Origin of the sequence: Gloeocapsopsis crepidinum LEGE 06123 (assembly GCF_015207655.1) — a bacterium.
Classification (GTDB): domain Bacteria; phylum Cyanobacteriota; class Cyanobacteriia; order Cyanobacteriales; family Chroococcidiopsidaceae; genus Gloeocapsopsis; species Gloeocapsopsis crepidinum.
In genome coordinates this window covers 1-57,671 of the sequence record NZ_JADEWN010000015.1, presented here as the reverse complement: position 1 = coordinate 57,671, position 57,671 = coordinate 1, and the positions used below count along the sequence as shown (strand labels likewise).

The 57,671-nt window shown below is 40.9% G+C and carries 44 protein-coding genes, 1 tRNA gene and 1 pseudogene (1 of these 46 running past the window's edge); 22 read left to right on the top strand and 24 right to left on the bottom strand.

Annotated features, from left to right (window positions below; genetic code table 11):
• From IQ230_RS08220 to IQ230_RS08200, 5 genes are all read left to right on the top strand, one after another.
• Nucleotides 1–808: the 3' portion of a Gfo/Idh/MocA family protein gene (locus IQ230_RS08220; RefSeq protein ID WP_193931557.1), read on the top strand. The gene continues 257 nt to the left of window position 1, outside the view; only the last 808 of its 1,065 coding nucleotides appear in the window; its start codon lies off the left edge, out of view; it ends in the stop codon at nucleotides 806–808.
• Between the two features lie 294 nt (nucleotides 809–1,102).
• Nucleotides 1,103–1,240: a hypothetical protein gene (locus IQ230_RS08215; RefSeq protein ID WP_193931538.1), complete on the top strand. Its 138-nt coding sequence runs from the start codon at nucleotides 1,103–1,105 to the stop codon at nucleotides 1,238–1,240.
• 207 nt (nucleotides 1,241–1,447) lie between these two features.
• Complete coding sequence (locus tag IQ230_RS08210; protein WP_193931537.1) at nucleotides 1,448–4,378, top strand: glycerol-3-phosphate acyltransferase; 2,931 nt, start codon at nucleotides 1,448–1,450, stop codon at nucleotides 4,376–4,378.
• A 104-nt stretch (nucleotides 4,379–4,482) separates the two neighbouring features.
• Nucleotides 4,483–5,346 (top strand): lipid kinase, encoded by an 864-nt coding sequence (locus IQ230_RS08205; protein ID WP_193931536.1) that lies wholly within the window; start codon nucleotides 4,483–4,485, stop codon nucleotides 5,344–5,346.
• A gap of 30 nt (nucleotides 5,347–5,376) precedes the next feature.
• Entirely contained in the window at nucleotides 5,377–5,976 is a 600-nt protein-coding gene (locus tag IQ230_RS08200) for an exopolysaccharide biosynthesis protein (RefSeq protein WP_193931535.1), read from the top strand.
• Nucleotides 5,977–6,117: 141 nt separating this feature from the next.
• On the opposite strand, the gene IQ230_RS08195 is transcribed toward IQ230_RS08200, so the two are convergent.
• The gene (locus IQ230_RS08195; protein ID WP_193931534.1) at nucleotides 6,118–6,843 is read right to left on the bottom strand and encodes a general stress protein; all 726 of its coding nucleotides are present in this window, start codon (nucleotides 6,841–6,843) and stop codon (nucleotides 6,118–6,120) included.
• Nucleotides 6,844–7,175: 332 nt separating this feature from the next.
• Nucleotides 7,176–7,249 (bottom strand) — tRNA-Val (locus tag IQ230_RS08190).
• 242 nt (nucleotides 7,250–7,491) lie between these two features.
• Between IQ230_RS08190 and IQ230_RS08185 the strand changes: the two genes are divergently transcribed.
• A complete protein-coding gene (locus tag IQ230_RS08185; protein WP_193931533.1) occupies nucleotides 7,492–8,361 on the top strand; it encodes a sulfotransferase family 2 domain-containing protein in 870 nt (289 codons plus the stop codon).
• Between the two features lie 138 nt (nucleotides 8,362–8,499).
• Here the strand turns inward: IQ230_RS08185 and IQ230_RS08180 are convergent, their stop codons facing one another.
• Nucleotides 8,500–8,928, bottom strand: a complete 429-nt coding sequence (locus tag IQ230_RS08180) for a universal stress protein (RefSeq protein WP_193931532.1) — start codon at nucleotides 8,926–8,928, stop codon at nucleotides 8,500–8,502.
• Nucleotides 8,929–9,101: 173 nt separating this feature from the next.
• Entirely contained in the window at nucleotides 9,102–10,625 is a 1,524-nt protein-coding gene (locus IQ230_RS08175; RefSeq protein ID WP_193931531.1) for an alanine/glycine:cation symporter family protein, read from the bottom strand.
• A 211-nt stretch (nucleotides 10,626–10,836) separates the two neighbouring features.
• On the opposite strand from IQ230_RS08175, the gene IQ230_RS08170 reads away from it, so the two are divergent.
• A complete protein-coding gene (locus IQ230_RS08170; protein WP_193931530.1) occupies nucleotides 10,837–11,622 on the top strand; it encodes an SDR family NAD(P)-dependent oxidoreductase in 786 nt (261 codons plus the stop codon).
• A 274-nt stretch (nucleotides 11,623–11,896) separates the two neighbouring features.
• On the opposite strand, the gene IQ230_RS08165 is transcribed toward IQ230_RS08170, so the two are convergent.
• Nucleotides 11,897–12,676, bottom strand: a complete 780-nt coding sequence (locus tag IQ230_RS08165; RefSeq protein WP_193931529.1) for a photosystem II S4 domain protein — start codon at nucleotides 12,674–12,676, stop codon at nucleotides 11,897–11,899.
• A gap of 180 nt (nucleotides 12,677–12,856) precedes the next feature.
• Nucleotides 12,857–13,372 carry a hypothetical protein gene (locus IQ230_RS08160; RefSeq protein WP_193931528.1) on the bottom strand — a complete coding sequence of 172 codons (516 nt, stop codon included), beginning with the start codon at nucleotides 13,370–13,372 and terminating at the stop codon, nucleotides 12,857–12,859.
• A gap of 378 nt (nucleotides 13,373–13,750) precedes the next feature.
• On the opposite strand from IQ230_RS08160, the gene serA reads away from it, so the two are divergent.
• Both serA and prmA read left to right on the top strand, forming a co-directional pair.
• Nucleotides 13,751–15,331 carry a phosphoglycerate dehydrogenase gene (serA, locus tag IQ230_RS08155; protein ID WP_193931527.1) on the top strand — a complete coding sequence of 527 codons (1,581 nt, stop codon included), beginning with the start codon at nucleotides 13,751–13,753 and terminating at the stop codon, nucleotides 15,329–15,331.
• Nucleotides 15,332–15,455: 124 nt separating this feature from the next.
• Entirely contained in the window at nucleotides 15,456–16,334 is an 879-nt protein-coding gene (gene prmA, locus IQ230_RS08150; RefSeq protein WP_193931526.1) for a 50S ribosomal protein L11 methyltransferase, read from the top strand.
• Between the two features lie 12 nt (nucleotides 16,335–16,346).
• Here the strand turns inward: prmA and trxA are convergent, their stop codons facing one another.
• Nucleotides 16,347–16,664 carry a thioredoxin gene (gene trxA, locus IQ230_RS08145; protein ID WP_099699474.1) on the bottom strand — a complete coding sequence of 106 codons (318 nt, stop codon included), beginning with the start codon at nucleotides 16,662–16,664 and terminating at the stop codon, nucleotides 16,347–16,349.
• A gap of 253 nt (nucleotides 16,665–16,917) precedes the next feature.
• On the opposite strand from trxA, the gene fabG reads away from it, so the two are divergent.
• A complete protein-coding gene (gene fabG, locus IQ230_RS08140; RefSeq protein ID WP_193931525.1) occupies nucleotides 16,918–17,682 on the top strand; it encodes a 3-oxoacyl-[acyl-carrier-protein] reductase in 765 nt (254 codons plus the stop codon).
• Nucleotides 17,683–17,893: 211 nt separating this feature from the next.
• Here the strand turns inward: fabG and IQ230_RS08135 are convergent, their stop codons facing one another.
• From IQ230_RS08135 to IQ230_RS08125, 3 genes are read right to left on the bottom strand one after another with little or no spacing between them, the layout of a single operon-like run.
• Nucleotides 17,894–18,313: an acyl-CoA thioesterase gene (locus IQ230_RS08135; protein ID WP_193931524.1), complete on the bottom strand. Its 420-nt coding sequence runs from the start codon at nucleotides 18,311–18,313 to the stop codon at nucleotides 17,894–17,896.
• A 58-nt stretch (nucleotides 18,314–18,371) separates the two neighbouring features.
• Nucleotides 18,372–20,624, bottom strand: a complete 2,253-nt coding sequence (locus IQ230_RS08130) for an acylase (RefSeq protein WP_322742332.1) — start codon at nucleotides 20,622–20,624, stop codon at nucleotides 18,372–18,374.
• On the bottom strand, nucleotides 20,582–21,403 hold the full coding sequence (locus IQ230_RS08125) for an ABC transporter ATP-binding protein (protein WP_193931523.1): 822 nt from the start codon (nucleotides 21,401–21,403) through the stop codon (nucleotides 20,582–20,584). Before IQ230_RS08125 ends, IQ230_RS08130 begins: the two co-directional genes overlap by 43 nt.
• Before the next feature lie 337 nt (nucleotides 21,404–21,740).
• Here IQ230_RS08125 and IQ230_RS08120 point away from each other — a divergent pair, with 337 nt between their 5' ends.
• Nucleotides 21,741–23,204: a dolichyl-phosphate-mannose--protein mannosyltransferase gene (locus IQ230_RS08120; protein WP_193931522.1), complete on the top strand. Its 1,464-nt coding sequence runs from the start codon at nucleotides 21,741–21,743 to the stop codon at nucleotides 23,202–23,204.
• Here the strand turns inward: IQ230_RS08120 and trmB are convergent.
• Nucleotides 23,201–23,830, bottom strand: coding sequence for a tRNA (guanosine(46)-N7)-methyltransferase TrmB (gene trmB / locus IQ230_RS08115; protein WP_193931521.1), 630 nt, complete (start codon nucleotides 23,828–23,830; stop codon nucleotides 23,201–23,203). The genes IQ230_RS08120 and trmB overlap by 4 nt on opposite strands.
• A 174-nt stretch (nucleotides 23,831–24,004) precedes the next feature.
• Here trmB and IQ230_RS08110 point away from each other — a divergent pair, with 174 nt between their 5' ends.
• Nucleotides 24,005–25,105: a metallophosphoesterase family protein gene (locus tag IQ230_RS08110; protein WP_193931520.1), complete on the top strand. Its 1,101-nt coding sequence runs from the start codon at nucleotides 24,005–24,007 to the stop codon at nucleotides 25,103–25,105.
• Nucleotides 25,106–25,180: 75 nt separating this feature from the next.
• Here IQ230_RS08110 and IQ230_RS08105 read toward each other — a convergent pair whose 3' ends face one another.
• From IQ230_RS08105 to IQ230_RS08095, 3 genes are all read right to left on the bottom strand, one after another.
• Nucleotides 25,181–26,389, bottom strand: coding sequence for an FIST signal transduction protein (locus IQ230_RS08105; RefSeq protein ID WP_193931519.1), 1,209 nt, complete (start codon nucleotides 26,387–26,389; stop codon nucleotides 25,181–25,183).
• A gap of 129 nt (nucleotides 26,390–26,518) precedes the next feature.
• Nucleotides 26,519–27,622 (bottom strand): non-hydrolyzing UDP-N-acetylglucosamine 2-epimerase, encoded by a 1,104-nt coding sequence (gene wecB, locus IQ230_RS08100; RefSeq protein WP_193931518.1) that lies wholly within the window; start codon nucleotides 27,620–27,622, stop codon nucleotides 26,519–26,521.
• 296 nt (nucleotides 27,623–27,918) lie between these two features.
• A complete protein-coding gene (locus tag IQ230_RS08095; RefSeq protein ID WP_193931517.1) occupies nucleotides 27,919–28,293 on the bottom strand; it encodes a hypothetical protein in 375 nt (124 codons plus the stop codon).
• 831 nt (nucleotides 28,294–29,124) lie between these two features.
• Between IQ230_RS08095 and IQ230_RS08090 the strand changes: the two genes are divergently transcribed.
• Nucleotides 29,125–30,372, top strand: a complete 1,248-nt coding sequence (locus tag IQ230_RS08090; protein WP_193931516.1) for a type IV pilus twitching motility protein PilT — start codon at nucleotides 29,125–29,127, stop codon at nucleotides 30,370–30,372.
• 172 nt (nucleotides 30,373–30,544) lie between these two features.
• A complete protein-coding gene (locus IQ230_RS08085; protein WP_193931515.1) occupies nucleotides 30,545–31,303 on the top strand; it encodes a circadian clock KaiB family protein in 759 nt (252 codons plus the stop codon).
• A 119-nt stretch (nucleotides 31,304–31,422) separates the two neighbouring features.
• Here the strand turns inward: IQ230_RS08085 and gndA are convergent, their stop codons facing one another.
• The gene (gene gndA / locus IQ230_RS08080; protein ID WP_193931514.1) at nucleotides 31,423–32,904 is read right to left on the bottom strand and encodes an NADP-dependent phosphogluconate dehydrogenase; all 1,482 of its coding nucleotides are present in this window, start codon (nucleotides 32,902–32,904) and stop codon (nucleotides 31,423–31,425) included.
• Nucleotides 32,905–33,295: 391 nt separating this feature from the next.
• On the opposite strand from gndA, the gene IQ230_RS08075 reads away from it, so the two are divergent.
• Both IQ230_RS08075 and ileS read left to right on the top strand, forming a co-directional pair.
• Nucleotides 33,296–34,117, top strand: coding sequence for a Ycf66 family protein (locus IQ230_RS08075; protein WP_193931513.1), 822 nt, complete (start codon nucleotides 33,296–33,298; stop codon nucleotides 34,115–34,117).
• Between the two features lie 174 nt (nucleotides 34,118–34,291).
• On the top strand, nucleotides 34,292–37,519 hold the full coding sequence (gene ileS / locus IQ230_RS08070) for an isoleucine--tRNA ligase (RefSeq protein WP_228054688.1): 3,228 nt from the start codon (nucleotides 34,292–34,294) through the stop codon (nucleotides 37,517–37,519).
• Between the two features lie 37 nt (nucleotides 37,520–37,556).
• Here ileS and IQ230_RS08065 read toward each other — a convergent pair whose 3' ends face one another.
• On the bottom strand, nucleotides 37,557–38,486 hold the full coding sequence (locus IQ230_RS08065; protein WP_193931511.1) for a ParA family protein: 930 nt from the start codon (nucleotides 38,484–38,486) through the stop codon (nucleotides 37,557–37,559).
• A gap of 141 nt (nucleotides 38,487–38,627) precedes the next feature.
• Between IQ230_RS08065 and IQ230_RS08060 the strand changes: the two genes are divergently transcribed.
• Nucleotides 38,628–39,245, top strand: coding sequence for an FMN-dependent NADH-azoreductase (locus tag IQ230_RS08060; protein ID WP_193931510.1), 618 nt, complete (start codon nucleotides 38,628–38,630; stop codon nucleotides 39,243–39,245).
• Nucleotides 39,246–39,659: 414 nt separating this feature from the next.
• Here the strand turns inward: IQ230_RS08060 and IQ230_RS08055 are convergent, their stop codons facing one another.
• The 4 genes from IQ230_RS08055 to IQ230_RS08040 form a co-directional block, all read right to left on the bottom strand.
• A complete protein-coding gene (locus tag IQ230_RS08055) occupies nucleotides 39,660–40,679 on the bottom strand; it encodes a sulfotransferase family protein (protein ID WP_193931509.1) in 1,020 nt (339 codons plus the stop codon).
• Nucleotides 40,680–41,014: 335 nt separating this feature from the next.
• Nucleotides 41,015–43,603 carry a DNA translocase FtsK gene (locus IQ230_RS08050; RefSeq protein WP_193931508.1) on the bottom strand — a complete coding sequence of 863 codons (2,589 nt, stop codon included), beginning with the start codon at nucleotides 43,601–43,603 and terminating at the stop codon, nucleotides 41,015–41,017.
• Entirely contained in the window at nucleotides 43,600–45,573 is a 1,974-nt protein-coding gene (locus IQ230_RS08045; RefSeq protein WP_193931507.1) for an AAA family ATPase, read from the bottom strand. Before IQ230_RS08045 ends, IQ230_RS08050 begins: the two co-directional genes overlap by 4 nt.
• Before the next feature lie 48 nt (nucleotides 45,574–45,621).
• Entirely contained in the window at nucleotides 45,622–46,449 is an 828-nt protein-coding gene (locus IQ230_RS08040; protein ID WP_193931506.1) for a hypothetical protein, read from the bottom strand.
• 634 nt (nucleotides 46,450–47,083) lie between these two features.
• On the opposite strand from IQ230_RS08040, the gene IQ230_RS08035 reads away from it, so the two are divergent.
• A complete protein-coding gene (locus tag IQ230_RS08035; protein WP_193931505.1) occupies nucleotides 47,084–49,303 on the top strand; it encodes a hypothetical protein in 2,220 nt (739 codons plus the stop codon).
• A gap of 24 nt (nucleotides 49,304–49,327) precedes the next feature.
• Here IQ230_RS08035 and IQ230_RS08030 read toward each other — a convergent pair whose 3' ends face one another.
• Nucleotides 49,328–49,600 (bottom strand): hypothetical protein, encoded by a 273-nt coding sequence (locus tag IQ230_RS08030; RefSeq protein ID WP_193931504.1) that lies wholly within the window; start codon nucleotides 49,598–49,600, stop codon nucleotides 49,328–49,330.
• A 258-nt stretch (nucleotides 49,601–49,858) separates the two neighbouring features.
• Here IQ230_RS08030 and thrC point away from each other — a divergent pair, with 258 nt between their 5' ends.
• The 4 genes from thrC to IQ230_RS08010 all read left to right on the top strand — a co-directional run bounded on the left by thrC (nucleotide 49,859) and on the right by IQ230_RS08010 (nucleotide 53,774).
• Complete coding sequence (gene thrC, locus IQ230_RS08025) at nucleotides 49,859–50,950, top strand: threonine synthase (protein WP_193931503.1); 1,092 nt, start codon at nucleotides 49,859–49,861, stop codon at nucleotides 50,948–50,950.
• A 114-nt stretch (nucleotides 50,951–51,064) separates the two neighbouring features.
• Complete coding sequence (locus IQ230_RS08020; protein WP_193931502.1) at nucleotides 51,065–51,982, top strand: YihY/virulence factor BrkB family protein; 918 nt, start codon at nucleotides 51,065–51,067, stop codon at nucleotides 51,980–51,982.
• A gap of 152 nt (nucleotides 51,983–52,134) precedes the next feature.
• Entirely contained in the window at nucleotides 52,135–52,530 is a 396-nt protein-coding gene (locus IQ230_RS08015) for a DUF4112 domain-containing protein (RefSeq protein WP_193931501.1), read from the top strand.
• A gap of 305 nt (nucleotides 52,531–52,835) precedes the next feature.
• Nucleotides 52,836–53,774 (top strand): alpha/beta fold hydrolase, encoded by a 939-nt coding sequence (locus IQ230_RS08010; protein WP_193931500.1) that lies wholly within the window; start codon nucleotides 52,836–52,838, stop codon nucleotides 53,772–53,774.
• 76 nt (nucleotides 53,775–53,850) lie between these two features.
• Here IQ230_RS08010 and IQ230_RS08005 read toward each other — a convergent pair whose 3' ends face one another.
• The 3 genes and pseudogenes from IQ230_RS08005 to IQ230_RS07995 form a co-directional block, all read right to left on the bottom strand.
• A complete protein-coding gene (locus tag IQ230_RS08005) occupies nucleotides 53,851–54,597 on the bottom strand; it encodes a PDDEXK family nuclease (protein ID WP_193931499.1) in 747 nt (248 codons plus the stop codon).
• 318 nt (nucleotides 54,598–54,915) lie between these two features.
• Nucleotides 54,916–55,965, bottom strand: coding sequence for a DNA cytosine methyltransferase (locus tag IQ230_RS08000; protein ID WP_193931498.1), 1,050 nt, complete (start codon nucleotides 55,963–55,965; stop codon nucleotides 54,916–54,918).
• Nucleotides 55,966–56,038: 73 nt separating this feature from the next.
• Nucleotides 56,039–57,538 (bottom strand): annotated as a pseudogene (locus IQ230_RS07995) (glycosyltransferase family 2 protein); the annotation flags it as partial.
• Between the last annotated feature and the right edge of the window lie 133 nt (nucleotides 57,539–57,671).

Genomic DNA, 57,671 nt, shown 5'->3' with positions numbered 1-57,671 from the left:
CCGCTTGCATCACGCTGTCGGGATGACCTGTCTCCAGGCGGGAATTCATGTTTTGATCGAGAAGCCCATTGCTGCCAGTATTGCTGAAGCTGAATCTTTAGTAAATGCCGCAGCCCAATCGCAGTGTATCTTACAAGTAGGTCATATTGAGCGCTTTAACCCAGCATTTCAAGAACTCAGCAAAGTTCTGAAAACAGAAGAATTACTGGCTTTAGAAGCACATCGCATGAGTCCTTATTCCCAGCGAGCAAACGATGTTTCGGTTGTGCTGGATTTGATGATTCATGACATTGACTTGTTACTTGAGTTAGCAGGCGCACCCATTGTTAAACTAACCGCTAGTGGTAGTCGCGCTGCTGGTTCTGGTTACTTAGATTACGTCACCGCGATTCTCGGCTTTGCTAATGGAATTGTTGCGACACTCACTGCTAGCAAAGTGACTCATCGCAAAATTCGGCGGATTGCGGCTCATTGTAAAAATTCCCTGACAGAAGCAGATTTTCTAAATAACGAAATTTTGATTCACCGTCAGACAACCGCTAACTACATGACGGATTATGGTCAAGTACTTTATCGTCAAGATGGTTTGATTGAAAAAGTTTACACAAGTAACATTGAACCTCTACATGCAGAATTAGAACACTTTGTGTCATGCGTACGCGGTGGTAATCAACCTTCTGTAGGAGGCGAGCAAGCACTTAAGGCTTTGCGTTTAGCTAGTTCTATTGAGCAGATGGCTTTAGATGGGAAAGCTTGGAAAGAAGAAGTAGAGCTTTATCAACGTAATGGTTCTGCTGTCGTTATCTAAGCTTTCTTCAGAACATCACAAAATTAACTGCAAGTGACAGCCCAATCTGAAAAGATGAGGGCTGTTTTTTGTTTTAGTTACTTGTTTAACCAGATTATGTATGATAAGTGAAGTATGCATCTTATTAATTACCTATCAGTTTCATTAATCTGTTTTTCTGCGGATAGATAAAAATTGTAGTCAGCTTTTAGCATAAAAAAGAGTATTTTAATTATAAGTTTTACAAATTAACGAACAAAGATACTAAAATCGAAACGGGCAAAATCAACACTCTGTCGTTGAAGGAGAATTTACATGTCTGACTTAGATCGTGGAATTATGAAGTTTAAAGGAGCCGATTCCCCAAAAGCAGTTGCAATTTCAACAATGCTGATATTAGGTTCAATTACAGTCCTCATTTTATGGGCATTGCAGGTTGCTTATGCTCAATAACTAGGTTGTGGAAATGAGGAATTTTACATAGTTTGCTTTTCGTAAAGGAGAGCAGGCTTCTGCATGCGCTAAATTATTAGCTATTAGGCTTGAGCTTTGCAATACCTCTAGGTATTACTTTAAAGTAAAAAAGAAGTAAAAATGATCTTCGTCGTTGCTCCGATCAACTGGAAGAACAACCCATAAACCGTAATTCCTAATTCTCAAATGCTGCAAGTCTGGGGTGCGATCGCTATCTTTTTGATCTGTCCCCTTATTGGCGGATTACCACTCATTGCTTGGATTGTATCAGCGCTGACTGGACATAATTTAGCGAACTCAGGTACAGGTAATATCAGTGTGTCCGCAGCGTTTTATCATGGCGGTAAACTTGCAGGTGTTCTTGCCGTTCTCTCTGAAGCCTTAAAAGGCATAGCGGCTGTTCTTTTAGCACGGGCATTCTTTCCGCAAGCTTCAGTTTGGGAGTTAATTGCTTTAATTGCCTTAGTAATGGGACGTTATTGGATAGGTGGAGGTGCAGGGACAACAAATGTTGTTTGGGGCTTCATCGTTCACGATCCCGTTGTTGCAGGGTTAGTATTTCTGATTGGTGGAATTAGTTTCACCGTCTTACGAGAAAGGCAATTGGGAAAAATTGGGGTCTTAATTTTGTTTCCCTTACTAACTGCACTGCTACGTCCTCATGATTCCGATCGAATTGTCGCAGCGATCGCTCTAGCAGTTTTACTGGGATGGATTTATCAAAAAATGCCTGACGATCTCGACTTAGCAACAAATGCAGGACACACGGAGTCGCAAAAAGTGTTTCGCTTTTTTCGTGGTGATAAAGCCATAGTTTCCTTAAGTGATGAGTTGACAGCAGCTCAAGTCGGACAGAAAGCAGCAACACTTTCACAATTAATCCGCTGGGGCTACCCTGTACCAACAGGTTGGGTACTTCCTCCTGGTGATGACTCAGAACCTCTCGTTAACTATTTACCCTTAGAATCTCCCTTAGTTGTACGTTCCTCAGCCGTAGGTGAAGATTCTCAACAAGCATCAGCAGCGGGACAGTATAAAACTGTTTTAGGTGTGACAAGTAAAGAGCAATTGCAGCAGGCGATCGCTACGGTTTTAGCTTCTTACGACAATCCAGCAGCGATAGAATATCGCAAACAACGCGGTTTGCCAGAATCAGCAATGGCTGCCCTCATTCAAAAACAAATACAAGGCGTTTTTTCTGGAGTAGCATTTAGTCGCGATCCGATGACACAGCAAGGTGATGCTGTTGTGATTGAAGCTTTACCAGGGGACGCCAGCAAAGTCGTTTCAGGACAACTTACACCAGAGCAGTATCGCGTTATTGTGCCGCAAACTGACTTAGAACACAGCCAAAACTGGGTATTGCCAGAAAACATAGCATTCAGCGTTGAGGGTGAGGGAGACATCCCACCTCGTTTGATTCAACAAGTTGCTTTCTTAGCCCGACATCTAGAAGTACGCTATCACGGAATTCCCCAGGATATCGAATGGAGCTATGATGGTCAAACATTGTGGCTGTTACAATCGCGCCCAATTACAACGCTGCTACCAATTTGGACGCGTAAAATTGCGGCAGAAGTCATTCCAGGATTGATTCGTCCGCTTACTTGGTCAATCAATCGTCCTTTAACTTGTGGCGTTTGGGGAGAAATTTTTACAATTGTCTTGGGAAGTCGCGCCCGTGGTTTAGATTTTAATCAAACTGCAACGCTGCATTATTCTTATGCTTACTTCAATGCTTCACTGTTAGGGCAGATATTTTTACGCATGGGTTTACCACCAGAGAGTTTGGAGTTTTTGACACGGGGTGCAAAATTTAGTAAGCCCCCGTTAAATTCTACTGTGCGCAATGTCCCTGGATTAATGCGCTTATTAGGACGCGAGTTGAATCTAGCAAAGGATTTTCAAAAAGACGATCGACACTACTTCCAGCCAGCATTGATTGAGTTGAACTCCAGCGATCGCGATCCAGTACAACTGCTATCACAGATAGACTCGATTCTGGTGTTGCTGAAAAGGGCAACGTATTACAGCATTTTGGCACCTTTAAGCGCGGCTTTACGACAGGCAATTTTCAAGACGAAAGATACAGAAATTGATAATAGTCTGGCTCCTGAAGTGGCTTCAATGCGATCGCTTGTGCAACTTGCAACTGATGCGCGTCGTGTTTTACCTAATTCTCAAAATGTGTCTTCCGAAGAGGTGTTTACTCAATTGGCTACAACAGACCTAGGTAGGGCAATTTTACAACGATTTGATCAGTTGTTAGAGCGTTATGGCTATTTGAGTGAGGTAGGAACTGATATTGCTGTGCCTACTTGGAAAGAGGAACCGCAGTATGTACGAGAGTTGTTTGTGCAGTTTGTCAGGAGTGGAGGTATAGGAGGAAACGAACCACACAGACGCAGCGAAAAGTTTGATTGGAGGTTTCTTCCGATCAAAGCTTTTAAAGACAGAGGACGCCGAGGCAAGATAGTACAAGGGCGGGTTGATTTGAAGGGGAAGGTGACTGAGGTTTATAGTCAGTTGTTGGCACATTTGCGTTGGCGTTTTGTGACGTTAGAGCGTGTTTGGATACAGTCGGGATTGCTGACATCTACGGGGGACATTTTCTTTTTGGAATTCGCGGAAGTACGACAGGTTGTGGATGGTGACTCCAAGCTGAGTTCTCGGTTAAAGGAACTTGTGGAACAGCGGCGATCGCAACTTGAGAAAGATCGTGGCTTAGATGTCCCTTTTTTAGTTTATGGCAATGCTCCCCCAGCCTCTCCTTCTTCTTCTGCTCCCTCTGCTACTCTACTCAAAGGCATCGGTGCTAGTCCTGGTAAGGTAATAGGGCGTGTGAAGGTGCTACGAAATTTGCAAGCAACTTTTGAGATTGACCAGGATACGATTCTTGTTGTACCGTACACAGATTCTGGTTGGGCACCATTATTAGCAAGATCGGGCGGGCTGATTGCAGAAGTGGGAGGACGGCTCTCTCATGGTGCAATTGTAGCGCGGGAGTATGGATTACCAGCAGTTATGGATATTCATAATGCCACTGTTATCTTAAAGGACGGTCAACGAGTGCAAATTGATGGTCAGTTGGGAACAGTACAAATTTTGGCAGATTAAAGCTATTCATCTTTATATCAAGTACGTTTGGGTTTGTTGAAGAAGGGGCTAAATAGTCCTGGTAAGCAAACTCATATCAATTGAAAATCTCAAAACAAAACGATATGACTCGTCGAGCATTATTACTAATTAATCGTCACGCTCGTCAAGGACAAAATTCACAAGCGATCGCTCAACTGCAAAAGTTGAATTTGGAGTTAATTACAGAAAATATTGAAGATGTGCGGTTTTTATCTGAGATTATTGAAAGTTACCAAAATCAGGTAGATTTAGTCATCATTGGTGGTGGTGATGGTACTTTAAATGCTGCGGTTGACGGTTTAGTAAATACTCAGTTACCTTTGGGCATTCTACCTTTAGGAACAGCTAATGACCTAGCACGCACTCTAGGAATTCCTAACTCTCTATCTGCAGCTTGTCAAATCATTGCTCGTGGTCATGTTCAGCACATTGACTTAGGCTGTGTTAATGGTAAGCACTTTTTTAATGTTGCCAGTCTTGGGCTGAGTGTCCAAATTACACAAAGACTCACCAAGGAAACTAAACGGCGTTGGGGAGTTTTTGCTTATGCCATAACTGCAATAGAAGCCATGTGGCGAGCGCGACCGTTTCATGCAGAAATTCGTCTCAATGGAAAAACAATACAGCTAAAGACTATTCAGATTGCGATTGGAAATGGTCGCTACTATGGAGGTGGAATGGCGATTGTACACGATGCTAAAATTAACGATCAAAGGTTAGATGTGTACAGTTTAGAAATACAGCACTGGTGGCAAATGTTAGCTTTGCTACCTGCTTTACGGCACGGAAGACATACCACCTTATCGGGTGTTCGTGCTTTTCACGCTCAGGAGATTGAAGTTTATACTCGCAAACCCCACCCCATTAATACTGACGGAGAAATTACAACATATACACCCGCTCATTTTCGTGTTATTCCTCGTGCTTTAGCTGTTTTGATGCCGTAGCTATGTCAATGCAGAAATACAACACACCCAATGCTGAGATTTTCTCAAGATATTAAGTTATTGCTAGAAAAGTTAGCCTCTCAGCCACTTACTATTGGCGATATTTTGGCAGAAACTTCGGAAAGAGGCTTTAGCTTAGTTATTGCATTGCTTGTCTTACCCTTTCTCTTTCCAATGCCTCCAGGATTCACAGGTCCTTTGGGTGTAGGCTGTTTGTTACTTTCACTGCAAATGGTTATGGGTCGGCGATCGCCTTGGTTGCCTAAAAAAATTGCCCAGTTTCAATTTCCTCACCGATTTGTCTTACAACTTTTCCACAACTTAAGACGTGTTACGCGAGTTATTGAAAGGATTGCACGTCCTCGACTGACAGCATTTGCCAAAAGTCAAATTACCTGGCGACTCAACGGACTGTGTATTTCTTGGCTGACGATACTTCTCATTTCTCCAATTCCGTTCACAAACCCCATCCCTACCATTGGAATTTTATTATTGGCTGTGGCTACTTTAGAAGCTGACGGTTTACTAATGTGCATCAGTTACATTCTGACGGCTTTAATTACCTTGATAGTTCTATCAATTGGCTACACGCTTTGGCAAGCTCCTCAGGTATTGCCAAGTTTATTTTGATAAGGCAGTAATATTATAGGAAACTTGAGGTAGCCAAGATGCTTGCCCCATATTTAAAACAAAAGCTCCAAGAAGGTGAACAAAGATACTTTTCTTTGTTACACCACTCTTAGAACTTAACGATATACAGGAAATCTATAATTAGCGAGTTTCCTTGCGCCGATCAACAACCTTAACTTCTGGCTGGTTGGTTGTGTTTACTACATTGCTTTTTGTCTTATCGCTGGTATAGCGATGTGTTGTTGGTTCTACTGTGTCTTGATGTATCCTCGGCTCTACTTTAGCGTTAGTAGGTATGGTATCTGCGTAACTATTGCTAGCAGGCATATCATACACGTTCCACTGATGAACACCTTGATTGCTTAGAAGTGTACTAGCACGGTCAATATCTGCAGCAGTACCTTCTATAAACACCAAGTAATCACCATGAGACACGCGATCGCTATATGTTTTGGCGTCTTCTTCAGGGATTCCCAAACCTGTTAGTGCTCCGACAATACTTCCTGCTGCTGCACCAATACCTGCACCAGCTAATGTAGTTGCAATAGTTCCACCTGCAAGAAACGGTCCTACTCCAGGGATTAGCAAAGCTTCTAAGCCTACTAGTAATCCTCCAGCACCTCCTAGGATTGTGCCAGTAGTTGCACCAATACCTGCACCTTCTTGGGCTTCAGTGTTACCTCGTTCATTGACTTGGTTGCGATCTTGCAGATCAACACCAGCAATTTGGTCATCACGGGTTGAGTCTTTAGCCAATATTGAAACTTTATCCATCTTAAAGCCTGAATCTCTTAAAGTATTAAGAGCAGATTCGGCTTTTGTCCGGCTGGAAAATGTACCAACTGCACGCTTAAGCTGAGTTGCCATTGTTCCCTCCTTTTCTAACTACATCAGCAATGAGCTTTGTACTCGTCACTTGAATTTATAGTTTCTCCAATAAAGCTGGTTGCTTCATCAGTCTATGGTTTTAGCTATTTATCTATCAGAAGAGGGGGAGGTTTATAGATATCAGCTTGATTAATTGGCTGCATTCAGCTTTACATCAATCAAAAACAATTTTTATCTTCTGCTCAAGAGTCGAAGTGTTAACATATTGCCGCAATAAGAATACGAAGCGATCGCACCTCCTCATTTTGGCTGCTTGGCTATCACAGAATAAGAAATGAAGAATGCGTTCAACTTTTCAGATTCAACTTAAATGGACGTAACTGGATTCGAACCAGTGACCTCTACGATGTCAACGTAGCGCTCTAACCAACTGAGCTATACGTCCGCCGGAAATCAATACTAGCATAGGTATAGACCAGAATGCAATCATCAAAATTCACTGCACGGCGATCGCATTAATTATTTAATTTGAGTAGCATCCTAACTTTATATCAAGAAAGAAAAATACTGAAATAAATAGAACGATGCAAACTTGATGGAATATATCAAAACATCTACTAGAAACTGATTTGACATGTGGTATTCTCATTGATAAGTCGACCTGCAACTGAGCAGAAGGTGGCTCCTATGTCAAAGCTTAACCAAGGAAAATATAACGACGCTTCAATAATTTTTTTACACATTCCTAAATCTGCAGGTAGTACGTTAAATACAGTAATTAATCGCCAGTACAGAAAAGAATTTATCTTTTCTATTTATGGTTTTGAACGTAGTGAAAGAGAAGTTAAAACTGCAGAACAGTTTAAAGCTCTTCCAGAAACACGTAGAAGAAATATCAAACTATTAAGAGGACATATTGGGTTTGGATTGCATAAGTACTTGGTACAGCCATCGATATATATTACTTTACTCCGCGATCCAATTAAGCGAGTATTATCGCAGTATTATTATATTCTTCGGCAACCAGAGCATCCTCTTTACAAAGAATTAAAGACTAATAACATGAGTTTACAAGATTATGTTATTAGTGGTATAGACCCAAACGTTAATAATGGTCAAACTAAAGCTCTAGCTGGAGTCAAAGCAACCACTATTAAGTTTGGAGAAGTTCCAATTACTCTTTTAGAGGATGCTCAGAAAAATATTCAAGAGCATTTTGCTGTGGTAGGTTTGACTGAAAAATTTGATGAGTCTTTAATTTTATTACAGAAAGTACTGGGCTGGAAAAGTCTTTTTTATACTAAAAAAAATGTTGCTAAAAATCAGCAATCTAAAGATATATCTGCTGCTGATATGACACTTATACAACAATACAATGAGTTAGATATAGAACTTTATAATTTTGCAGAAAAGTATGTGGAAAATAAAATGAATCAGTATAAAGATTCTTTTCAAAAGGACTTAACCGCATTCAAGGTTTTAAACCAGCAGTATGGATATATCCGTTCTATTTCTCATTCAATACGCGATAGAATTAAATCATTGAGTCACAAATAATTAGCTGTTATGCTACTCTAAAACATAATATCTATTATCTTCTTTAAAAAGACTTTACTATAATAGATGTTGTTTCACTTCAATTTGCTATAAAGACAAGCAAAACTCATGCGCTCCTCAAATATACAATTAATAAGCTTATTTTCGTAGGACAACAACTGGACAGTGAGCAAATCGAATGACTCTTTCTGCTACTGAACCAAGAAAAAAACGACTAAGCCCAGTACGTCCGTGAGATGGGATCACTATCAAGTCGGCATTGATTTCCTGAGCATAGTCAATAATCTTGGAGCTAGGATCGCCAACCAAAATAGCTAGATGAACGCCCTGATATTCTGAGTCTTTGAGGCGCTCGTGTAGTGCTTCTAATGCATGTTTTTTACGTGTCTCGTCATCTATCGTATTCCATACAACTCCTGGCTCAGCAGGATGGAGATGAGAGAGAATATGCAACACATACAACTGAGACGGTTCTTGCACAAACTCTCGTGCAGGTTGAAGCGCAGCAAACGATTCTTCAGAAAAGTCAATTGGGACTAAAACACGGTTTTTTTGTAGCCAAGTCATTATATTTTTCCTGATTAGCAGTCACATCTTTTTATATTGATTAAGGGTCAATGGTTAACAGTTAGAGAAGTAGAAGATTTGGTTATTAACCATTGACTAATTATCAATTACTAGCCTTTATGTTATGTTTACTTGCACCCATTTACTTAAAAGCACTGTGCCTCGGTCTTAAATTACCGATAAACTGGCATTTGTCCAGTGTTTAAACGCTTCATATAGCTTTCTAAATCTACTACTACCTTCCCAGACAATAGATAGCAACCGAGAATATTAGGAAAAGCCATAGCCAAGATCATCATGTCGCTGAAGTCGAGAACAGCACCTAAGTTGACGACAGATCCGATGAAAACAAAGACAACAAAGATGACTTTGTAAATTAACGTAGAGCGATCGCCAAACAAGTAAGCCCAACAACGCTCACCATAGTAACTCCAGGAAATCATCGTTGAGAAGGCAAATAAAAACACTGCAAGTGACAGAATAATCGGGAACCAGGTAATTACCGAAGCAAACGCAGTACTGGTTAGCTGTACGCCACTATCTGTTTGATCGGTGTAGACACCAGTAATCACAACAACTAGCGCCGTCATATTACAAATGACTACAGTGTCAATAAATGGCTCTAATAAAGCCACAATTCCTTCTCGAACAGGTTCTTCTGTACGGGCTGCGGAATGGGCAATCGCCGCTGAACCAACACCAGCTTCGTTAGAAAAAGAGGCTCGCCGGAACCCTTGTACTAGTACTCCAATAAATCCCCCTGTAACCGCTTGAGGGACAAAAGCTTCTCGCACAATCGTGCCAAAAGCAGCAGGAACCTGCGGTAAATTAACTAAAATAATCCACAATGCAGCTAAAACATAAATCAAGCACATTGCAGGAACAAGTTTCTCCGCCACTCCACCAATACGACGGATACCACCAATAATTACTAAAGCAACCATAGCCCCCAAAATTAGCCCATACAGCCAGCTTCGTCCCTCAAACAAAGGAACAACTCCGGCGATCGCTGCGTAAGACTGGTTTGCCTGAAACATATTACCGCCGCCAAAGGAGCCACCGATACACAAAACTGCAAATAAACCAGCAAGCAGCCTTCCGAAGGGACGCAGTCCGAGTTCACCTAAGCCGCGTGATAGGTAGCGCATTGGGCCACCAGAAACTGTACCATCAGGTGACACCAAGCGATATTTTTGACCTAGCGTACACTCAACAAATTTACTCGACATCCCTAATAATCCAGCAATCGTCATCCAGAACATTGCACCTGGACCACCAAGCTGAATTGCGATCGCCACCCCAGCAATATTTCCTAACCCAACAGTTGCAGAAAGTGCTGCTGATAAAGCTTGAAAGTGTGTCACCTCTCCTGTTTCAGATGGATTATCATAATGACCTTGAACCACAGAAATGGCATGACCAAAACCGCGAAAGTTAATAAAATTCATGCGCAGTGTAAAGAAAACTGCACCAACAATTAACCACAAGACGATAAATGGTAAACCTGCAACGCTAAAAAATAGTACCTGCGATAAGGCATCTACCAAAGTGGAAAAAACAGCATCGATTCCAGCCAAAAATCCGTTGTCTGCCGTTGTCTCTTCCGCTGCTAAAGCTGTTCCTGACACAACCAACAGCAGCACTACTGAAAATATAGGGGATTTTCGCAGCACCCGTAAAAGCGAATATTGTCTCATCAGATACTAATGCAAACACTAGGGACAGAATGTCAAACAAACTATAAATTTATTTGATAATAAAACTGTTAACAAGGAAACATTTTTTTGCGTTTTGCTAGAAATCTACTCGTTTGTCTATCTCCATTGGTATAAAACTCTTTCTTGATAAACTCTAAAATTTAGAGTTAAGTAATATTAAGATTCTTTAAACAATCATTTGGTAAAAAGCATGACAACTGCTTTAATTACAGGTGCCTCTGCGGGGATTGGCGCTGTTTTTGCTCAAGAACTAGCTACTCAAAAGACAAATCTAGTTTTAGTCGCGCGATCGCATGAAAAACTCCAACAGCTAGCAACACAACTACAAACGCAACATCAAATTTCAGTAGAGGTGATTGCCCAAGACTTGACCGCGCCGCAAGCAGCACAAATTGTTTTCGATACACTGGTTCGCAAAGGCATTACTATCGATCTACTAATCAATAATGCAGGCTTTGGTGAATACGGTGACTTTATCGAACTGGATCGCGAACGACAGTTGAACATGATTCAGTTAAACATACTGGCGCTAGTGAATTTAACACATCTATTCTTGCCAGGAATGCGGCAGCGTCGTTCAGGAAACATCATCAATATGTCTTCTGTTGCTGCGTTTCAATCGATGCCTTACTTTAGTGTTTATGCTGCAACCAAGTCATTTATCCTAAGTTTTAGTGAGGCTTTGTGGGCAGAAAATCGTCAATATGGCGTTCGCATTATCGCAGTTTGCCCAGGACCTACTGATACAAGTTTTTTCCAAGATGCAGACTTTCCATCAGTTTTAGTTAATATTGCAGAAAAAAATTATACTTCGACCGAAGTCGTTGTTCGTGAAGCTTTAGCGGCGCTACAAAAAGAACATCCTGTTGTTGTTCCTGGAGACTTGCGCAACCAAATCTTGGCAAATGTACCGCGATTTTTACCAAGAGAAGCCATTACAACTTTTTGGAAAACAGTTTTAGGTAGTAGAAAGTAATTATGAGCGATTAGCAGTTAGCTTTTGGCTTGCTAAACACCAATCCTATTATCAAAACTACAGTTGTATATTAGACCTCCTGCATGAATCAAAAAAACATGGATGTCATTCTGAATGAAACGCAGTGTAGCGTTGCTTTGCCGCAGGCTAGGCTAGAATCTCAGGAGATTGTTTCGCTTCTCTTGACAGGACAATTTTAGGTATTCGCGCAGAAGATCCACTGTTTTAACCCTGAACGAAATTCTGTGCAGCATCCTCTGATCTCCGATCTCTGCTATACATACCGTGTTAGCTGTACGCGGTAGCGTTCTTTTTTAGTGACAGCAACTTCTCCTACTTCTAAACGCCCTTTACCGCGAATTGCTATTAAGTCTCCAGGTTTAACTTGGGTGCTTGCTTGAGTAACTTCTTTCCAGTTAACGCGTACATCCCCAGAGTCAATCATATCAGCCATTTTGCTACGCGATGTGCCAAATCCAGCTGATGCGATCGCATCTAACCGCATGGAAGCTTCAACCGTTGTTAGTTCTTTCTTCTTTGGTTCGCGAATTTTCAGTTCACTTAATTCAATGCGTTGTGTTTTCACAGGAACCGAACGAACCTGCTGAAGATTCATCTCCAAAAACTCTACAAGTTCCGGCGCAACTATAGCCTGCGCACCACGTTCGCCCAAAACGATAATGTCACCGGTTTTATCACGAACAATCCCAGTACCAAGCATTGCACCTAAAAAATCACGATGAGTTGCCGTATCAAATAGAAAATTCCCCGAAATCTCTAGCGCAGCGACAACAACGCGTGACAAATCTAGCGGAATTTCAGCGCGGGCGATCGCGACTCTTTGCCTTTCGGCTTGCGAATAGCCACCCCATGCGATCGTTTGAACTTCAGTTAAACGGCTAAAAACTTGTTGCGTTTCAGCTAATTCTGGAGGTGACAGAAAATCAGTTAATACAACTTCCCAGGTTTTGATTGCCTGTTGTGCTTGATCTATTACCCGTGCAATACTATCGCGGTTTTCAACGCTCTTTAAAAGTTCTTCTCTCGGTAGCATTTTGAATATACTAATGTGATGTGTTGTGCCAATACTAAATTGATAATTCCCTATTCTCCTCTGCCCGCGCCAGTTGCTCTCACGCGCGGAAACCTCCGCACCGCATTGGCTATCCCTTGCACCTCTACTTTCTCTGCGTTTAGTAAGGTTCGCAAATAATATTCACATAGACTTGTCCTATCACGCTCCAGCCGGATCAACATATCCTTGCAAATTTTCTGGTTCAAACTGGCGGAGAACGCGAGTTGCTTGACGAGTTAAACTTTCTGAACCGCGAACAACAACCAGATACTTACCCGCATCCAGACGATTGCGATAAGGCAAAGCGTCACCACTACCAAAAGCTATTCCCGCTGCACCACCTACAAAAAAGCTTCCCATAAAACCAGCAGCAGCTCCTAACAAACCGCCAATTAACTGATTGCCAATCTCGCCCGCCCAAGGGAAAGTATTTAAACCCGTAAGCAAATTAAATGCAATTCCTGCAATAAAGCCAAACGGTACAAGCCATAACATCATTATCTTCGACTGCTTTTTAGCCTGTTCTTTAGGATCGATTAACCCAAATTCATCTGCACTTTTATAACCTTTACCCAAAATACTAACTTTATCCGTTGGAATTCCTTCTTTTTCGAGTGCCAAGTAAGCAGCTTCGGCTTGGATGCGATCTGGTAATACAGCAATCAGGTAGTTCATTTTAACACGTTGTATTAACTGACAGTTATGCTTGAGTAGATATTTTGCGCTCATGCTGACTTACATACAGCAAGTAATATGCAAACAATCTCAATTTTTAATGTACCAGTGGCAAGCACGCTGCTGGTTCTGTCGTAATTATGATTTGCTCAAAACTATAGTGTTTTATCGGTATATTAATAAGGGTATAGCCCAAATGCAGAAATTATTTTGTGAAATGTTCTAGGGTGGACGCCTTTACAGTTAAAATAACCTACGGCAGAAGCAACTGCGCTGTGGCATAATTTGCCCAACTTACACGCCCACAATTGCGTCACCGATCGCAATAGCTCAAGAGCGTTTTCCTCACCTAGTCTTGCTTGCTAATTGTTGCTAATTATGGCTAAAGTTCTCGTCTCCGATCCAATCGACCAGGCAGGAATTGATATCCTGTCTCAAGTTGCTACCGTTGATATAAAAACTGGACTATCGTCAGAAGAACTGGCGCAAATTATACCAGAATATGACGCATTGATGATCCGCTCTGGCAGCCGCGTCACCCAAGAAATTATTGAAGCGGGAACGCAGTTAAAAATTATTGGTAGAGCAGGTGTCGGAGTAGATAATGTAGACGTTAACGCTGCCACCCGCAAGGGAATTGTTGTCGTCAACTCTCCTGAAGGAAACACGATTGCAGCCGCAGAACACGCGTTAGCGATGATGCTAGCTTTATCGCGGTATATTCCCGATGCGAATGCTTCAGTCAAAAGTGGTAATTGGGATCGCAAAAGTTTTATTGGTGCAGAAGTTTACAAAAAGACTCTTGGTATTGTTGGTTTGGGTAAAATTGGCTCGCACGTTGCCACTGCAGCTAAGGCAATGGGCATGAAACTGTTAGCGTACGATCCTTTTATTTCTACAGAAAGAGCCGATCAGTTAGGCTGTCGCTTGGTTGAAATGGATGTATTGCTGCAGGAATCTGATTACATTACTTTGCACATACCCAAAACATCAGAAACAACTCACTTAATCAACGCAGATGCGATCGCCAAAATGAAACCCAATGCCCGCATTATTAACTGTTCGCGTGGGGGAATCATTGATGAAATGGCATTGTATAACGCACTCAAAGAAGGAAAAATTGCAGGTGCAGCCCTTGATGTTTATGAAACAGAACCGTTGGGAGATTCACCTTTAAAGTCACTAGAAAAACAAGTGATTCTCACTCCCCACTTAGGAGCATCTACCACTGAAGCACAAGTGAACGTCGCAATTGATGTCGCCGAACAAATTCGCGATGTCTTGCTTGGATTACCTGCGCGATCAGCAGTGAATATTCCTGGGCTTGGTCCTGATGTTTTAGAAGAACTACGCCCATATATGCAACTTGCAGAAACTTTGGGTAACTTGGTAGGGCAGTTAGCTGGAGGAAGAGTAGAACAACTCGTTGTCAAATTGCAAGGAGAACTTGCAACAAACAAAAGCCAGCCTATTGTAGTCGCAGCACTCAAAGGTCTACTTTCGCAGGCGTTACGAGAACGAGTAAATTATGTTAATGCTTCCATTGAAGCAAAAGAACGCGGAATTCGGGTAATTGAAACGCGGGATGCAGCAGTTAGAGATTATGCAGGTTCGTTGCACTTAGAAGCCAAAGGTTCTTTAGGCGAGCATTCTGTGACAGGTGCTTTGCTTGGTGACAGTGAAATTCGCATTACAGACATTGATGAATTTCCTGTCAATGTTCCTCCCAGTCAAAATATGCTGTTTACGCTGCACCGCGATATGCCAGGAATTATTGGTAAAATCGGCTCGCTACTGGGTAGTTTTAATGTCAATATTGCCAGTATGCAGGTAGGACGCAAAATTGTGCGTGGCGATGCTGTGATGGTTTTGAGTCTTGACGATCCTCTACCTGATGGCATTTTAGATGAGATTACCAAAGTGTCTGGCATTCGAGATGCTTACACAGTGACTTTGTAGGGGCGAGGAGGAGCCAGTTGCGTGCGGAGGTGTCCTCCGTTGAGCAAACTGGCGTTGAGGGGTGAGGGGCGAGGGAAGAAAAATGATTCTCTAGAACTTTGCCTCACGCTTACTGGATTGAGTTATGACAAATACTTGGTGTGAATTACAGATTGTTTGCGATTCTGTGCTAGAAGAAACTGTTTTTTGGCAATTAGATCAATTTGGGTTTCGGGGAATGGCAAGTGAGAAAAAAGGAGATCTTCGCCTGATTCGAGCATACTTGCCGTTGCAAGAAGTGCAAACAGCTGATTTAGCAGCTTTACAACAGCAACTCAGTGAAAATGCTGCATCAATGGGTGTAGCTGCACCAGAGTTACACCAGCGATCGCTCGATGAAGAAGACTGGGCAAATAGTTGGAAGCAATATTGGCATCCGCAGGAAATTGGCGATCGCTTTTTAATTAACCCTGCATGGCTACCCACACCCGATACTCGGCGACTAATTCTCCGTCTCGATCCTGGTGTCGCTTTTGGCACGGGCAACCATCAGACAACGCAATTGTGTCTTGAAGCACTAGAAGCTCATATTAACAGTGAAGCCGTTATTGCAGATATTGGCTGTGGCTCTGGTATTTTATCAATTGCTGCATTACTTTTAGGCGCAAGTAAAGTTTATGCAGTTGATGTCGATCCTCTGGCAGTGCAATCTACTGTGAACAATGGCGAACTCAATTCAATCAAACCAGAGTGCTTAATTGTTGAGCAAGGTAGTGTCGAGCGGCTTGTATCCTTAGTACCAGCACCAGTAGACGGCATTGTCTGTAACATCTTGGCAGAAGTCATTATCAAGTTAATTCCCCAGTGGAATGCGATCGCCCATGCATCAACTTGGGGCATCTTGAGCGGAATTCTTGTCAGCCAAGCCCAGGCAGTTAATGAGACTTTAAATCAGCATGGCTGGTGTATTACTAGCCAATTGCAAAAACAAGACTGGTGCTGTCTAAATATTCGCCGCGCTTAAACGATCAATAAATTACAGCAACGTCTGTAGCTTTTGGATCAAAGCATCTGCTGGCATAACCCCCTCAATACGTTCTACAGGTTGACCGTGTTTAAAAAGTACTAATGTTGGTAATGCTTGAACTTGATGCTGACTAGCGATTTCAGGATATTTTTCTGTATCAATTTTAACAACGCGCAGTTGTTGCTGGAACTGAGCATTGACTCGCTCTAAAATTGCTGCCATCATCTGACAAGGACCACACCAGTCTGCATAAAAATCAACTAGTACCGGAACATTCGATTGAGCTAATAATTCTTCAAAGTTTTTGAACTGTTGCTTAGTTGCCATAGAACAGTGGTTATTTTTTAGAATTGCATCTCCATCCTAATTTTTTCCGACAGCGATCGCACCTATTTCTAGAGATCAGAGATCAGGGAGTTATGAGTTCTCAGTTTTGAGTGTTGAGTTTAAGAAAGTGTAATTCAAAACTCTTGAGGATTCAAAACTCACCCCTCATCCCTCACTCCTCACTCCTCCCCTATAGGTTCAGGGCACAAATCGACTTACAATGCTTGAGCAAGATAGTTGTAGAGGTGTTTTTATGGAAGCATTACCAGATTTGCAAAAATTACGTGACAAAGTAGCAATTGTGACTGGTGCTTCACGAGGAATTGGCAAAGCGATCGCCCTTAGTTTAGCGAGTGAAGGTGCAAATATTGTTGTTAACTATGCAAGTTCTAGCACTGCAGCCGAACAAGTTGTTGCAGAGATCGCCGCAGGAGGAGGAAGTGCCATCGCGCTGCAAGCTGACGTATCCAAAGCCGATCAAGTCGAAGCGCTGATTAACGCTGTCATGGAAAAATGGAATCGTATTGACGTACTTGTCAACAATGCAGGAATTACTCGCGATACGCTGTTATTGCGAATGAAGCCAGAAGAATGGCAAGCAGTTATTGACCTTAACCTCACAGGTGTTTTTCTGTGTACCCGTGCTGTTAGTAAAATTATGCTCAAACAACGCAGTGGGCGGATAATTAGTATTACCTCAGTTGCTGGTCAAATGGGAAATCCAGGACAAGCAAACTACAGTGCTGCTAAAGCTGGAGTTATTGGATTTACAAAAACCGTTGCCAAAGAATTTGCCCCACGGGGAATCACAGCGAATGCTGTTGCGCCTGGATTTATTGCTACCGATATGACAGATAATCTCAGTAATACGGAAGAGATTCTTAAGTTTATTCCCCTAGGTCGCTACGGTCAACCTGAAGAAGTCGCTGGTATGGTGCGCTTTCTTGCTAGCGATCCTGCTGCTGCTTACATTACAGGACAAGTGTTTAATGTCGATGGTGGTATGGTAATGGCGTAAGTGGAGCGTTAACTTACAAGAGAGTAGCAATTTCTGCGGACTATCTAAAGCTGTTATCTTGTTGTGGACAGGCAAGATGCTTTCTCCAAATCTCTTAATTATTTAATTGGATTAGACTACTGTAGAGCAACTAATAGCTGTTAGTGCTGATGTAGTTTAGTTTTGCGGTGAATAATAGTAGGAAGGGTTAACTTATAACCTTTACCACAGACTACAAGGTACATAAGGCTAAATATGGGATAAACCAAGCTCTTTCTTCTAGAGAAAGCCGCCGTGGACGCATAGTTTGTTTATCAACAAATAAGCCTTTTTGAACGCCCTCAGCCGCAAGTATTTGTTGACTATTATAGAAACGAAATTGCATAGTAGCAGAAGCATTGCGCAACTCAGACAACCAAAGTTCTATTTGAACGCGATCGCCTAAATACAACGGTGATTTATAGGTAATATTGGTTTGCACTAAAACTGGTGCAAATCCTTGCTTGAAAATTTCATGAGTTGGCATTCCTACCGCTTCAAGCAGCTTAGTCCGTCCTATCTCCATCCAGTGAATATAAACAGCATTGTTGACGTGTCCAATGAAGTCAATTTGGTAAGAGTAAATATCTAAATCAAAGGAAATTTTCTGCATAGTTTACTCTCAATTAACAAAAATTAAATGTTTCATGTTGAGAACAGTAACAACTAATTCACTTTTTAAATACTTTGTGTTCCTCTAAATGCGCTTGAATTTCTCTGCGCGATCGCCACACTGGACGCAATTGCTTTTGTGCAAATAACGATAACTGATCTCCGTTATGCTGCGAATGAGGTTGCGTTGAATTACCGTAACTGTTGATTGTCATTGCCCGAATCGGATTTGAAAATTCAATCGCTGCTACATATGAATCGCCACCAATCGATGTAAAACTGCCGTCTTTTTGGGGTGCAAACCAAACTGTGCGAAACACACCTAAGGCGTCAAATCCACCATTACCAGGCAATTTCTGGTTGCCATACTGTAACTGAAAAACATCTCCCCAGCGGACATTCAATGTACCATACGCTTGTTTTACTTTACTAGCAGCCGTTTCTAACGCTTTGACGGCACTTTGAGGATTTGCTAGTCCATTCGGTGTAGTTCGTGGAGAATCAGCATGCCAAGGAGTTGCAAACACTTCAGGAAATTTGACTTCATTTGTCCATGCTGCAAATAACACCGCACCTTTACTATCAGCTTCAGTTTGACGATCCCAAGATTCCAGAACATCCGCTGCCTGACGCACTAATTCATTACCATATTCCCGTGCTGCCGAAATTAAATCAGCGATTAGGCGATCGCTCAATTCCATGCGTGTTGAGTGCTTATATTGCATCATCTTTTCAAACGAGATTTGCCGATCTTCATCTAGCATACGTGCGGATCGCTGTGCTCGAAAGTGCATGAATTGCGGTGCCATGTATGCGGGAAATTTTGTCGGATCTAGCACCTGGGGAAATGTCGTTGTCCACGGTGGATCGTTAGCATTCTGTAACCATCCACTTGCCGGATCGACTACCCGTGGTAAATCTTGGTAAGCATGATATTTTGTCCACAATGTTTTTGAAGTCTCACCAGGAATGATACCCGACCAATATTGATAGTCTCCTGCTTGTCGAATAGGAACTTGCCCGTTAAACAAATGCATAATGTGACCTTCACGGTCAGCATACATTACAGTAAACATGGGTAGTTGCAAGCGTTGCAACGCGGCTTCAAACTGAGTCAAGTTTTTAGCCCGCGCCATATCCCACCATTGTTCTAATACACCAGGTTGATCGAGTCCGACAACTCGCAATGCTAACACTTTGCCATCTTGTTGTGATATGACAGATCCATGAACTGAACGTCGTACTAGTAGAGATTGCGATCGCGCACTTCCATCTTGCTGCTTCACCCGTAGCGTTAGGTTTTCCGTCTCAAACGCCCGTACCTTGCCATCAAAAAGATACCCATCATCTTGAAGTTGCAATTCATAGGCATCCCAGCCATCGTGAGTATTGACAGTATATGTCCACCCCAAATTATTATTGAATGCGATCGCTAGCCCAGGAAACCCGACAAGCGTTGCCCCATAAACATCAACGCCAGGAGCTTGCAACTGTGCTTCATACCACAAAAATCGATCCGACCACAACAAATGCGGATTTGCGAGTAACATAGCATGACCATTCGCCGAGTGAGAAGGTGCGATTGCCCAAGCATTAGATCCCGCTGAGTATTTTTCCTCCACTCCTGCAACTTGCGCCGGATTCACAACAAACGTAAAGTACAGCACCCGCTGCAAATGCGCTAATACATCTTCCGGATTAACTGGTAACACGACTTCAACTTCATCATCAATCAAGTTGCCATGTTCCTGCGCATACGCATTAATTCCCGCCGCAAACGCCTCAAGATAACTTTGAAAAGCCGGACTTTGTAACTGATACCAACGACGCGCCCTGTTGGGCACACCCATCGTCAACACCCAGCGATCCGAATCTAAATAATTCTCCCCCCAATACTCCGCCGCACGTCCCCGCGCTTGTCCATAAAGCCGTAGCAGTAAATCCCCATGACTCTGCATCTGCGCCCACCCAAAAGCTTGAAACGCACCACGCGCATCCTTAGCAAACACATGAGGAACACCATACGTATCCCAAAGAATCTCCGTCACTGTCGGCAAAATCGCCCTACCATACCCCCCAACCAGCAACACAACAATCAGCCCTAAAACCACCAATCCAAATCGCCAAAACCTCCCTTGCATCTTTTCTCTGCGCCCTCTGTGCACGCCACTTTCACGGGAGTTGCTACAACGGGGGAGACCCCCGCAACGCACTCCCTCCTCAACGGAGGAAACCTCCGCACGGAAGTGGCTCCTCTGTTGTGGTTCGTCTAAGCGATCGCACTTCTTACCTTCCGACTCAAAGGAATACACATCGGTGTTCCCGCAACCGGATCAGCAATAATCCGAGAATCCAACCCAAACACCTCACGCACCACCTCTTCTGTCATCACCTCTTGAGGAGTTCCATGCGCATAAATCCCTCCCTGTTTCAGCGCCACCAAATAATCTGCATAGCGACAAGCTTGATTCAGATCGTGCAACACCATTACCAAAGTTCTACCTTGCAGGTGATTCAACTCCTGCAATAAATCCAACACTTCAATTTGATGTGCCAAGTCCAAAAAAGTTGTCGGTTCATCTAATAGTAAAATATCCGTATCCTGTGCCAGTGCCATTGCAATCCAAGCACGTTGTCGTTGTCCACCAGATAGTGTATCAAGTTCGCGTTCAGCAAACTCTGTCATTGCTGTCGTTGCTAATGCTAACTCTACCAACCGCTCATCTTCTAGCGACCACTGCTGCAACCAGCTTTGATATGGATATCGTCCGCAAGCAACTAAATCCTTTACTGTTAAACCTTCTGGGGCAACTGGTGATTGTGAGAGTATGCCTAATTGCTTTGCAACTTGTTTAGTCGATAACTTAAAGACATCTTTTGCATCAAGGAACACAGCCCCCGATCGCGGTTTGAGTAATCTTGCCAACCCTCGCAATAGAGTTGATTTACCACAGCCATTAGCACCCACTAAGGCGGTTATTTTCCCTTTCGGAATTGCCAAATCTAAGTTTTTGATGATTGCTGCTTTATCGTAAGCAAGCGTGAGACGCTGAGTTGATAGTCGATTTGGCGAGGAAGCTTTCAAAGTCATCTTTTGCAATTGAACACCAATAAAGCGTTGTCGGAGTACAAGTCACCAATCTTGCGGTTAATTCTTCACAATGTCACTACACATTCAACTTCCAAGAAATCCTTAGAAATCAATGCAAAAACGACACAGAGTTTATGTTTGATTCTCCGTGTCGCTATTGTGTGCGAGGAGTAACACTAAAGATTACTTTATACTTATTGCGAGTGATTATCAAGTTTTTGAGGAGCGATCGCGTTTTACGATTAGCAACTCTCTTAAATTCTCAAATCTTCAGTATGATAAGTAACACCTTCAGGCAAAATATCAAGAATGCTGTGAGCTAAAGAGCGTTAGTTCTATGTCCTTTGCAAAAAAATCTCTCCAGCCCCTGTGGTTTTGGCTAGGAATGTTAGCAGTATTTCTGGTCTCTCTGGGTCTGCGGTTTTGGCAACTGAGTCGGTTTAATACCTTAGTATTTGATGAAGTTTACTACGCTATTTTTGCCAATAACTACCTAACTCGTACTCAATTTTTTGACGGACACCCACCTTTAAGCAAATATATTATTGCTGTAGGAATGTGGATTGGCAGTCATCTTCCCGTTGGACAGGATACTGTAAATAGCCTCACGGGTTCTTTACGCTCTACGTGGAGTTATCGCTGGTTAAATGCGCTCACTGGGACTTTTATTCCCTTAGTCATTGCTGGAATTGCTTACCAAATCAGTTACAACCGTACCTATGCATTGATAGCAGCATTATTTGCGGCGGCTGATGGCTTGTTTTTAGTCGAGTCGCGCTATGCACTCAACAACGTTTATTTAGTAATTTTTGGCCTATTAGGACACTTATGCTTTTTACTGGCATTAGAGCATAAGAAACGACGCCATGTATGGCTAGCACTCGCTGGAATTGCTTTTGGGGCAACTGTATCAGTAAAGTGGAATGGCTTATGGTTTTTATTGGGAGCTTATACTGTATGGATAGCTGGGTGGCTGAGTTGGCTATTTCCCAAACGCTACAGTAATTATCAAAGTCACTTTATTCGAGTTTCTTCGTCTTTAGTCAATCTTAGGCAAATTAAGCTTTGGCACGTTGTCTTTTATTTAGGCATTGTTCCAGTTGCTTTTTACAGCATTCAGTGGATTCCGCACCTACAATTGAATCCATCTCCTAACTTCTGGGAAGTACAGCAGAAAATTCTGTCTTACCATCAGAACATTGGTAGCGGTAGTGATGTCCATCCTTACTGTTCTTCTTGGCTCAGTTGGCTGTTCATGGTAAGACCTGTAGCCTATTTCTACTACATAGCTCAGTCTATAACAGCACCAATATCAATTGTGGGACCACCACTTCCCGCTAGCTATGCTCGCGTGATTTATGATGTTCATGCCATCGGAAATCCTATCTTATGGTGGCTGTCAACAGTAGGAATTGTCACTCTGCTGTGGAGACTCATAAGACGCTTTGTTATCAAGCTGGTAACTCGTACCAAGCGCTTGCCTGAACGCACATCACCTACAGATACTTGGATTGCCTTGTACTTAGTTATAAACTGGTTAGCCAATCTATTACCCTGGGTAAGAGTAACGCGCTGTACATTTATTTATCACTACATGGGCGCTTCAGTGTTTGCAGGACTTGCGATCGCCTGGCTAGTCGCTCGCTGGATACAAAGTTACTCTTTATTATTGCGGGCAGTTGCCGTGACAATTATTTTCCTCATCTTGGCAGCCTTTGTCTTTTGGATGCCAATTTATCTTGGTTTACCATTAACTCCAGAAAGTTATCGATTACGGATGTTATCCCCTACGTGGATTTAACTGCGCATAAACACCGCCCGATACACAGGTTGTTCTCGCGATCGCGTTGATTTTTCCCTTTCAGTCTGAATTGGTAAAGGATTTTCGGCTAACCACTGCGTTCCTTGGCGATGAAAAACAGGATGTGCCGTAAAGCGATCGCACATTTCTCTGGCAACTGCTTCAATATCCGATTGCAGAAAAACAATACCACCAGATGCTAGATGTGTCGCCAATTCTGCTACTAATTCTGGTTGCACGACTCGCCGTTTGGCATGGCGATGTTTAAACCAAGGATCGGGAAATTGAATTGTAACTCGCTGTAACGTGTTGGCAGGCAAATTACTCAAAAGCGGTGCTAGAGAATTATTTGCATTACAAAACAAGTAATGTAAATTTGGTAGTGCTAGTTGATCGCGCCAAGAATTAGCTTCTTGAACAAGCGGTTCGCGAATTTCTAATCCTAAGAAATTCCAGTTAGGCTGCTGTGGTGCCATCTCAAGTAAAAATTTCCCTTTACCGCAGCCAATATCTAGGTGTAGGGGCTGAGTAAAATTACGATAGATTTTCTCCCAATCTAAAGGATGAACCGGTGTTTGATACTTCTGCGATAATGGATTGACGTGTTGACGTACTCGGAGTGTCAATGTTTGCCCTCCTGAAAACTGAATTTTAGATCGATGAAAGCCTCTCTCAGTCAGTTTATCGAATGATTTGCTTTGTCGTGATTTACGAATAACGGATAACTTTGCTATGCGGGGCTAAAAACCGTTTTACAATTAGCTAATTGAAGATCGCTAATAGCTAAGTACTCTCTAGTCATGACTTTAAATTTTCGCTTTGCCGTAGTTAGCGACTTACACATTGCCCTGCCTCACACCGTCTGGCATCATCCTAGTCGATTTCACATGGTGGAAGTGAGTATTCCCGCGTTGGAAATTGTCTTTGAGCATTTAGAACAACAGCAACTTGATTTTTTATTACTTCCTGGCGATCTTACTCAAGACGGAGAACCAGACAATCATACTTGGTTACAACAACGTTTAGCGCAGTTACCTTTTCCGGTATATGTGATTCCTGGCAATCATGATTTTGAGACGAAAATTCCAGGTAAACAATCAATCGCCGCAATTGACTTTCCTCAATATTATCGCAAGTTCGGTTATGAGACTGCACAAGAGCTTTACTATACTCAGCAAGTGCTACCTGGGTTAAGACTTATCAGCTTGAATTCCAATTATTTCAATGCACAAGGAAAACTTGTCGGGCGATTGGATAATAATCAACTCAAGTGGTTGCATCAGGTTCTTGAGCAAGCCGCAGAAGATGTTGTGTTTGTTATGGTGCATCATAATGCGATCGAACACATACCGCATCAATCACAACATCAACTCGGTCAGCGGTATATGATAGAAAATGCGCCAGAGTTATTACAACTCCTCCAAAATTTTGGCGTACAGTTAGTCTTTACAGGACATTTACACGTTCAAGATGTCGCGCAGTGGCAAAATATTTATGAAATTACGACAGGTTCGCTTGTCAGTTATCCTCATCCTTACCGCATCATTCAGTTTCACCAAGATGACTCAGGACAAAATTGGTTAAAAATTGAGACGCATTGCGTAGAAGCAGTTCCTGATGTTCCACAACTGCAACAAATGTCACGTCAGTGGCTTGGCGATCGCAGTTTTCCTTTCATGCTTCACCTGTTGACTCAACCGCCTTTGAACTTACCGCAAATTGAAGCAGCAAAACTTGCTCCTCATTTGCGCTATTTCTGGGCAGATATTGCGGCTGGAGACGCTTTATTTGAATTTCCTGACTTTCCGGTGTCTGCACAACGCTATTTTGCTAAATTTGGTGCGATCGCACCAAATGGCAAACCATTACTAATTGATAACAACACAACTCTAAAACTGTGAAGCTACAGAAAAATAGTTGCTAGTGGCTAGTTACTAGTCACTACTTTAATTATTAGTGATTAATCAAACTTGCCATCACGGTTGGCGACAGATCGCAAACACTGATGTGTAGCCATGTAGAAAAGTACTACCACCCACAGGACCAATTTCTCCATTACAGAAAAAACCCCCCATTGATACATTTGGTATGTAGCTGCTAAATAGCTGAGAATCAAAGTTAGGTTTCCCGTAGAGCATTTCTCCTCGTCCCAAACAAGAAAACATTAACGCCCCAGCAGGTGATAAATCAGGATGAGTTTGGATGTATCGTTGTAGCAACCATTCCAAATCATCAGCAGAAGTTTCGGCATCGCGCAAGTGGAACTGAATTCGTTGTCCTGGGCGAATTAAATCAGCGACAGCGATCGCCCCAACTTTCGGATCGACTCCTAATAAATTCCGGATTAAAAAGTCTCCTTGCTCTAAATTCTGCTTAAATTCGTCGCGCACAACACCGATAAACAAAGAATGTTCAGCTAATTGCCGATCAGAATCATTTAAACTCGAAATGAGATCGCGCAAAACTTCTAAGGGGGGTTGTTCTTCTAAAGCAAGTAAAATGTTGCGTTCGGAGGCGCTAACACGGTAAGGTTCGCCAATTGGTCGGCATCCTTGTGCCACAATTGTATCTAGGACAATATTGCCACTTAATGCAACACCTACTGTTCCTGAACGATGTAAAGTGTCATTGCACAACAAGCCAATTCGACCAGGCATTTGACTACCACTTGCTAATCCGCCTACTGTAATCGAACCAGGGTAAGCATAATCGATACCTTGCAGTAAATCACTAACTCCTGAAGAAAAAGGATCAGCTAGCAAAATAAACTGGGGTTGCTCAGCAGGCGAGACACCTAAAAGATCAACCCAGGCTGTGGGAGGACTATCAAGATCGGGAAATTGCTCAGCTACAACGTGAAAAGGTTTGATTGCGACGCCTGGTAAGTGTGCCAAAGTCAGGCTTAGTGCTGGTACACCCTCAAATTCCTGCACAGATCTTTGCTGGTTCATCCCAATAATACCACCGCCACCACAACCAATCAGAACTTTAACGTCGGGTAGCTTTTCTTGTAATAAAGGAAGCAGGCGGGAATACTCACTAGTAAAGGCAGCAGAAATAAAAATTAATCCAAGATCTGCTGGTAACTGTAACAGTGTAGAAGCTTTTTCTACAACTTCTGCAACAGCTGCTTCTAATGAAGCACGAGTTGATACGGCGTTTGCCCACTGCATGAAGTCTGCCATATGTTATACCATCACTCCTCTTCTAGGCTGAGGTCTTTTCTATTTTCGGTGTTAATAGGGACTAAAAGCATCTAACTGAAGTTAATTTAGCTAACTCCTAGGCTTCCAGCACCAGACAACCCTTCACCTCTATACAAAATAGTCTGTTACGATTTGTAAGATTCGTTGGGCTGCATGACCGTCACCGAAAGGGTTGATTGCGGTTGCCATAGCTTGATAAGCTTCTGCGTTACTTAATAGTACGCTGGCTGCAGTAAAAATTTGTTCTGGGTCAGTTCCGACTAGTTTAGCAGTACCAGAAGCGATCGCTTCTGGTCTTTCGGTTGTTTCGCGCAATACTAATACTGGTTTTCCTAAAGAAGGTGCCTCTTCTTGCAATCCACCTGAATCAGTGAGTAGTAAGTGCGATCGCCCAATTGCACCAACCAATTCCGCATAATCCAATGGTTCTGTTAAAAATATGCGAGAGTGGTGACTTAACGCCGCTTGCAACGGTTCTCTCACAATTGGATTGCGATGCAGGGGTAAAAGCAAAGCTGTATCTGGAAACTGATCTAAGATTTGTAAAAATCCTTCAGCAATCTGGAGGAGGGGTTCTCCCCAATTTTCGCGTCGATGCACTGTTGCCAACAAAACACGGTATTTTTTCCACTCTAAACCAGGGACATCACACGCAGGTTGACGCTGAGCAACTGATAGCAAAGCATCGATCACAGTATTACCTGTTTGATGAATTTTCCCTAATACCCCTGAACGTTGCAAATTTTGCACAGCAAGCTTTGTAGGGGCAAAATGCAATTGTGTCAGCTGTGATATTAAACGACGATTGGCTTCTTCTGGATAAGGGTTCAAAACATCATCTGTCCGCAATCCTGCTTCTACATGACCTACAGGAATTTTTTGATAAAACGCTGCTAATGCAGCAGCAAAAGCAGTTGTCGTATCTCCTTGAACTAAAACTAACTGAGGTTGGAGTTGCTTAAACAAGCTTTCTAATCCCTGTAAGCTGCGACATGTAATATCCGTGAGAGTTTGCTTTGGCTGCATAATTTCTAAATTTTGGTTCGCTTCCAAGTCAAATAACTGCATGACTTGTGCCACCATCTCAATATGTTGACCTGTTAAAATTACCTGCGTGTCAAAGAGGGGCGATCGCCTAAAGACTTGAATCACCGGAGCCATTTTAATTGCTTCCGGCCGCGTACCTAAAATAATGCAGACTTGCTTTGCCATGTGCTCAGGACTTATGACTGGAGTTAGAGAAAAACTTTCTCCTGATATATGTTCTCCTATCTTCTGTATCCTGACACGATTTTGGATAAGGTTGGGTAATATGGCAGGGTTCAGAGGGCAGTGTTAGAAGGTTAGAAGTTAGCACTTAGCAATGACTCTGAGTTCCTGTAATAGTTAATCAGAAAGCTATTACAATTCTTGGCATGAAAAAACCCGGCTTTTACCGGGCAGATCCACTGTCATTGCGGATAGATACTATAAAACTACTTTGCAAATATCCGCTATCCCAGCGCTCCTTATTGCTTCAGTTCACAAGTTAATGGACAAGCCGCGTAAACTGAAGTGTGTAGGGTGTCTGCCTCGCCGTGTAGCCAGTTTAGCCAGCTAACTTCTTTTGGATGAATGCCTTTGAGTGTTAGTATGCCAGCACCAAACACTACTGCTAATACATTGATGGTAATGATGCTACCAACGACTAATAAAACTGCACTAACTGGTATCACTGATTGCAGCACAATTGATAGTAGCGAACCAAATGTTGCCATCAAAACAACAAGGGGAAACCCTACGACTAATAAGCAAACTGCCAGTGTAAAAGTCCAGATTAAAAAACTTTTGAGCATAAAGAAATAATAAGTCTTTTTTAGACTGGAGCTTTGAGCTAGAGCCATGATTTCTCCTCCACAGAGAATAAAAAAGTGAATTAAGTAAAATTCTTGTTAACTAGTTTTAGCTAGCTTATCTATTGAAATTTAGTATATAGAAACCAATGGTTAAAATGATCTTTTAGTTATTAAACTTTACAGTGGAGCAATTGTATTTATGAATACTCAATTAAAGTTGTTGCGTTTTAGCTGTTTATCATTGGTGATTACATTGGCATCTATCAATAGGTATAAAAGCCACAAGACTTGCTCTTTCGCGATCCCAACCTATATTACTTAATATATTTCTGCAAAAGTTGCGCTATTCACACAATAATTTATTGAGGGCTACAATCAAGGCTTAACATTTCTTATAAATAAATGCATTTTTTCTCATAATTCTTTTAGTTCAGATTTGAGTAAATTAGTTCTGAAAAACAGTGCTCTGCTGAGGGTATTGATGCCTCCGCTGTAATAGAGATTCATCAATTCTTTATTTATAAGAATGTCATTGCGATCGCAACTCGATAAAAAATTAACAAGTTGCGTTAGAACAAATGTATAAGAGTACAAATACTTACTAATAGAAAGCTAAAAATTATTACGCTTTCATTTTTTTGAGAGTCTGTAACAAATTCATTACAAAGCGTGTTAGGTGTCCTGGTGTTTTATCAAGAAAAGCAACAATGCAGTAGTGATTTAGAAATATTACACACCATAGTTCAAGTACACCTGATACAAAGTGTGGCACTGAGGGAAAACTATAGATGGATGTCATCGCAGCCATTTGGTAGAGCAACAAGCTTGCAATGCCTCATCTAATACTTAACCAGGTAGCCAAAAGTTAACAGTTAATACATGACAGAATCACAGCGTCCACCAATTCCTGCTCCAGCGATTCCCCGCGTGCCACCGATGCCACTGCCAAAGTCTAAGGTAGCCAATCCAGTCACAGACATAACCGAGCTACAACCACAGACTGTTTTACAACTGAATACTCATGTGACTCATCATTCTAAGCCAAGTACTGCAGCAACGAATACAGCCCCAACGTTAGAGCAACTAGTACGAGAAGCTCATGACAAAGGTATTTCAGACTTACACTTAGGAGTCGGAGAAGTTCCTCGTTTGCGCGAACGTGGAGAAATTATTTTGACAGATCATCCAAAAACAGATGAAGCTACGTTTGCTAGCTGGCTGCAAGAAATTCTTACCGAACAACAAATTGCACAATTTCACGAATATCTAGAATACGACGGTGCTACACAGTACGAAGGAGTAGCACGAGTGCGAATTAACGTATTTATCTCGCTCAACGGTCCAGCAATGGTGCTACGATTAATTCCCTTAAAAATTCTGACGTTAGAGCAACTGAGTTTACCACCCATTTTTCGAGATTTGTGTCACTATCACAAGGGATTAATTTTAGTCACAGGACCAACGGGTTCGGGTAAGTCTACTACGCTCGCAGCAATGGTTGATTATATCAATCAAGAATTGCCCAAGCATATTATCTCAATTGAAGATCCTGTGGAGTTTGTGCATCAAAGTAGAAAATCGCTAATCAAGCAACGGGAAGTAGGCATTCACACGTTGAAATTTGACAATGCCTTGAAAGCATCATTGCGGGAAGATCCAGATATAATTCTCATTGGGGAGATGCGCGATCGCGAAACTGTTAATACTGCTTTAAAAGCTGCCCAAACTGGACACCTTGTCTTTGGAACTTTGCACACAAATAGTGCAGTAAAAACAATTGAAAGAATTCTTAATCTTTACAATCCTGACGAGCAAGCTCCGATGCGAATTCAGGTTGCAGAATCTTTAGTTGCAGTTATTGCCCAAAGCCTTGTGAGGACAACTGACAACAAACGAGCGGCGATTCACGAAATTCTGATTAATACAGATGCTATTAAAGATTATATTATGCGCAACGAGGTTGAAGAAATCGAGGCAATCATTCCACGCTGTAACTTTGAGGGCATGTGTACCATGAATCAATCAATTTATAAACTATACGAAGAAGGAAGATTAACAGAAGAAACTGCTTTAGAGGCGTCACCTAAGCCGAACGAAATGGCGATGATTTTACGCGGTAGAGTTTAAATAGAAGAATGAGGAGTAAGTGAATAGTGTTTAGTGGCTAGTGATTAGTTTTGAATTTTGAGTTTTGAATTTTGAATTGAAGTAAGTTTTATAACTCATAACTCAACACTCTTTACGAGTAACTCTTTCAAGCTCCTCTGCTCTAAAAAATCCTAATTTCTTACTCAAACAATTGAATCAAGCTCAGTCACAAGATATAGATACGTTTAAAGGTATTGCGCTGTTTACCCCAGGGGGCGATTTAATTTACTGCATTGACCCCAAAAAACAAGGACGCTGGCATTCACATCTGTGTGCAGGTTTACAAGAAATACTCAACCTTCCTGAACCACCTCATTTCTTAGTGCCTTGCTATACTGCAACAATTGATCGTTGGTTAGATCCACAGACACAACAGGTACAGACTTACGCAGAAGCACATCCTCCTGTGCTACGGTACCAACCTCTGTTAAATGCTGTTTTTCGCACTCATGTAGTTTGGCAAGCTGCTCCTGTCACAGAAGGTTTGTGCGATCCAATATTACTAGCTACGTATCGCACCTCATTTCCGCAACTGTGGGAAGAACACGAGCTTGTTGTGCACTTTGAGCGCTCGCTTGCCAGTTCTCGTTTTATTGAGCCAGTGTCATCTCAGCCATCAATAAAGCATAGTCCGCAACCACTAGAGTGTACCCTGTACTTATTTGTTGCAGGACAGAATCCAGCAACAGAGAGAATCTTACAAAGTTTACGCCAAGTTCTTGAGCAATTTAACTATCCATACATACTAAAAGTCATTGATGTGCTTAAGTATCCAGAGCAAGCCGAAATTTATCAAGTGACAGCGACACCAACACTTGTAAAAGTCTCTCCAAAGCCAACACGACGCTTAGTTGGCAATCTAGACAATACTGAAAAACTGTTACAGTTGTTAACTTTTCCTGAGGTTTGAAGTAAAGAAAGTGGCTAGTAATTAGTGGGTTGCACACAAGTTCCGTTACTAATTACTGAGCATTTTCCGATGCGTATTACTAGTCACTAGCCACTAGTCACTTTGTCGTCGCCACTCTCTTAAGCGTTGCTCGTTGCAGGATCAGCCTCTAAAGGCTCAGGCGTAGAGGTTTGTAAAGATGCTTCATCGAGTTTTGTCCATTCAGTATGGAAGGCACCTTCTTTATCAACTCGGGCGTAAGTATGTGCCCCAAAGTAGTCACGCTGGGCTTGAGTGAGATTTTGTGGCAAGCGATCGCGGCGGTAGCTGTCGAAATAATCCAGTGAAGCACTAAATGCGGGTACTGGAACGCCGAGTTTAGCAGCAGATGCAACTACTTCCCGCCAAGCGTTTTGCCGATCTAAAATTGTTTGCTTGAATTCTGGTGCCAGCAGTAAGTTCAGCAAATTAGGATCTTCTTGGTAAGCGTGTTGAATCTTACCTAAGAAACCTGCTCGAATAATACAGCCACCTTTCCAAATCCGAGCCATTTCGCTCAAGTTCAAATTATAAGAATACACTTTCGAGGCAGCAGCTAACTGTGCCATACCCTGAGCATATGAACAGATTTTTGAGCAGTACAACGCATCGCGAATCATATTGATAAAAGCTTCGGCATCGCCTTCATACTTACCTGTAGGACCTGTAAGCGCTTGCGAAGCAGCAACACGCTCCTCTTTAAATGAAGACATAACACGTGCATTGACTGCTGCAGTGATTGTTGGAATAGCAATACCTAGTTCCAAGGCACTCTGTACTGTCCAACGTCCAGTTCCCTTTTGACCTGCAGCGTCAAGAATCATATCAACCAACGGCTGCTTTGTGTCTGGATCGATGTACCTGAAAATATCTGCTGTAATTTCAATGAGAAACGAATTGAGTTCTTCAGTAGTGTTCCATTCAGCAAAAATCTCGTGCAAGCGATTGTGATCGAGATGCAATGTATTTCTGAGTAAATCGTAGGCTTCTGCAATCAGCTGCATATCACCGTACTCAATGCCGTTATGTACCATCTTGACGTAGTGTCCAGCACCACCAGGACCAACATATGTGACACAAGGTCCATCTTCTACCTGAGCGGCAATTTTTGTCAAAATTGGCTCTAAGTACTCATAAGAGCTTTTTGTCCCTCCTGGCATCAAACTTGGACCATTCAGCGCTCCTTCTTCGCCACCACTGACTCCCATACCAATAAATCTAAAACCAGCAGGTTCTAAAGCACGGGTGCGTCGCGCCGTGTCGTCATACAAAGAGTTTCCACCATCAATAATGATATCTCCTTCATCCAACAAGGGTTTAAGCTGGTCAATCACAGCATCAACAGGTGCTCCAGCTTTTACCATGATTAAAATTTTTCGGGGTCGCTCTAGCAAGCCAACAAATTCTTCCAGCGAGTAGGCAGCTTTAACGTTCTTACCTTGTGCTCGCGTATGCATGAAGGCATCTGTCTTTTCTGGGGTACGATTGTAGACTGCGATCGGAAAACCGTTGCGCTCGACGTTAAGGGCTAGGTTTTCACCCATAACGGCTAAACCAATTACACCAAAGCTTTGCTGTGTCATAAGTTTGCTTCGCTAACTCCGCTATTGAGATATTAATTCCCCTTCAGGGTAGCTCGAACTATCAGATTTCTTCTGTAAAAAAGAGATTAAAGGTGTTAACTAAGTTGGGTAAAAGTACATTTAAAATACAGATTCTCTGACTAAATAGATCAAAAGATAGATTTCTCTCATTAGCTTTCAGTTTAACTACGAGCTAGATGGTACATTGAGGATGCATAATCAGTGTGAAAAAAGCAAAAACATTGCTCTCCCAGCCAACTTGATTTTCCTTCCCAATTAAGTAGATTCCAAGACTAGTCCAGTCAATTAACTAAGATTTGTATCCAAGTGAACAATAAAAGCGCAAAATTAAAATATGTAGTCTGATGACACAGTAAGGAGTAACCCACAAATGCTGGCATACATCCTGGCGTTGGCGGTAGGTTTTTTTAGCCTCGCTATCTACATGACAGCTTTCTTTTTTCCTGAGGTACACCGCAAAGGTGACTTTATTTGGAGCGGGGTAGGATTATTCTACGCCTTAGTCCTATGGGTGTGTTCTGGACGCATCACAGGGGGTGTACTACTCGGTCAAGTAGCTGGCGTTGCTTTATTAGGTTGGTCAGTCACCCAAACGCTGTTGCTACGACGACAACTCACTCCACACCTTCTGCAAACCGCAGCACCCAGCGCGGAAGAAGTAAAAAACACAGTACAAGAAAAAGTTTCTAAATCCTCTTTCTTTTCTAAACTTTCGCAATTGACTAAACGCGGTAGCAATAGTGCGGCTACTGCAAAAGATCGGTTGCAACAACTCAGTAAGCAAGCGCAAAGCTCAGAAACTGCTACAAGTAGTATTCCTGCAACGAGTACAAATAACTCAATTGAGATTATTGATAACCGATCTTCCACACCAGCAACGAGTACTTCCACAGAATCAACAATAGAAACTGTATCGGAAGTCTCTCCTGACGCACCAACGGAGGAACCTCAAATAGCTGAATCCACGGCAGCATCAGTTACAGAGTCTATCCCAGACGCATCTGAAGAAGTTGAAGATACATTGATAGTTGACGCAACGGCAACAGAAACAATATCAGAATCAGATGAATTAGTCCGTCCTAACCCGCCAGAACCTGAATTGATAGACGCGGCGCTCAAAGATGCTGAAGAAAAACATCAAGAAGCTGCACCACCCGAACCTGAAGCACCAGAAAATCCCTCTCCAAGTTGACCGTGTGATTAGCTAACTGCTAATTGAAGAGTGCTAATCGCTTTTGAGGTTGAAGCAAAAGCGGATTGTCATTGATAATAGTTGCAAAACGACTTTATCATCTTTCGGCATTAAACTGTGACAGAACCAGGAAGCTACAAAGATACCGTTAATCTGCCTAAAACCAACTTTGATATGCGGGCAAACGCTACAAAGCGCGAGCCAGAGATTCAACAATTTTGGGCGGAAAACCGAATTTACGATCGCCTGTCGCAGAACAACCCAGGCGAGATATTTGTTTTGCACGACGGCCCTCCTTACGCTAACGGCGCACTGCATCTCGGTCATGCGCTTAACAAAATTCTCAAAGACATTATTAACCGATTTCAGTTGTTGCAAGGACGTAAAGTGCGTTATGTTCCTGGCTGGGATTGTCACGGTTTGCCGATTGAACTCAAAGTGTTACAAAATATGAAGGCGGCTGAACGGCAAAACCTCACGCCTTTAGAGTTGCGTCGCAAAGCAAAAGACTTTGCCTTAGCTGCTGTCGAGGAACAAAGCAAAAGTTTCCAACGCTACGGCGTTTGGGGTGACTTTGATAATCCTTATTTAACTTTAAAGCCTGAATACGAAGCAGCACAAATTGGCGTATTCGGGCAAATGGTCTTAAAAGGATACATCTATCGCGGTCTTAAGCCTGTCCATTGGAGTCCTAGCTCAAAAACAGCTTTGGCAGAAGCTGAATTAGAATATCCTGAAGGACATACTTCGCGCAGTCTTTATGCTGCCTTTCCTGTCACTCATCTTTCTGAGGCTGTCTCTGCACTAGGAGAATTTTTACCGCATCTGAGTGTAGCAATTTGGACCACCACACCCTGGACGATTCCGGCTAACTTAGCAGTGGCTGTCAATCCAGAACTGACATACGCAGTTGTAGAAGTTTCCGCCGATGAGCATCCCAAATATTTAATCGTAGCTGCTGATTTAGTAGACCGCTTGTCACAGATTCTCGCAAGCGATCTCACAATTAAAGCTAAAGTCAGTGGTAAGGATTTAGAACATACAACCTACCGCCATCCACTCTACGATCGCGAAAGTCCTATTGTCATTGGTGGTGATTATGTCACAACTGAGTCAGGGACAGGGTTAGTCCACACCGCACCTGGTCACGGACAAGATGACTATATTGTCGGTCAGCGTTACGGTCTACCAATTTTGGCACCAGTCGATGCCGATGGTAACTTTACAGAAGAAGCGGGACAATTTGCAGGGTTGAATGTTCTTAGTAATGGTAACTCTGCTGTGATTGATGCCCTATATGCGGTGGGGGCACTACTCAAAGAAGAACCTTATGTTCATAAATATCCCTACGATTGGCGGACGAAAAAACCAACAATTTTCCGTGCAACAGAACAATGGTTTGCCTCAGTAGCAGGATTTCGCGATGAAGCACTCAAAGCAATTTCTGGGGTGAAGTGGATTCCCGCAATTGGTGAAAATCGGATTACCGCAATGGTGTCCGAACGCTCAGATTGGTGTATTTCTCGACAACGTAGCTGGGGTGTACCTATCCCTGTGTTCTACGACGAAGAAACAGGCGTTGCACTACTCAATGAAGAAACGATCGCCCACGTTCAAGGAATTATCGCTGAAAAAGGTACAGATGCTTGGTGGGAATTATCAACTGAGGAGTTATTGCCAGAAAGTTACCTTCACAATGGTCGGTCTTACCGCAAAGGTACAGATACGATGGATGTTTGGTTCGATTCGGGTTCCTCATGGGCAGCAGTAGCCCAACAGCGTCCGGAATTGCGTTATCCCGCTGATATGTATTTGGAAGGCTCCGACCAACATCGAGGCTGGTTTCAGTCGAGTTTACTCACGAGTGTAGCAGTCAATGGCTATGCACCTTACAAAACAGTCTTGACTCATGGTTTTACAATTGATGAGCAAGGTCGCAAAATGAGTAAATCGCTGGGTAATGGCATCGAACCAGAGATTGTCATCAATGGCGGTAAAAATCAAAAAGAGGAACCAGCATATGGTGCTGATGTCTTACGGCTGTGGGTATCATCAGTTGATTACACCTCAGATGCCCCGCTGAGTAAAAATATTCTCAAGCAATTATCCGATGCTTATCGCAAGATTCGTAATACAGCACGGTTCTTATTAGGTAACTTACACGATTTTGACCCCCTTCAACATGCTGTACCTTACGAACAATTGCCCGAACTCGATCGGTACATGCTGCACCGAATGACGGAAGTCTTCAAAGACGTCACTGAGGCTATGACGAGTTATCAATTCTTCCGGTTTTTCCAAACAGTGCAGAATTTCTGTGTGGTGGATTTATCTAATTTCTACTTAGATATTGCCAAAGACCGATTGTACATCAGTGCGCCTAATGCCTTCCGACGACGCAGTTGTCAAACTGTGTTAAGTGTCGCACTCGAAAATTTAGCACGAGCGATCGCACCTGTACTATGTCACATGGCAGAAGATATTTGGCAACAACTGCCTTATCCCACACCGTACAAATCAGTTTTTGAAGCTGGTTGGGTGAAATTAGAAGAACAATGGCAAAATAGCGAACTTGGCAATTCTTGGCAAAAGCTACGCCAAATTCGTGGAGAAGTTAATAAGGTTCTCGAACAAGCACGAGTCGAGAAAATGATTGGTTCTTCTTTAGAAGCTAAGGTGTTGCTTTATGTGCCTGATACTGTACTCAAAGCACAATTACAAACATTACACCCTAGCACGACACCAACCCAACCTACTATAGTTGCGCCTGCGTTGGTAGAAACAGCTAAAATCTCTGCAACAGAAACCCCAAAAACCTGGCAACAGTATTTAGCAGGGATCTTGCAACCATTTACGCGATCGCCTAGCTACTTACGTGATGTATTAAAGGTATACCGCGAACTTTGGATATTTGCAGTTGTTCTTGCGGTGTTTCCTTTAGTTGTTTTACCAATTGGTTTATTAAAAGCCCTGCTTGTCGGAATCAATGAAATTCCGCTACTACCGCGCGTATTTCAACTTATTGGGATTTATGCAACGCTGCGCTACTTGTTATTCGCATTTATGCGTCTGATGTTATCGCAGAAACCAAAACCGCAAGTTACCGAAACTGAATTTATCACAGATGCACCAGTACAACCAGAAAAGCAGTTACCTCAATCTAATGGAGTTGATGAATTACGTTATTTATTCATTGCTTCACAGGTAGAACTCGTCAATTCATCAGAAGCTGTCCAACAGGCGAAGTACAACTTACAAACTGATGAACTTGGCGTTGGTGTTGTTAATGCAGATGGGAAAAAGTGCGATCGCTGCTGGAACTACTCAGTTCATGTTGGCGAATCGTCAGAACATCCGCTGATCTGCGAACGATGCGTTTCTGCATTAATCGGAGACTTTTAACGGTGGGGTGGGCATTGCCCACCTTGTTACACTCAAACTAACTAATATTGACTAATTGCGTTTGCTGTTGGCTGCTACCAGTTGCTTGCAGTTTTTGTAAAAACTCTTGCGTAATTTGAGTAAACGCTTTAGCACCAGCAGACTGCGGATTTGTCAATACAACAGGCATAAAACTATCAACTGCTTTAGCAACATTAACATCAGTTGGTATTTGTGTCCTGAAAATCTGTGCTGCATCAAAATCTTCGTTAATTCTCTGCATCACCTGTTTGTAATATCGCCCCGTAATTAAATTACCCGACATTGTAAATACAATACCTAACAATTTGATGTTTAAATTAACTTCAGATGCATGGCTTTCTTTGAGTTGGGCAATCCGTCTTTCTAATAGCTGAATACCTACTATCGATAACGGCTCAGATTTTGCAGGTAGGATGTAAAAGTTACTAGCAGCAAGTGCGCTTCGAGTCATCAAATTGTAACCAGGGGCGCAATCGAGAATAATAAAATCGTAGTTTTCAATAACCGGATCTAAAATCTGTTTCACTAATCGTCGTTCAAACCGATTCCAAACAGTTTCAAAATCTAATCGATCTACCTCAAAAGCTTCCTCATGGAGCATTTCAGAAACGACAAATTCATCATATAGCTCAATGTCTCCAGGTAACAAATCTAAATTAGGAAGCTTACATACATTGTGATGAATTGCTTCTTTAACACTTATTTTTGAGCGTGTCTCTGGCTGAATAGCTTGATTGATTAAATATTTTAAAGTTCGTTTTGTTTTGCGATACTTAGCAAAATCTGTCGGGGACATCATACTCAAGGTAGCGCTAATTTGAGTATCTAAATCGAAAACAAGAACTTTTTTACCATGATCTTTGGCTAGCGCAGTTGCTAAGTTGACACTTAACGTTGTTTTGCCCACACCACCTTTCATATTTGCTGTTGCAATGATATAAGCCATTAGTAAAATCCTGGAATTCAGTTAATGCTTGATTGCACTGTGTTGTGATTTAGCTGTCTTGAGGTAGACAGACACAAAAGTAGATTAATGCTAAATTTACTCGAGTGATACTGTTAAGTTATGTTTAGGAACCATTGTTTTATGGCGCATATTCTGCATATCGATTCTAGTCCTCGTGGTGAACGTTCTTTTTCACGTAAACTTTCTTATGAGTTCATCACAGCTTGGAAAAATGCCCATCCAGAGGATACACTGACTTACCGCGATTTGGGCAAACACCCTGTACCTCACGTCGATGAAGGATGGATTGCTGCTGCGTTTACACCACCAGAAGCGCGTAATCCCGAACTAGATGCAGCAATTAAGCTTTCGGATGACTTAGTAGATGAATTTCTCGCCGCCGATCGCTACGTGTTCGGTATTCCAATGTACAACTTTAGCGTACCTTCGACCTTCAAAGCTTATATTGACCAAATTGTTCGTGTTAATCGCACTTTTGCCACTACTGAGCAAGGCTACGAAGGTTTAGTTCATGGAAAGAAGATGCTAGTTGTAGCTGCTAGCGGTGGTAGCTATAGATCGGGTCCAGCAGAACAGTATGATTACCTCAAGCCTTTCTTACAAGCTGTTTTTGGCTTAGTTGGTATTACTGATATCACATTTGTGCAAGCTGATAACCTCAGCAGCGGTGACGACGCGCGTCAAGAATCTTTAGACGAAGCCCGTACAATGATTGAAGAGTTAGTTGCTAACTGGTAGTAACTTGGCTGTAGAACTACGACTTTACAGGATTGACAGTTGAGGGGTAACACTTTCGTCAAAATCTGATATAGAGGATGCGTCTTAGAAAAGGTTAGTCATATCAAACTTCAGACAGAATCATGGCGAGGTGTAAGGCTTCTCACAGATAAGTGGGTGAAACTCTTCAAAGTCAACATTTTGACCAATTAAATTTAAGTTGGTTGCAAATAATGACTGATTTTACGATGTGACCAAACCATGTAATATATTGAGTGGAAACTAGTAGAGAGTTGAAGAGTTTCACTGCCTCCATTTTTATGAATATCAATATCTAAGAAATACTGCCTTCACATAAGACTTTTAGTGCGCTTATGATTTGATACTCCAAAAATTTATTCAGAAAAATTGCGATCGCTTTGAGTTTAGTTGAGTTTAGTCTGCTACTAGCATAGCTGACGATAACTTTTGTGTAATTCTTGTATATCTAGGATAATTAAGCTGGTTCATAACTCCAGATAAGCTATCTTCAATAAAAATTGCGTCAGCTTCACTGATATAGTCTTGCCATTTTTTGGTAGGTTTCTTTATCGTACCAAATAGGTTGGGATACATCTTCTCTTCAGCAAACTCAGGATATTCATTTCTATTTTCAGGAATACACTCCTCTTCGTATGATTCATCTAAAAAATCACAAACTTGACGAATTATTAATTCTGGCTTGCTAATAAAGTCTTCATACCGAATTAACATAAATTGGCAGGAATTGGAGTGATACTCTCTCAATACCAATTGGATACGTTGCGTGTAAAGCTCGCAAAAATCTTTAGGAGAAAGCATTAACCAGGTAAGTTTTGATTTTTCAATACCATTTTCCAAAGAAACCTTGAGTCTCTGCTTATAAGAACTATATACATCAAGGGGATGACGATATATATGAATAAACTTAGTTTTGGGAAATGTTGCTTTTATTTCTGGAATTCTATATACGTGCAAAGGACTTTTTTCAATTATTCTTTTCATGCCTCGTGCTTGCTTGGCATAGTAAAAGAATGTCTGAAGCAAAATTACGTTAAAAGTTAGCTTATATATTAAAGGTCTTAATAAATTAAAATTAGTCGCAATTCTACTAGTTAGCACCTCAGTAAAAAAACAATATTGAAATAGCTTTATCCATCTGATTTGTTTAAGAAACTTGCGATAGTAATCTGTATTGCGTAGCAAATACTTTAGTGGCTTTTTGTTATCAGCATAACAAGCAATACAAGAATTATAGAAAACCTTAGATTCTGTGAGATCTACTCCAGTTTTTTCCTTACTGTTATATGGCTTAAAGCTAGAGTGTCTTTGAAGTACTCGGTAAAGAATACTGCTACCACTTCGAGAACCACCTACAATAAACACAGGTGACTCTTGTTTCATAAGCTTTGAAATTTCAGATAGAGTTAAATTCATAAGCTTGTTATAGTAATAGAATTGAACTTTCCTCAGTCGTTAAATTTTGGAGTAATACCTTAAACAACATTTGTATATATTAAACTCCTACAAATTTAACAATTTGTCTATTAATAGAATGTTAGGATAGTTCAGGTAATTAATAGAAATAAATATTTTTTTGATATCGGTAAAAGAAATAAAACAATTTATGTAAGATGTTATACACCTTTGTTAGTTAGAGATAAAAATCTGATTGAGAAATAAGAGATAACCTAGCTATAAAGTAGGTAGTTGTATAGTTTACTCAAATGTGCAAACTTCGCTACGTAAACTATGCGATCGCTTTCTCACGATTACGGTAGCTGAATCGTTTTCGTAAATAAGCTTTGTAATCGATGTAGTTGTGCGCCACCTTGGTAGAGTAAATCGCCTTTACCGAGTAAATAAGCTGCTAAAGTTTGTTTTCCCCCTAAGATAATCGCAGAATCAGCCTCACTCGCAGTCCGTAGGGCGATTCTTCCTGGTAAATTGGAACGGATGATGGGAGTGACTACCTTAGCTTCTGGACGTTGCGTAGCAATGATAAGATGAATTCCGGCAGCGCGTGCCATTGCACCTAATCGCTTAATACTTTGTTCGAGTGCATTGCGGCTTTCTTTTTCTGCCATAAAATCAGCATACTCGTCAAAAATACAGACGATACGAGGAGTTGAGGAATGCGTTTTCTGATTGTAGCTATTCAAATCGGCACATCCTGCTGATTCAAACAGTTGATAGCGCTGTTCCATTTCTGCCACAAGTCGATCCATTAATTCAATTGCCTGTTCGGTATCCTTAACTACAGGTGAATAAAGCGATCGCATCTGTTCAAATTCTGGAAACGTAACTCGTTTAGGATCGACAAGCGCAATTTTGAGACGATCTGGGGAATGACGGGTAATAAGACTGAGAAGCAGCGATCGCAAAAACTCACTTTTACCACTACCAGTTGTACCACCAACTAAAAAGTGACAAGTATTCGGATCAGACAAATCAGCTTCTACAAGTTGTCCTTCTAAATTTACTCCAATAGCGATTTTTATCTGAGCATCAGCAGGTAACACTTGCGATCGCACATATTTTTCAAAACTAGCGATTTGGCGATCTTGACGCGGTAAATCAATACTAATATATCCTGCTCGCGGTGCAATTAAAGGAGGATTTGCGAGTCCTAACTGCACTTGTAAGTCGTTAGATAAGCGTAAAATGGAACTAACTTTGACTCCTGCATGAGGTTTGAGTTTCACACGTACAAATGCAGGTCCAATAGCAGCACCTTGGTAGTCAACACCAATACCAAAAGATTCTAATGTATCGACTAACTCTTTTCCAGTGCGATCGGCGTTTGGAATCAAGTCTGTCTGTTTATCTTGAATAGATGGAGATGACACTACTGATAAGCTGTCAATGGCGATCGCTTCACTGTCATTAAAAAAAGATTGACATTTCTTGTGCTGCGGACAGACGTAACATAAATCAGGCTGACTTGTAGGCGGTGGTGGATCGGGTTGCGGTGGTTCCCAAGTTAACCATTGCTGCATTTGTTGCATTTTTTGGGGAACAAGTTGATGTACTGTTTTTTCCAGTTGTTCCCATGTAAAAGTGAGTTCATGCAAATCGGGTAGTACGCTATAAACTGCGGAATTAATCTCAACGCCAATCGTTTTGCGCAGCATATAACTGTAAAGCGCAACTTGCGCTAACTGTGCTGATTGATCGACAGCTTGATAAGATTTATACTCAACTACACACAAACGTTGCTCAGCAAAATCGTAGATAATGCTGTCACATCTACCTTTAATTAACTGCTGCGTTCCATTAGGAAGCGTAAAGTAATGTTGAATCTTCAGTTCTTGCGCTAGAAATGTTTTAGAAATAACTTCTTGTGGTGTACAGTAGTGACGATTACCAATCAATAACTGCACCCAACGGTGAATAAGTTGCGTAAGTCCTACCCACAGTTGATGTAATGCGGGTGCTTTTCCAGGTTCTTTCTGAATAGATACTTGCAAATAAGGAAAAAAAACTTTTTCATAGAATAGTTTTTGCAATGCAGAGGCGATCGCTTCTATATCTAACTGTTCAACCTCTAGTTCAAATAAAGCTGAAAACTGCGAGTCTTGTTTTGCGACACGGACAAATTGATTTGATAACTCATGGAATGCTGTTCCAATTCCAATTGCAGTATCCGCAGGTAAGAAAAGCGTCATTCCTCCAAAGTGATAGCCTAGATAAAATAATCGCGGACACTCAAAGGCTACTCTGACATTAGTAACACTTAAAGAAGGTTTAGTTTTAGCTCCTAGCATATTATCTATTGGCTTAGAGTTACTTTTTGCAATCTCAATTAAACGTCGATGCACGTGAGCTAGATACACTGTGTCCATCTTGGCATACTGTAACTGCTTTAGCGTCAATGGTCGCCGTCCCCAATCACTTCCTTGTTCCGTTTTATCTATGTTGGCAAAGTGACAAAGTTCTGAGGCTAAGGTTTTTAATTTTAAATTTGTGACAGATAGAGAAGTTTTAGCTAACTTTTTGGCGATCGCCCAAGTACAAGTTACGTTTTTTGCGTCTTTTTTTCCTAAAAATCTTAAATCATAATTAGCATTGTGAAAAACTTTTTCGATTTTGGGATTTGCCATAATTTTATGAACGAAATATGTTACTAAATTAGGCTTATCCAATACGTCTAAAATTACTGTAGAGTTACCTGTAAGATCCTTATGATTGCTTAATACCTGAATTAGAGATAATCTAGGGCAAGTAGTTTTGTAATCAGCAACTTCTGTGTCTAGCCAAAGAATGTTACTAGAGGCAATTTGATGAATAAATACTCGAATATCATTGTCTTCAGTAAGATATAGTGCCTCATTTAAGTTACTACTAAGAGATTGATTCATTTTGAATTAGGCACTAAACAAACGAGTTGTGCTTCAGGTTTTGCCTTAGGGTCAAGAATTTGCACTTTATTTTCTTGGCATAACTGCTGAATGAGTTCTTTAACTTGTGACTCATTGGCTTGAGGAAAGCTTTCAAGTGCATTTTGTATTAATGTACTTCGCCCTAAAAGTTGCTGTGTTGTCACTAAGTTTATGAGAAACTCTTTTACTTGGTGTAGATCTGGATCTCGATCTGGCTTGGGTTCTGCTTCTTCAGCAAGAACTCCTAAAACTTGCAATAAACTACAATTTTGCAATACTTGAGCATCACGCACAAAAGCTTGTAATTCTTTTAAGTCAGGAATTTTGTCTATAATAACTAACTCTTGAGAACTAACTGCATTAACCATGCTGTGGTAAGTAGCTAGGTAGTGAATCGAAGTAAGATCTGGTACAATGTGACAGTGAGGTGAACCTTTAAAAATTTGCTTGTAGATTTGATAGCCTTGATTCGTTTTGTTACCTAGTTTTTCTGCTCGAATCAGAAACAAAGTTTGACAGTGTTTTTTTTCCAAAGCTTTGTGACAACCTTTCATCACATAAAAGAAGCTACTCATATTGGGATCTTCCATCCAGACAATTCCACTTTTTTGTTGCTGTGATGGTAGAAAACAACTTAGGGAATAGCTGGTATAAGTAGGACTAGGTAAAAATTTTGGTTGAGTTTTTAATTCCAAAGCTTCCAAGGCTTCACGTAACATTTGAATTAGTTCTGGCGAGGATAACTGACGAATTCGCGTAATTTTTTGTTCAACTTTTTTAAGTTCTTTATTCCAGATTAGTTGAAAAGCAGCTAAATGAGGATTGACAATAGGTGGATCAATGACTTTTAATTTATACAGTTGAAATAATTGCCGTCCTAGAATTAGTGTATTTCGAGGAAAAGTTTTACCACCAGGAAATTTTTCGTCTAAAACCTGTCGCTTTAGTGGATAGATTGAAGAAATTGGCAATTCATCAGCTTGTTGATGTAAAGGAACAAGTCGAGATTTCCAAATTGCTTCCGCTTCGTCAAGTTTAATGGGTTTGAGGACAACTAAATCATCAACTCTTACTCTATCGGCTGATTGAACGCGGTTTTTATTTTCTCTCCATGTATTCGTAATAATGCTAATAATAATTAGAAAGTTTTTTAATAATTGATTGTGAATACTAGAGTTAACGCTAAATAATGCTTGTAAGTCAATAAATCCATCTGTACGTGGAATATTATCGAGTTGGTCAAAACATAAAACAATTGGTTGAGTTTGGGCAGAAATTTTGCCAAAATTAGCTAAAATATTCTGGGCGGCATCTTCGGTAACAACCGTATTTTTGACTCCTAGCGCTTCAAGACTATCTGCATCAAGATCGTCGCCGCGTAACCAATCACAAGCAAGTAGGTGTAGTTCGGGATTAAGTAAGTCATACAACACGCTAAAAAACTCATTAGCGTTGTACATATCAGATGGGCAAGTTACTTTTAACTTGTGGATAAATGCTTTGCGATCGCCTAGTAATTTATCTATAAGATTACGTTGTTTAAAGATCGATAAACTCTTTAGCCATAACAACAACTGTGATTCTTGTTGTCCTTCTGGTACTTTGAGTAAACTGTCAACTGTTTGGCGTAAAGTGTGTCGCCAAATAAAATTACTGTCAGCCCAAGGACCAATGTAAACAAAAAAAGCTTTAGAGTTCAGTGTTTGCTTCAGCCTACCTAAAAGATGGCTTTTACCTGAACCAGAATCACCAGCAAGCATTATAGTGCGCGTCCGATGATCTTTTGCTATCTGAGCTAAGGTATACTCAATTGTAGTAATTGCTTCTTGGTGAATCGAATCAACATTCAATGCTGGATCTTGCTGTTCTTGCCAAAAGTTACCTGGTTTGAAGGTTGTCGTATCAAAAGGGTTAACTTCGCGTTGGATAATTTGATCTATAGATGCCATCCTGCTACCTTGATAAAAACTGAGTACTACAGATAATTCAAGAAAACTTTAATTCACAACAATAAAAAACAAAGGTCCACCAATATCCTGAGGAATTCCTGCATCAATTTGTTCTGGAGTATAAGCAGTAACCTCTTGCAAGGAACTCAATTCAATTTGGTCATTACGTTGTAAGCGATACAGTATTTCATCTAATTGCTTACGTGAGATTACGGAAGCAAGTTTCTGGCGTAAATGAAAAATTGGTAAATAGTTTTCTGTCCCTAATTCTTGATCTAGGCTTTGAATCGTTTGAAAAACTTCTAAGTCGCTAAGTTCTTTTGCTAGCGTTGCTGATACTCCATTTGATTCAGTATAAGTATTCCTTTCCGTGTTAAAACTTTTACGTATAAAACGTATATAGTTACCTAAAAGCTCTAGACTAATAACAGGTCGAACTCCTTTGTTAGGAATATATTCGTCCCGTAGATATGCTTTACCTTGTTCAGATAGCCAAACTTCTTTAACTTTAGTCTCTACCTCAATTAAACCGCGTTCAGCCAATCCTTGAATTACTGCTTGCCGATCTGCAATAGGAACTTTTGTTTCTCCTGGCAAAATCTTTTTGTTTTCACTAGCCTTCAGGGCTTTGAGTTCATTTTGAGTAACTGGTACTTGCGGCTGATCCAGTTTGAGTAAGGCTTTTCCTGGAGGTGCAATCTTAAGTTTTGTGACTTCGTAGGAACATTCAACTAAACCGCGATCGCATAGTTGACGGCAAATTTTATTTCTTTCTGCTGCTTTAGTATTATTACCCAGGTTGATTTCAGTTAGTGATATCCGGTAATCTGTAAAGCCCAATAATCTCAAAAGGAACTTAAGTTCAATTGTCTCCATAAGCATTCACCCTTCACTTATTGATGATTCATTGCTAAATTGAACTACTGCGATGTAAATTATTAGTTCACATTTTTATAAGTAGCATTTATGCGATCGCTAATTTCTTTGCTACTAAATAAAGTCTTGATAATTCAAGAAGACTTTAAGCTTAAATGACTCATCTACATAAAAACTTTATAAAAAGAGTAAACTACCTTAATGAAATAGTTGTTTTTACTTAGAGTAATTATTGGAAGTTTTACAAACAAATCAGTTTAATGAAGTTGTTTATACACCAAGCACAATTCTACGGAGACACGATCAATATCAACAAAATCACCAGCGTAAATATACGGGTTTTTGAAAAAAAATTATGCTTTAGGATAATTAATCCTATACCAAAAAAATAGCTATTTACTCCTCATAAATATGTGAAAAAGCTGGTCAAAACAAAGTAAAGTTAAAATATACTGGTAACAAATAATGCATGAAATAGCTGCATTAACTAACTTCAAATCACTTCTTATTAGCAATGATGCCGGATGCTTGAACGCAAATGTCAAAACACAAGCATAAACTAACCAGAAAATACACGCTTGCTGATACATCTTTTCCGCAGCACAACTCAAGCTATGGAAAAAGAAAAGAGCAAATGGCATTTTTACTAGGAATTACGTTGTTGCTAGGCGCAAGCGGCGTAGTCGTCAGCGGCATATGGTTGAGTTATAGTTTGTTTTTTAATCCAAGTGCGATCGCATCCTTAAATGACTTCTTACCGCAGTGGGCGCAGCTACCGTTAAATCAAGAACCAGCCCAAACTCTGACACAAATTGCAGCGGAGTTAAGCACACAAGGAAAAATTGCTGGGAAACCGTTACCTTTAGAAGTTAATCCTGCTAATTCGCAACCAACGTCTGTCATCTTACCTGTGCGATCGCAAAATCAGATCGTCGAATTGCGAGTGTATCGCATCGCAGATGCTAGAAATCTTCTTAATCGACCGAAAGGTGAAATCCACTATCAGTTTATAACTCAAGCTGATGTCACAGGACCTGAAGAATCATTTGTTGTCGCACCCCTCATCAATCCAGAGACAGCAGACACAAGTTCAAATCGTCCCCTACCAGTAACCGAACTGCGTCGGTTTGAGAGTACCACACCAACCCAAGGAATTTGGTTTTATCTTTGGGGAGAACGACAACGAGGACAAGCGATCGCCTACGGTCAAATTGTCCACTATAACCCCGATCGCTCCTATCTTAGTTTAATGTTGCCTTGGACAAGTCCCACTCAACCGCAATGGCAACAAGCGATCGCCGGAGGTTCTCCAGAGTTAGTTATCGATCAAACCATTGATTTAGAACCGCGATTGCAAGTTTATCAAGTCAAACCAGCAAATTTTATCTTTGATCCACTGCAATTAGAACCTGTTTCCATCGCAGAACCAGCATTAGATGATCGCAATTATCAAAATGCGTTACTTATTGCCCGTAGTGGATTGTGGACACCCGCCGAAAAATGGTTGCAGTTTATCAAACAACAACGTCAAAAGCGTCAAGCATGGTCAAGTGCGGCACAAGCACAACTCGATTTTATTCGATTACACGCCGAAAAAAGCCAAAAGCGAGCAAATCAAACTTGGGCAAGTCCTAGTCAACAAGTTCTCGCTGTTTTAATCGATGGGCGTTGGGGAGAAGCCCTAAAAGTTTTTCAAGCTTCACCGACAAATACACAAGAAATTACGACTTTATTAGAAACAGATAATGGACGATTAGGTAATCGTGTAGAAGTTGCCTTACGTGTTAACCCGAAGCGAACTGAAGTCAAAGCTTGGGGGGCGCTACTTAAAGGCGCACAAGAAAGTAGAAGAAATGCGATCGCCTGGCTAAAACAGCAACCACAGACAACATCTGCTGATATTGCTTATATCCAAAAACTCCTCAAACGTTTAGAAGGTGATTTCTCATCAAATAAAGTTGCAACTTCTCATTCCAGCCGCTTTGTTGGTACTGCACAACAAGTTACGCAAATTAATCCTCAGCAATGGCTGCAAATTGAGCAAACACCCTTACAGATCGCCGATCAGCAAACATGGTATCAAATCCAACTTAGCGCCTATCACGATGGCAATACCTGGCAACAAGCGCCGTTCAAGCTTACACCTCAACAAACCGCAGCCCAATACTGGCAGCAATTAGGTTTAAATTCAGATGCTGAAGTTCAAATTGTTTCTTGGCTACCAGGTGGATATCAGCAAATCGAGCTTGCTGTTGTCAAAGCAGTACAGTTACAAGGTAGCACGCTGAAACTGTTAGCCGTATCTGATGCGTTTCCCATAGTATCAGCTTCACGACAACTAGCACTTACTAAAGCAACATTACAGTGGCTACAACCCCAAACAATCGCCTTTTCTGAATTGACACAACAATCGCAGCCTATTGAAATTGTCCAAATATTACCTCAGTTATGGCAGGAATTGCAAAAACGCAACCCAAATTCTCAAAAAACGCCTGCTCCAAATGTAGAGAAGATGCTAAAGCAACTGGGAGAATTGCCAGTACAGTTAATTGACTTAGATGGTGATGGTACAGCAGAAGTAATAATGATTATCTCTCCACAGGAGATTGCTGCCGTTCATAATTTCGAGATCAATGTACTTCAACAAAATGATTCGCGATCGCACACAATTATTTTTTCACACAATGGACGTATCCTTTACAGCGAGTTTGGCAGTGCTGCTGAGCATCGCGCAATCGGAATTGCCGATCTAGAGGACGATCAGCCTCCAGCATTACTAGTTGCTACTAACAAAACTTATCAGCTCAAGCGCTGGTCTTCTCAACACCAACGCTTCGATTCATTTCAGCCATGAAGTTTAAGCTTACTACTTGTAGCCTCATTTGACTGATACTTCTTCAGCAGCCGTATGACGCTGTTTTTTAATTGCTTGTAACTGCTGCAACAGTGATTCTACCTCTGCTTCCAAATGTAGAAATTTAACTTGTACACCAGCGGCGTATAAAGTTTTTTGTGAATCGTTCCAAGGCGATGGCTTTTGGCGCTGGGCTTCGCCCAATCGCGCTGTCGATGTTCCAGAAACCGTATTCACTGATTGATTAGTATCCGCCAACGTGGAGGAAGGAGACGTAGTAGCTGAACAAATTCCCATCGTTTATTAAATAGTTATTTTTGCCTACTCACACCAAAATGTTATTGTAACTCTATCTGGAAGCATAGTTGTATTAAATGTGTCGATTTTATAACTGGCTATGGGCTGTACCCTATGATAGTTCACTTGTCAGAGTAAACTAAATAATACAAGCTGAAGATCTGTTATATCGCTTTTCAACTCAAAAAGTGAATTAACTGCAAGCACTCTGCTTATGCTTCCAAGATCTCTATCTAAAATAAAGTTGCTGCAAATACCGTGACTCTGATTGCTAACAAATCTACTAACCGCGAAGTTTGGTCTGGATTAATCAAAACGTACCAACAATATTTACCCGTAACTGAAAATACGCCAGTAGTGACACTATTAGAGGGTAATACTCCGTTAATTCCGGTTCCCTCAATCGCCCAGCTCATCGGCAGACAAGTACAGGTATTCGCTAAGTACGACGGGCTAAACCCCACGGGTAGCTTCAAAGACCGAGGAATGACGATGGCGATTTCTAAGGCAAAAGAAGCAGGAGCGCGGGCAGTAATATGTGCTAGTACAGGTAATACTTCCGCAGCAGCAGCCGCCTACGCGAAACGTGCGGGGATGAAAGCTTTTGTCCTAATTCCTGATGGCTATGTTGCTTTAGGTAAGTTAGCGCAAGCACTGCTTTATGGTGCTGAAGTGTTGTCGATTCAAGGAAACTTCGACCAAGCACTGAAAATAGTCCGCGAGATGGCAAACAGCTATCCGGTTACTTTGGTCAATTCAGTTAATCCTTATCGCTTGGAAGGGCAAAAAACCGCAGCATTTGAAGTGGTTGATGCTTTAGGTGATGCTCCTGATTGGTTGTGTATTCCTGTAGGTAATGCTGGAAATATTACCGCCTACTGGATGGGATTTTGTCAGTATCATCAATCCGGTAAATGCGATCGCCTACCCAAAATGATGGGCTTTCAAGCCGCTGGGGCAGCACCGCTCATTACTGGACAACCCATAACTCACCCTGATACTGTAGCAACAGCAATTCGCATCGGGAATCCGGCAAACTGGGAAAAAGCGATCGCAGTAAAGTCTGCCAGCAAGGGAGAATTTCACGCGGTTACTGATGAAGAAATCTTAGCAGCATACCGTCTACTCGCTTCTGAAGAAGGTATCTTTTGCGAACCTGCAAGCGCGGCTTCAGTTGCAGGAATGTTAAAAGTTAAAGACCAAATTCCCACAGGTGCAACTGTTGTGTGCGTACTTACTGGAAATGGACTTAAAGATCCAAACACAGCAATTGATAACAACCAAAATGCATTCAAGCCAGGAATAGAACCTACACTCGAAGCTGTAGCAGCAGCAATGGGAGTCATTTAGTTATTAATGATGAGTAGCTAGTAATTAGTGGCACAAGCATCTTGCTTGTCGCAAGCAAGAAACCCTGCTTTATAATTTTCCCTAGCTTCTGACCTCTGATTCCTGACCTCTCGCATGTTTAAAACCCGCTTTGTCCGGTTTTTTCGCCACATGACTTGGGCTACGTTAAGGACGACCTTTGTGCGTGTAGCTGAAAGAAGACTATTAGGTTTGTCAGCAGAAATTGCTTACAACTCAATGTTATCCCTGTTTCCTGCTATTTTGGCTGTGCTGACGGCGATTAGTTTATTTCAAGAGTCTCTGCAATCTACGTTTAAACAGCTAGCATTGCGACTCAGTACAGTTGCACCGGATGAAGCACTTTTTTTGATTCGTAATTTTGCCCAAGAAATTACTCAAAATAGAAATGGCGGGTTATTTTCAATCAGCTTTGTTGCAGCAATTTGGATCGCATCTGGGGCATTAAATACTATTATGACAGCCCTCGACCAAATTCATCAAATTCCTTCACAACAAACGCGCCCTTTTTGGAAAGCTAAGTTAATTTCAATTGGTCTTACTATAGGCTCAATTGTATTATTAGTAGTCGCTTCTTTTCTAGTATTTCTTAGCGATTTAATCTTGGCATTTTTTGTGCGTGAAAGTGGTTTATATTTCTTATTATTTATTTGGCAAATACTAATTTGGCCTTTAGCTTTAGGGGTTATGTCTTCTGCGTTTGCCTTCATTTATCGCTATGGACCAAGTCGTTGGGATGCTGGTACACCTATGATGCCTGGCGCAATCTTAGCAGCCGTCTCTTGGGCAATTTTATCTGCTTTATTTCGGATGTATGTAGCAAATTTTGGCAATTACAATCAAGCTTATGGTGCAGTCGGCGCAGTCATTGTTTTAATGCTGTGGTTATATATGAGTGCAGCAGTTCTTTTGGTCGGCGATCAGCTTAATGTTTCCGTGGGTGAAGCTATGCGATCGCACTCTAAAACTGTGATAGAGATTGGCAATCCAAACTCTAAGGTAAAAAATTCATAAATTTACTCACTCTCTAGATTTATTTCTTTAGATAATTCGTTTAGAAAAACTCTTCCTTTGCGATATACGTAAATATCGCTATAGGTACACTACAAGTAATGTTGAGAAATGTTTAAATTGAACTATAAAAGATTAACGGTTGTGTTTCATCTATGACCCAATCTGCTACTCAGTTTGCCAATAAAGTTGCAGCTCACTCTAAACTTACCTCAGTACAGCGTTTACGTAGGTTTAGCCGTTTGCTTGATAATGCTATTGGCATTCCAGGAACAAAATTTCGGATCGGTATCGATCCAATTATTGGTCTAATTCCTGGTGCTGGAGATATTGTTGGAACAGCGCTTTCTGCTTATATTGTTGTTGAAGCAGCACGGCTAGGTATTCCAAAAGCCATATTAGGACGGATGGTAAGGAACATTGTAATAGAGAGTGTATTTGGCTCAGTTCCAATCATCGGTGATATGTTCGACTTTGCTTGGAAAGCAAACATGAAGAATGTGGACTTGCTGGAAGAGTATCTCAAGAACCCACAAAAAGGCGTGAAATAAGAAATATCCCTCTAGATGTGCTTAAAATATTTCTAGAATAGATAGGCTGAAAGTTAATCAGCCTATTTTTTAGTTAAATTAGGTAATCAATAGACCTCCTCTATAAATACGCTTGCGAATAAATTCGCTACCACATAAACAAAGTCCATCAATTTAGAGTCGTGAAATGTTGAGTTATAAAACTTTTTTAATTCAAAACTCTTAAAACTTCGTTTGAGTAGCCCCGACTTCAGTCGTAGGGCATTTGTGATTTATGTGGGAAGTCTAATAATTTCAGCAAGCAATTCTGCTCAGATTTAAAGCTAATGCAAGACTGGTGGAGAGAAACTTTTCCAAAAGGGCGGCAAAATTTAACGATCGCCGATGCTAATGGTAATCCTGTCTCAATTGCCTATGGAGAAAAAGGCACAGGAAAACCGCTAATCTTAATTCACGGTATTGGTAGTTGGTCTTATGGTTGGCGTCATTGTATTGAACCACTCTCAAAACACTTTCGCGTGATTTGCTTTGATGCGAAAGGATACGGTTTCTCCGAGAAACTAGCACATCCAGAACACCCAGGGCATCAACTGATAGAATTAGAGCGGATTATTCGTGCTTTATGTAATGAACCTGCGATTGTAGTAGCAATATCTTTAGGTGCATTAGTGAGTCTTGCAGTTGTTCAAGAGCATCCAGACTTATTTGCAAGTTTAGTTTTAATTAATGTACCAATATTTCCTGAACGATTACCTAACCGATGGATGCGATCGCTTTCCGATTTACCAATTGAATTATTAAAAATTGTTGATTCACTGCGGTTAACGTTCTTTTTCTCGACTCTTGTCCGCGCGATCGTGCGAGTCGAACGCCGTGAAGTTTTGGTAGATTGGTCAACAGTTACACCAGAAGAAGTCTACTGGATTACCTATCCCTACATATACATACCTGGAACACTAGCGAAAGTCACTGAAGAACTACAAATTGCTGCCCAGGAAATCAAACGCTTACAGCAAAAGCAGCCTAATTTAATTAGTAAAATTCAAGCACGTTTAGGTGAGATTACTTGTCCAACACTCATTGTCTGGGGCGATCAAGATCGCTGGTTTCCGGTTACAGATGCTGAAAAATTGCGATCGCATCTTCCCCATTCGCAGGTAAAAATTATCCAAGACTGCGGTCACGACGCACCTGCAAACTCTCCTAATGAACTCAATGCTGCAATCTTAGAGTTTCTTCAGGATACAGGTTTTACAAATACTTAATTGGAGTAAACTGCGACTACCTTCTAAAATCGTGCAAATTTCCTAACTTAGCACCGAAAACGCTACTGTTAGAGTGCTAACAGGTTTCTATTAATTGTTGTACCTGAGTAACTAATTCTGTAATCGGAAAAAGATATTTCCCTATATTTGGGTGAGAACACAAGTTTCTCAAGACACGAGAATTATCTGGAATAAAAAAGATATGCCTGTATGACACAAGTTGAGATATCTTTTGTTCACTTAAATCAGAATCATCGCTAATTACCCATATTATTTTACTAATTTTGTGTTGAACGTAGATTTTATCATCAGTTGTGTATGTCTGCTTCCATCTTTCTCTTAAAGTTCTTTTCAAAGTTACTCCTATATACCACCCATTTTTAGTTTCAACCCAGTTGTCTATTTCCAAACCAGCAGTAAAATGCTTAGGTTTACCTCCTGTTTGAATATCAAAATAATTGAAAATAAATTCAATACTACTTTCTAAGTCTTTACCAGCCCTAGTTTTTCTTTTTTGAGCGACTCTCCTTTCGTATTCTTGACATAATGCTGTTAAAACAACATCTTCATCGCTTTTAGATATATTTTCCTCAAAATTACTTAAGCTTGTTGCTAAATTCTCTTTAACATTTCTATACAATTCAACTATCAAATCTCTTTCTTTATTGATAGCGAGCATTCCTGTGAAGTCATCCCAATCGCGAATTAAATTTACTAAACCTTGCTCTTTTTTAGTATCAAGTATAGCTGTGGCATACCTTTTAACAAAAGCATAAGTTTCATCAGTTGGAACTTTTCCTACAGCTTCATTAGTAGGCAACATCACTTCTTTGATTGATATTGCAAAAATTAAATAGTCTTTAGGAGTTATTAAAAGCCGTTCCAGGTCTACTAAGAGTTTCTCGTACTCTAATTTAACGCTAGTACTATCTTTCAGTTGAAAGAATAATGACTGCTCAAAAACAGAACGAAGAATTTTTAGTTGATTTGTTTCTGATTCTCCTCAAAGAGTAATGAGTTTATATGTAGTAGTTAAATCATTATAAATAGATTCGATACGTTTAGTATCTTTTCCTAACTGTTTAGCTCCACTTCTAATTAAATACCGTAAGTACCAGTAACATTTTCCCAAACTGTTAGATTAGCTGCTGTTTTGAATCCTGCTTTTTGTAATTCTTCTGTTTGATATGTCTATAGTATCCAGTTTTTCCAAAATTGCTTGAGCAATTCTAATAACCACAGGTACAGCAACAGAGTTGCCAAACTGCCTATAAGCCGCAGCAGCACTATTCGGTAGGAGATATTCTTCAGGAAAACCTTGTAATCTGGCACATTCCCTTGGCGTCAGCATTCTAGGGTTTTTACCCTGTTGAGGAATTAGGCATTCTTTCCCATCTTTGTAATATCTTGAAACCAGAGTGCCAGATGGTTTGTCTAAGTTTGCTAATTTCACCGTAAATCCAGCACCTCTAGCTTCATTCCTTTGCGATCTTTTCTGATGTCCTTCCCAAAGTTTATCTGAAATTGTAAATTTATTGCACACGTTTTCTTCTAAAATTAACCTTAAAGGTAATGGTTCTCCTTGAAAATTAGGGAACTCAAAGTGTACCTTATCTCGAAAACAAACTATATAAAAACGCTCTCTTCTTTGAGGAACCAGTGAGCTGGAATTTACAATTTTGTAATTAAAAGAGTAACCTAAATCCTTCTCAATTGTTTCCCTAACAATATGAAAAGTTTTTTCTTGATCGTGAGTAAGAAAGTTTTTTACGTTTTCTAGTAATAAGAATTTAGTTTTTTTTACTCTAGCAATTCTAACGATGTCAAAAAACAAATTTCCTTGTTCAATATCTTTAAATCCATGATTTTGACCTAGATAGTTTCTAGCCGACACTCCAGCCCTACTAAAAGGTTGGCATGGAAAACCAGCAGTTAATAAATCATGGTTTGGAATGAGGCGATCTATTTCCTCATCTAATATATTTGAGTTAGTAAGCTTTCTAATATCTCCATAAGGTAACTCTCCGAAGTTTGTCTGGTATGTTGCTCTCGCTGCTGCATCACTATCAGACGAAAATACACATTTTCCACCAAGAGATTGTAATACTAATCTAAAACCTCCAATACCGCAGAATAGATCTATAAATTTAAATTTGGGTTTTACTGGTGGTGGAAATGGAACAATACTCATCTAAGCAAATGGCTGCTTCTACTCGAAACAAAAATAGTCAGGTTAATCAATATAACACATAATCTATCTTAAGCTATACCTGAGCAACTTTAATAGCACTCACTGATAAATTTCGATTAAACAAAACTCGCGGGCGCAGTAAAATTTTAAATATTAGTAATAAAGAAGCTAATTCTCCTGGTGTATTCTGAATTTTCCATTGTCCAGGACGACAAAATAGTATTTCTATTAGTTGACGTTGTTGAGTTAAATCAAGTGTCTCAAAAGATATCCGTAGTGTAGGAAATTCACTGTCAAATTTAATTTGTTTAATTTGTCCTGATAAAGTTAATTTTTCCTCCATTATTTCTAATGTTACTGGTATAACTATATGTGAAAAAGAACTTATTGATTGAGTTAACATTACTTCTGCCCCCACTTCTGAAAGCATTGTCGTTATACCCCAAAACGTTTTATCAGCAATTTTGAGTTGCACAATTCGTCTGAGGTAAAACCACGCAAATAAATCATTAGGAACATCAATTAAAATTAGTAGGGCGATCGCGATCGCAACTAAGTTATAAGCACTCCAGATCCAGCCTAAATTAATACCTTTAAGTTGCTGAGATATTTCTGGAGTTGCCCAGGCACCTTTGACAAGACACATTCCTAAATTGCGCCAGAGACTAATTGTTGTAGCGATGAATAAAACAATAAGAGGTGAAGCAAGTTTCCAGTTGAAAGTGTAGCGATCGCTTTTAGTTCCTTTGGGCGTTACTTTAAAGCCTCTAGAAAAAGGACGCAGCATAACTTGAATTGTATTCAATGCTAAGGGAAAACATAGAACTAGCGAGTAGATATCTGATAATAAAGCCGAGCGCGATCGCCTATTTAACCAAGCAAATACTGTTAATTGAACTAAATAATAAGGCAAAAAGAAATATAAAAGTTCTGGTATTGTTGCTCGAATAGGAATAATATTCAAGAACGAATAAGCTAATGGCATCATTAGGAAGCCAACACGGGAAATACTCGTAAACCAGTGTAGTAAACCTTCTAAATGAGCTAACCTCTGTAATAGAGTTAACCCTGGAATCGTTAACGGATTGGCACTAATAAAAAAACCTTGTAATGTACCTTGTGCCCATCTCAATCGTTGTGTAGCATGAGCAGCAATATTTTCTGCAGCTAAACCTGCGCTCAACTTTTCATTTAAATAGATCAGTCGATTGCCTTGAGCAGATAAACGAATGCCTGTAAAGTAGTCTTCACTGAGTGAATCTGTAACAAAGCCCCCAGCCATTTCTAACGCACGACGACGCACTACAAACGAAGTACCAGAACAGACAACACTACCTGCTGCATCTCGAATTGGCTGAATTTGTCGATAAAATACTTCTTCTTCAGATGTAAGAATGTTTTCTAACCCTAAATTACGAGTAATTGGATCGAAATTATAAAAGCTTTGTGGCGTCTGTACTAAGGCAACAGCATTATCTTGAAAAAAACCTACTGTGCGTGTTAGAAAATTTTTCGTTGGTACAAAATCTGCATCAAAGACAACAATTAATTCGCCCTGGGTTTGCCTGATTGCATGATTTACAGCCTATTGCAGTTTTATGAGGCACAGTAGCAACAGTGAGTAAACCAGTTTTTCAAATGCACGGGATTAATTAAATCGAGTGCAGTGGCAATGAGAAGATCAACCCTGAATGCAGTAGTTGGGG

Coding starts and splice junctions, on each gene's coding strand:
- fabG (WP_193931525.1), top strand. CDS start 16,918: ATGGAAGCATTACCAGATTTGCAAAAATTACGTGACAAAGTAGCAATT.
- IQ230_RS08160 (WP_193931528.1), bottom strand. CDS start 13,372: ATGAACTACCTGATTGCTGTATTACCAGATCGCATCCAAGCCGAAGCT.
- IQ230_RS08020 (WP_193931502.1), top strand. CDS start 51,065: ATGTTTAAAACCCGCTTTGTCCGGTTTTTTCGCCACATGACTTGGGCT.
- IQ230_RS08185 (WP_193931533.1), top strand. CDS start 7,492: ATGTCAAAGCTTAACCAAGGAAAATATAACGACGCTTCAATAATTTTT.
- IQ230_RS08000 (WP_193931498.1), bottom strand. CDS start 55,965: ATGAGTATTGTTCCATTTCCACCACCAGTAAAACCCAAATTTAAATTT.
- IQ230_RS08110 (WP_193931520.1), top strand. CDS start 24,005: ATGACTTTAAATTTTCGCTTTGCCGTAGTTAGCGACTTACACATTGCC.
- ileS (WP_228054688.1), top strand. CDS start 34,292: ATGCGGGCAAACGCTACAAAGCGCGAGCCAGAGATTCAACAATTTTGG.
- IQ230_RS08090 (WP_193931516.1), top strand. CDS start 29,125: ATGACAGAATCACAGCGTCCACCAATTCCTGCTCCAGCGATTCCCCGC.
- IQ230_RS08200 (WP_193931535.1), top strand. CDS start 5,377: ATGCTGAGATTTTCTCAAGATATTAAGTTATTGCTAGAAAAGTTAGCC.
- IQ230_RS08075 (WP_193931513.1), top strand. CDS start 33,296: ATGCTGGCATACATCCTGGCGTTGGCGGTAGGTTTTTTTAGCCTCGCT.
- serA (WP_193931527.1), top strand. CDS start 13,751: ATGGCTAAAGTTCTCGTCTCCGATCCAATCGACCAGGCAGGAATTGAT.
- IQ230_RS08060 (WP_193931510.1), top strand. CDS start 38,628: ATGGCGCATATTCTGCATATCGATTCTAGTCCTCGTGGTGAACGTTCT.
- IQ230_RS08120 (WP_193931522.1), top strand. CDS start 21,741: ATGTCCTTTGCAAAAAAATCTCTCCAGCCCCTGTGGTTTTGGCTAGGA.
- IQ230_RS08105 (WP_193931519.1), bottom strand. CDS start 26,389: ATGGCAGACTTCATGCAGTGGGCAAACGCCGTATCAACTCGTGCTTCA.
- trxA (WP_099699474.1), bottom strand. CDS start 16,664: ATGGCAACTAAGCAACAGTTCAAAAACTTTGAAGAATTATTAGCTCAA.
- IQ230_RS08045 (WP_193931507.1), bottom strand. CDS start 45,573: ATGGCATCTATAGATCAAATTATCCAACGCGAAGTTAACCCTTTTGAT.
- IQ230_RS08165 (WP_193931529.1), bottom strand. CDS start 12,676: ATGCTACCGAGAGAAGAACTTTTAAAGAGCGTTGAAAACCGCGATAGT.
- IQ230_RS08005 (WP_193931499.1), bottom strand. CDS start 54,597: ATGTTGCCTACTAATGAAGCTGTAGGAAAAGTTCCAACTGATGAAACT.
- IQ230_RS08215 (WP_193931538.1), top strand. CDS start 1,103: ATGTCTGACTTAGATCGTGGAATTATGAAGTTTAAAGGAGCCGATTCC.
- IQ230_RS08050 (WP_193931508.1), bottom strand. CDS start 43,603: ATGAATCAATCTCTTAGTAGTAACTTAAATGAGGCACTATATCTTACT.
- gndA (WP_193931514.1), bottom strand. CDS start 32,904: ATGACACAGCAAAGCTTTGGTGTAATTGGTTTAGCCGTTATGGGTGAA.
- IQ230_RS08205 (WP_193931536.1), top strand. CDS start 4,483: ATGACTCGTCGAGCATTATTACTAATTAATCGTCACGCTCGTCAAGGA.
- IQ230_RS08170 (WP_193931530.1), top strand. CDS start 10,837: ATGACAACTGCTTTAATTACAGGTGCCTCTGCGGGGATTGGCGCTGTT.
- IQ230_RS08125 (WP_193931523.1), bottom strand. CDS start 21,403: ATGACTTTGAAAGCTTCCTCGCCAAATCGACTATCAACTCAGCGTCTC.
- IQ230_RS08015 (WP_193931501.1), top strand. CDS start 52,135: ATGACCCAATCTGCTACTCAGTTTGCCAATAAAGTTGCAGCTCACTCT.
- IQ230_RS08055 (WP_193931509.1), bottom strand. CDS start 40,679: ATGAATTTAACTCTATCTGAAATTTCAAAGCTTATGAAACAAGAGTCA.
- IQ230_RS08195 (WP_193931534.1), bottom strand. CDS start 6,843: ATGGCAACTCAGCTTAAGCGTGCAGTTGGTACATTTTCCAGCCGGACA.
- IQ230_RS08175 (WP_193931531.1), bottom strand. CDS start 10,625: ATGAGACAATATTCGCTTTTACGGGTGCTGCGAAAATCCCCTATATTT.
- IQ230_RS08065 (WP_193931511.1), bottom strand. CDS start 38,486: ATGGCTTATATCATTGCAACAGCAAATATGAAAGGTGGTGTGGGCAAA.
- IQ230_RS08010 (WP_193931500.1), top strand. CDS start 52,836: ATGCAAGACTGGTGGAGAGAAACTTTTCCAAAAGGGCGGCAAAATTTA.
- IQ230_RS08210 (WP_193931537.1), top strand. CDS start 1,448: ATGCTGCAAGTCTGGGGTGCGATCGCTATCTTTTTGATCTGTCCCCTT.
- wecB (WP_193931518.1), bottom strand. CDS start 27,622: ATGGCAAAGCAAGTCTGCATTATTTTAGGTACGCGGCCGGAAGCAATT.
- prmA (WP_193931526.1), top strand. CDS start 15,456: ATGACAAATACTTGGTGTGAATTACAGATTGTTTGCGATTCTGTGCTA.
- IQ230_RS08095 (WP_193931517.1), bottom strand. CDS start 28,293: ATGGCTCTAGCTCAAAGCTCCAGTCTAAAAAAGACTTATTATTTCTTT.
- IQ230_RS08135 (WP_193931524.1), bottom strand. CDS start 18,313: ATGCAGAAAATTTCCTTTGATTTAGATATTTACTCTTACCAAATTGAC.
- IQ230_RS08035 (WP_193931505.1), top strand. CDS start 47,084: ATGGCATTTTTACTAGGAATTACGTTGTTGCTAGGCGCAAGCGGCGTA.
- IQ230_RS08040 (WP_193931506.1), bottom strand. CDS start 46,449: ATGGAGACAATTGAACTTAAGTTCCTTTTGAGATTATTGGGCTTTACA.
- IQ230_RS08030 (WP_193931504.1), bottom strand. CDS start 49,600: ATGGGAATTTGTTCAGCTACTACGTCTCCTTCCTCCACGTTGGCGGAT.
- IQ230_RS08180 (WP_193931532.1), bottom strand. CDS start 8,928: ATGACTTGGCTACAAAAAAACCGTGTTTTAGTCCCAATTGACTTTTCT.